Here is a 57,671-nt window from a genome sequence, read left to right as displayed (position 1 = left end):
GGCTCGGACGGACGGACCCCGGACCGGTGAGGTCGGGCAGTGTCGTGCGCCGCGAGTGCGGGGTGGCGTGCGTCTGCCGAGGATCGAGACGGACGCGAGGGCCGAGGGTTTAGGTCCGGGATATCCCGAGGTCCTGGGGCAGCGGTGCCGCCGGAGTGTGAGAGTGCGTGGGGGAGACGGCCGTCACGATGGGCTCGAGTCCGAGCGCGGTGGTGGTGACGGCGTCGCCGGTGGTGATGGTGTGCTGATCCAGTGTGCGGGCGCTGGTCACGTTGTCGGGGCTCGGCCCGGTCGGCGCACAGAATGGCGACGAGTCGTCCACGGTTTCGGCGGCCAACGCCTCGGCCAGCCCGCGGCTGAACGCGCCCGACTCGGGACTCAGGGCCTCGGAGCGGTGCGCGGCCGAGGACGCGGAGACGATGTCACGCGAAGCGTTGGTGTGCGCGGATACGAGGTCGTGCGAAGCGTTGGTGTGCGCGGACACGATGTCAGGCGAAGCGTCGGTGTTCTCGATCACGAGGTTGTGGGCCGGTGCGCGCAGCGTTTGCGCGGCGTTGGTGCAGCGCGGTGCCATCAGAGCCACCGTGATGATCGCCAGGAGCACGGTAAAAACCAGGAGCGTACGCGGGGAGAACCCGGCGATCCGCGTGGTGATCTGGCGTCTCATGGTCCCCCTTCCGGCCTCGATCAAACCCCTCCACTATAGCGGGGGAGTCTGAATGTGGGTGAGGGTGAGTCTCCGCTAGTCGGCGACGGCCTCCAGGGCGGGCTCACGCAGCGGGGAGGGCTGCGGGCTCAGCACGGCCGACACGATAGCCTCGATGGCGAACTCGCTGGTTTCGCCCAGCTCAATGTTGGTGGGATCCAGCAGCCACTGCACCTGCAGACCATCCATCACGGCCAGGATGCCGGCACCGGCACGGTAGGCGGTCTCGGGGGTGGCGACGCCGCGCTCCGCACAGATCTGGGTGAAGGCTTCAACGGCCTCCTGACGCAGGGTGCGGTAGCGGTCCTCGAAGTAGTCGCGGGCCGCGTGATCGTCGGTCACCGATTCGGCCGAAAGGACGGCGTATGCCTGCACCAGACCGGCACGGTGGGCGTTGGAGAATGCGGTGCGCACCAGGTGGCGGAAGAACTCGATCCCGGTGGGGATGTGCTTCTCCTCCAGATGGTCCACGTCGGACTCGTCACGGTAGGTGAGCACCTCCATCAGGAGCTGATCCTTGGAACCGAAGTGGTGGAGGATGCCGGCGTGGGTCATGCCGACCTGCTCGGCGATATCGGTCAGGGTGCCGTTTACCGACCCCTTGGAACCAAAAATGTCCGTTGCTGCACGCAAAATCTCGCGTCGACGGGCGATGGTTTCCGGACGCGAACGTGTTTGCTTTTTTGCGGTGGCCACGTGGGGCACCCCCTTCAATCTGCGTCTGCATCGTTGCTTCGGCAAGTGTTGTCGAACCGTAATCAAGAGTGCACTGACCCAGTAGAACTCGAATGTTATGTGACGTGCACGGCACGTGACGCGTCTGTATTTAGGAGGATAGCGCAGACTGGAACGTGGCGCACTTGAAAACTTACTGACAAGCCGGTAACCTTTTGGAAGATTACCGGTCTCACCGGTGAAGAGCGGCCAATATCAACGCTTGTGCCTCACCCGCCCCACGGGTTGAGGACACAGAGATGGCGACGATAAGCGGTCATTCTCCACCACCGAGATTCAGGGATAACGACAATTTGTCTACCCGCAACGAGGCGCTTCCCGGCTCCTTCGCGCGAGCCGGATTTTTTATCGCCCCCGGCAGTTGGGTCTCACAGGGTCGCGAGCAGGTGGCGATCACGGTAGATCGGTAACCGCATTCCGGTGGCGCATCACCATCGGGAACGGGTTGGAGACACAGCCCGCGGTTGGACACGCCCACCCGGGTGTCCGCACTCACAGTGAATATCCGTTTCGAAGCACGACGCTTCGAAACTCCCATCCTATGTAGGAGAGAGAAATGACGAAGAAGTCCTCTTTGGTCGCCCTGGGGCTCGCGGCCGCGCTCGCCCTGACCGGCTGTGCCGGCGGTGGCAACAACGGCGGTAACGCCGGTGAAGGTAAGGCCGGCGCTGCGCTGACCATCGCCAAGCCGGACGGTGCCATCGCTACCGAGTCGAACAACCCCTGGGTTGGCGACTCCTCGGCCCTCAAGCTCGGATACATCAACTCGATCCTCGAGCCGCTGGCCCTGATTAACCTCGCAAACCCGAGCGAAGCCGCCACCCCGTGGCTCGCCGAAAAGGTCGAGTGGTCGGAAGACTACAAGTCCGTCACCGTCACCGCTCGCGATGGCGTGAAGTGGAACGATGGCAAGGACTTCACCGCCGCCGACATCGCTTACACCTTCCAGATGTTCCTGGACCACCCCGCGCTCGACATCGACGCCATGGGCCTGACCAAGGTCACCGAAGACGGCAACAAGGTCACCCTGGACTTCGAAAACTCGATGTTCGTGAAGCAGGAGAAGGTGCTGCACAAGCGCATCGTCCCCAAGCACATCTACGAGGGCGTCAAGGACCCCGCAACCTACGACTTCAAGGAAGCCGTTGGAACCGGTCCGTACAAGCTCACCAAGTTCGACACCCAGTCCGTTGAGCTGACCGCTCGCGACGACTACTGGGGTGGCAAGCTCGCCGTCCCGAAGCTGTACTACGTGTCCTACAACGACAACACCGCTCTGACCACCGCACTGGCTAACGGCGACGCCGACTGGGCTCAGGCCTTCATCCCCAACGTGAAGTCCGCCTTCCTGGACAAGGACCCGGAGCACAACGTGCAGTGGGCCGCCGCGGGCCTCGGTATCGACGCCATGTACGTCAACACCACCAAGGCACCGTTCAACAACCTGGCATTCCGTCAGGCTGTCAACGACGTGATCGACCGTCACAAGCACCAGGAAGTCGCTCGTGAGGGCGCGGTTCCGGCGATCAAGTCGATCACCGGTCTGCCCACCCCCGCCGGTGACCCCTTCATCCAGGAAGAGTACAAGGGCAAGGACTACAAGGTTGACGTTGACGCAGCCAAGAAGATCCTGACCGACGCCGGTTACACCGGTGTGGGCACCAAGCTGGTCGACCCGCAGGGTCAGCCGGTTTCCTTCACCATCTCCGTCCCGCAGGGCTGGAACGACTACGTGACCGGCATCAGCCTGATCGCGGACTCGGTCAAGGCTCTGGGTGCCGAGGCCAAGGTCAACACCCCGGACTCCGACACCTGGTGGGACAACAAGGGTAAGGGTGACTTCGACGCGATCCTGCACTGGACCGACACCGGAGCAACCCCCTACAACATCTACAACAACACCATGGGCGGCATGTACCTGAAGCCCATCGGTGAGCAGGCCGACTTCAACTTCGGTCGCTACGACAACCCCGAGGCCACCGCACAGCTCGCCGAGTACGCAAACGCTACCGACGACGCAGCCCGCACCGCGGCCCTGGACAAGGTTCAGCAGATCTTCGTCAACGACGTTCCTGCCATGCCGATCGGTACCCGTCCCTACATCGGTTCGTACAACACCCGTAACTACGTGGGTTGGCCGAACGAGAAGGACCCGTACGCACCGGCCGACCCCACTCAGGTCAACTCGGTCCTCATCCTGACCAAGCTGAAGGCCGCCGCGAAGTAATTTCGCACCGCATCACCTTTCGTGACGGGGGTGGAGCGCACCAGCGCTCCACCCCCGCCCACGGGTTTCTCATGTCTTCCCCCATCCCCGCCTAAGACATGACGCATGACAAGAATCAGGAACGCATTGTGACCTCCGACAATCTGCTGACGGTCTCGAACTTCAGCGTGATGTACGACGTGGATCCCCCCGTCGAAGCCGTGCGAGACGTTTCGATCACGCTGAAGCGTGGCGAAATCCTCGGCCTCGCCGGTGAATCCGGCTGTGGTAAGACCACCCTCGCCTACGGTATCCAGCGGCTGCTCAAGCCGCCGGCTGTGATCACCCAGGGATCCGCCATCTTCCACGACAAGGGCGGCGAGGACATCGACCTCAACTCCCTCGATGACCAGCAGATGCGTGCGTTCCGCTGGGACAAGGCCTCGATGGTGTTCCAGGGTGCGATGAACGCCCTGAACCCCGTGGTCAACATCGGCAAGCAGCTCGGTGACGTCTTCACGACCCACCGCCCCGAGATGAACAAGGCACAGCGCACCGAGGAATCGGCACGCCTGCTGGAGATCGTCGGCGTGGGCCGTGACCGTCTGCGTGCGTTCCCCCACGAGCTTTCCGGTGGTATGCGTCAGCGCGTCATGATCGCCATGGCTCTGGCCCTCAAGCCCCAGCTGATGATCATGGACGAGCCCACCACCGCGCTGGACGTGCTGGTGCAGCGCGAGATCCTGCAGCAGATCTCCGACCTGCGCAAGGAATTTGGCTTCTCGGTGATCTTCATCACCCACGACCTTCCGCTGCTGCTGGAAATCTCCGACCGTATTGCCGTGATGCGTCAGGGCAAGGTTGTTGAGATCAACACCGCCGAGCAGATCTACCACCACGCCGAGCACGAGTACACCCGTAAGCTCCTCGCGTCCTTCCCGAGCCTCACCGGCGAACGCGGCGACTTCGTGCGTGGTAAGTCCTCGGCCACCGAGACTGGAGCGTAACCGCCATGACGACCCTTGAATTCAAAGACGTCACCAAGCGTTACCGCATCCGCGGTACCGGTGACTTCCTCGCCCTGGACAAGGTGAACTTCACCCTGACCTCGGGTAAGACCATCGCCCTGGTGGGTCAGAGTGGTAGTGGTAAGTCCACGATCGCCAAGATCCTCACCCAGCTTGAGCGCGCCACCTCCGGTGAGGTGCTGCTGGATGGCGTGGCCATTCCGCGTCGCGGCCGTGCGCTGCGTAAGTACCGCCAGCAGGTTCGCATGGTCTTCCAGGACCCGTTTGCCTCGCTGAACCCGTACCACACCATCCGTCACCACATCGAGCGTCCGCTGCTGCTGGACAAGGTGGTTCCCAAGGACCAGGTCGAGGACGAGGTGTTCCGTCTGCTGGAGCGTGTGCGCCTGGAGCCCAACGACGTGATCGATCGTCGCCCGCACGAGCTCTCCGGTGGACAGCGTCAGCGCGTGGCCATCGCCCGTGCCCTGGCCTCGCGCCCCTCGCTGCTGATCGCCGACGAGCCCGTCTCGATGCTCGATGTGTCGATTCGTCTGGGTGTGCTGAACCTGCTTGCCGACCTGCAGCGTGAGTCGAACCTGGGTGTGCTCTACATCACCCACGACCTCGCGACCGCGCGTCACTTCTCGGATGAGATTATGGTGCTCAACCACGGTGTCGTGGTCGAGCGCGGTAACGCCGATGACGTCATCCTGAACCCGCAGAACGCCTACACGCGTCAGCTGCGGGATGCCTCGCCCAACCCGGACAAGCACTTCGCGGCGCCCGGCACTACTTCCCCCCGGAGCTGACCCCGTGAGATTCTTCCTCCGACGCACAGCGTTTTATCTGTTCACCGCCTGGGCGGCGATCACGATCAACTTCTTCCTGCCCCGCTTCCTCAAGGGTGACCCGGTTTCGGCGTACATCGCCAAGAACCAGGGTCTGATCAGCCCGGATGCCGCAGCCTCGCTGCGCACCCTGTTTGGTCTGGACAAGAACCAGTCCATGCTGGAGCAGTACATCAGCTACTGGAAGCTGCTCTTCAGCGGCGACCTGGGTCGCTCCTTCTCCAAGGGCCTCGCACCGGTCACCGATGTGATCGCCTCGGCCCTGCCCTGGACCATCGGTCTGGTGGGTATCGCCACGATCCTGTCGTTTGTGATCGGAACCACCCTGGGTGCCTACGCCGGATGGCGTCGCGGATCCAAGGCTGACGCCCTGATCCCGATTACGACCTTCTTCTCTACCGTCCCCTACTTCTGGCTCGGCCTGATCGCCATCGCGCTGCTGGCCACCGGACTGGGCTGGTTCCCCGCATCCCATGCGTACGATAAGGGGTCTACCCCCGAATTCTCGCTGGACTTCATCGGTCAGGTCATCAACCACGGTACGCTTCCCGCGCTGACCATCGTGATCTCCTCCCTCGGTGGCTGGGTCCTGGGTATGCGTAACATGATGGTCACCGTCATGGACGAGGACTACGTCACCGTGGCTCAGGCCAAGGGACTCTCCCCGCGCAAGGTGCTCATCAACTACGCCGCCCGCAACGCGGTCCTCCCGCAGCTGTCGAGCTTTGCGCTCTCGCTCGGATTCATCGTGGGTGGAACCCTGGTGATGGAGCTCGTGTTCTCCTACCCCGGTGTGGGAAAGCTGCTGCTTGACGCCACCAACGCGAAGGACTACCCGCTCATGCAGGGTCTGTTCCTGATCATCACGTTGACCATCCTGGTGGCCAACATCCTCGCCGATGTCGCCTACGCGATTCTCGACCCGCGCACCCGTCAGTCGGAGGCATAGACCATGACTCAGCCCGAAACCGCGGTTATCGCCGCCGTTGATACCGCGCCCCGCCCGCCGCGTAAGCAGAACTTCGCCACGAAGTTTGGGCAGGCCTTCTCGATGTTCCGCAACGGAAAGTCGATTGCCGGTCTGTGCATCCTCGGCTTCTTTGTCCTGGTGGCCATCTTTGGTGACCTGCTGGCCCCCTACGGCCCGCTGGACAAGGACTTCACCGCCCTGCGTCAGGGCCCCTCGGCCACCCACTGGCTGGGAACCACCCACATGGGTGAGGACGTCCTCAGCCAGCTGATCTACGGAACCCGCGGCGTGCTCGTGGTGGGCTTCGCGGCCGGTATTATCGCGACCCTGATCGCCGTGATCATCGGTGTGACCGCCGGATACATCGGTGGCTGGAAGAGCGAGGGCCTCTCGGCCATCACCAACGTGTTCCTGGTGATCCCGGCCCTGCCGCTGATGATCATCGTGGCCTCGCAGTACGAGAACCCGAGCCTGCTGCTCATCGCCGGTGTGCTGGCGCTGACCGGTTGGGCCTGGGGTAGCCGCGTGCTGCGTGCCCAGACCATGTCGCTGCGTAACCGGGACTTCGTCCAGGCCGCCCGCGCCAACGGTGAGCCGCTGTACCGCATCATCGCGGTGGAGATGCTCCCCAACCTGATCGCGATCATCGCCTCCTCCTTCGTGGGAACCGTGACCGCGGCCGTCCTGGGCCTCACCACCCTGGCCTTCATCGGTGTGATTCCGATCACCAACCTGAACTGGGGAACCATCCTGTTCTGGGCACAGCAGAACGGTGCCTTCCCGGACTTCTGGTGGTGGTACGTTCCCGCCGGTCTCTGCATCGCGCTGCTGGGTATGGCCCTCTCGCTGATCAACTTCGGTATCGACGAGTACGTGAACCCGCGCCTGCGTAGCGCCGGTGAGCGCGCCCGCGAAATGCGCAAGAAGGGCATCAAGGTGTCCTCGAGCGTGACCGCCGTGCGGACCACGCCCCCGTCGGGCAGCGATCCGGGTAGCGGGGGAGCCTCGGCTCCCAAGCATGCGAGCCCCGCGGCCGACGCGGATGCGGTCACCCCGGTGACCCCGCCCGCCCCCGCATCGCCGGACGACACCACCGCCCGGTAATCAGACCAATCGGCCCCCTTCTCCCGATGGGGGACCGGAGGATGCTATTGCCCGGTAACTAGAAGACCAATTGGCCCCCTTCTCCCGGTGGAGGAGGGGGCCCTTTGCGGAGCGGCTGGTCCGCTCCCGACTCCCGCATCAACCCGGTCGGCCCCCGACCATCTAAGGACTTACGTTTCATGACTACGCTTCCGTACCTGAACCCCGACCTCACGATTGCCGAGCGGGTAGAAGACCTGCTGGGTCGAATGACCCGCGAGCAGAAGGTGGGGCAGATGCTCCAGCTGGATGCGCGTGATGACCTGGACGATCACGTCCTGGGCAAGCACGTCGGCTCGATCCTGCACACCTCGCCCGAGCGCGTGGTTCGTGCGCACGAGCTGACCGCCGAGACCGAGCTGCGGATCCCGCTGCTGGTGGGCGAGGACTGCATCCACGGAAACTCCTTCTGGAAGGGTGCCACGATCTTCCCGACCCAGCTGGGTATGGCCGGCACCTGGAACGCCGAGCTGACCGAGCAGGTTGCCCGGATCACCGCCGTGGAGACCGCCACCACCGGTGTGCACTGGACCTTCTCCCCGGTGCTGTGCATCGCCCGCGACCTGCGCTGGGGCCGCGTGGATGAGACCTTCGGTGAGGACCCGCACCTGATCGGTGAGCTGGCCTCGGCGATGGTTCGTGGCTACCAGGGCAAGGGCCTGAACGACCCCTCGGCGATCCTCGCGACCGCCAAGCACTTCGCCGGATACTCGGAGACCCAGGGTGGCCGTGACGCCTCCGAGGCCGACATCTCCCCGCGTAAGCTGCGCTCCTGGTTCCTGCCGCCGTTCGAGCGCGTGGCCCGCGAGGGTTGCCGCACCTTCATGCTCGGTTACCAGAGCACCGACGGTGTGCCGATCACCGTGAACGACTGGCTGCTGAACGATGTGCTGCGCGGCGAGTGGGGCTACACCGGAACCCTGATCACCGACTGGGACAACGTGGGCCGGATGGTCTGGGAGCAGCAGGTTCAGCCGGACTACGCCCACGCCGCCGCCGCCGCCGTCAAGGCCGGTAACGACATGGTCATGACCACCCCGAAGTTCTTCGAGGGTGCCCTCGAGGCCATCGAGAAGGGCATGCTGACCGAGGATGAGCTGCACCCCGCGGTTGCCCGCATCCTGACCCTGAAGTTTGAGCTCGGCCTGTTCGAGAACCCGCGTCACCCCGATGTGGCCGCTCAGGAAGCCCTGGTGGGTCACGAGGACCACACCGCGCTGAACCTCGAGGTGGCTCGCCACTCGCTGGTGCTGCTGAACAACGACGGCGTCCTGCCGCTCGAGGGCGGCTTTGTCGCCGATGAGTCGGGCCGTTCGGTTCCGACCGGTGCCGCCAAGAAGATCGCCGTGGTTGGTCCGCTGGCCGATGACGCGCAGACCCAGCTGGGTGACTGGGCGGGTAACTCCGGCCAGGCCGGCTGGTTCCCCGAGGGTCACCCGCGCGAGATGATCACCACCGTGCTGGACGGTCTGCGTGCGCACACCCCCGCCGACTGGAGCGTGTCCTACACTCAGGGTGCCGACATCCTGACCCTGGCCGCCGACCCCGAGGGCGAGTTCTTCCCCGATGGTCAGCCGCGCCCGCAGGTTGTGGTTCCGGTGGCACCGGATGCCGCCCAGATCGCCGAGGCCGTGGCCGCCGCGAAGGATGCCGACTACGTCGTCGCCGTTGTGGGTGACCGCATCGAGCTCGTGGGTGAGGGTCGTTCGACCGCGACCCTGGAGCTCATCGGTGGCCAGATCGCCCTGCTGGATGCCCTGGCCGAGACCGGCACCCCGATGATCGTGGTCCTGCTGGCTTCCAAGCCGCTGGTGCTGCCGGAGTCGGCCCTGAACGCCGCCGCGCTGCTCTGGGTCGCCAACCCGGGTATGCAGGGTGGCCGCGCGATCGCCGAACTGGCCCTCGGTCTGATCGAGCCCGCCGGACGTCTGCCGATCTCGTTCGCCCGTCACTCGGGTCAGCAGCCGACCTACTACAACCAGATCCGTGGCCAGCACGGTAACCGCTACGCGGACCTGACCCAGACCCCGGCATTCCAGTTCGGACAGGGCCTGTCGTACACCACGGTGGAGTACTCCGACCTGGTGATCGCGGACACCAACCTGACAGCCGCCGACACCGTGCGTGCAACCCTGACCCTGACCAACACCGGTGCACGCCCCTCGCGTGAAACCGTGCAGGTCTACGTCAGCGACACCGTGACCTCGGTCAGCTGGGCCGACCAGGAGCTGAAGACCTTCACCCAGGTGGATGTCGCTCCGGGTGAGTCGAAGCAGGTCTCGATCGCGCTGCCGGCATCCGAGTGCACCATCGTGGAGGCCAAGGGTAACCGCATCGTTGAGGCCGGTGCCTTCGAGCTGCGCGTGGGTAAGTCCTCGCGCTCCGAGGACGTGCTGCGCGCGACCTTCCACATCGCCTAGTCACACCACATGCCGACGGCCCCGGGGATTTCCCCGGGGCCGTCGCTGTATTTCTGCCTAGCGGTAGCCGTCCAGCGGCACATCATCGAGCCACACCGTGGTCAGGGCCCCTTCCTCGGCGATGCCGCGCATGACGGCGCGGACGGTCTCGCTCGCGCTCTCGTCGCCCACGGCCGAGGGGAGGAGCCAGACCCTGAGCGATCCGCGGCCGGCCTCAACCCGGCGCACCTGCTCGGTGTGCGCGAGTGCTCGGAAGCGTTCGGTGAGCACCGGGAAGGGGTTGTCACCGGGATTGGTGCCCGGCCGGATCGTGTTGGGGACCGAAACAAACTCGGGCACCCCGGCACCCGCGGCCGGGGTGATCATGACCACGCCGACCAGGTCGGTGCCGTGTTCGGCAATCTGCCGGCTGACGGTGTCGACCTCATCCACGTTCGCCAGCCTGAGCGTCAGCGTGTTTTCGGTCACCCCGCCGGTGAGACCGAGGGTGTTGTCCACCCAGGTTTGCAGGGCGAGGGCCGCGTCTGACGGCGGGGCCACCGCGGTATCGGGGACCCCGATCCGCGAGATGATCGGATGGTCCCGATAGAGAGCGGGGGAGCGGGCGGTGAGGAACGCGACGATGCCCGCACTGTCGGGTTCGTTCACGGTGTCGAGCGTCAGGGTATCGGCGAACCTCGCGCTCAGCAGCGGAACCGTCTCGTTCAATGCCGCCAGGTCGGAGGCCAACGTGGTGACCTCGGCGGCGGATTCGGTGCTGGCGCGGAGGTGATCGCCCTCGATTTCGAGGGTGTTATCGGGCAGCTGCGGGGCGATGGCGGCGAACAGTGCAAACGCGGCTGCCGGATCGTTTCCGGCATCCAGCCGAACACGCTGCGTGAATGGTTGGTCCGCGGAGGTGGGGGACGGGGCGAGACCGGGGCTGAGGTTACCGATGGAGAGTGTGGTTTTTGTCTCCACCGAATCGGCAGCGGCGACCAGTTTCAGCGGGTCGAATTTCTGGGTGGTGCAGGGGAAGTCCTGCACGGTGAACGCGGTGTGTTCACCGGTCACCGTGTATTCGAACGTGGTGGCAATGCCACGATCCTTGCCACAGGTGGCCGCGACCAGGGCGTCGTAGACACCCCGGTCCGCGGGCAGTTCAACCTGGATGCGCCCGGTGGGAACCAGGGGAACCGCCCGCGAGAGCCCCGACTCAAAGTGGGTGAGACCGGGGACCTGTTCGATGCCGTGCCGATAGGTGTTGAAGGCTTCCTCGTTACTCCCGCTGCAGGCCGTCAGCCCGAGCACCCCCAGCCCGAGGACGGTGACGGCGGCGAGGAAACGGGTTGGGGGCGTGGCTACGGGGCGAGGCATACCCAGAGCCTAACTCCTGTTATGGCTTGATCGTAGCGGTGGGCTTGGAAACATCAGGAGACTGCGCCTCGGCCACCGGGGTGGCTCCGCGCGGGGAGAGCAGGGCCAGAACCACCAGGACCGCCATCGCGATGGCCATCGCGATAAAGCCCCACTGGGCGGCATGGGCGTAGTCGAGCTTGACGCTGTCGAGGATATGCTGCGCGACCGAGGAGGGGATCCCGGCTGGCAGATCCTTGGCGGCACCGGAACCGGCCCCGGTGACCTGGTTGACCACATCGGTGACCTGCGCCGGGGTGGCCCCAAACTTGCCTAGCGAATCGGTGAGCAGGGTGGTCAGGCGGCCGGTTACGATGCTGGCGATCACGGCCATCCCGAGCGCCCCACCGAAGTTCTTGAGCGTCTGGGTGATCCCGGTGACCTCGCCGTAACCGGCGTGCGGGGCCCGGTTGATGGCATCGGTGCTGGCGGCTGTCAGCATGAACCCGATCCCGAATCCGGCCAGGGCGATCGGCCAGGTCTGCGGGTTGAAGAAGCTGGTGCCGTCGATGTCGAGGTTGGTCGCAATCTGAGCCAGCCAGCCGAATCCTGCGGCTCCGGCTACACCACCGATCAGCAGGACCATGCGGATGCCCTGACGGTCATAGCGTCGGGAGCCGATCCGGGCCCCGATGGCAAAGCCGAGGAACAGCTTGAGGAACAGTAGCCCGGTCACCGAGGCGGAGAGTCCCAGCGAGAGCTGCCCGTAGACGCTGAGGAAAAAGAAGATCGGCACAAACGAGATGTTGGCGATCAGGATGGCCAGGCTGGAAACGCTGAATCCGCGGCTCCGGAACACGTTGAGCTGCACCAGCGGTGCGGGCGTGCGGTTTTGCCACCAGATGAATCCGGCAAGCAGTACGATGCCGCCGGCCAGGACCGTCCAGATCCAGGCGGTGCCCCAGCCGAGCTCACCAAAGCGCTGCAGGGCGTAGATCACCAGCGACATCCCGGCGGCCACCAGGACGGCTCCGAGCCAGTCGATACGGCGATCGCGCGGTGCCGCGGCGGGGGTCACCATCCGCACGTTGCGGGCGATGATCAGCAGAATGATCGCGATAATCGCCAGCGGGATGTTGACCCAGAAGATGGCTCGCCAGGTCCACTGGGTGAGGTAACCGCCGGCGATCGGACCGATCGCGGTCATCGCACCGGTGATCGTAAAGAAGGTCGCCATCGTGCGTCCGCGCCCCTCGCGCGGCACCGACTGCACCAGTAACCCCACCGCCGCGGGGAACATCAGTGCGCCGGAGAGTCCCTGGAGCACGCGGGCACCGATCAGGATGGGTTCGGCCCACTCGCCGGTGGGAGTGATTCCACACAGCAGCGAGGCGAACGCGAATCCGGCGATGCCCACAATCACCATGCGACGGTGGCCGAAGAGGTCGGCCAGGCGTCCACCCACCAGGAAGAACGCCGCGGTGGCCAGCAGGTAGGCGTTGATCGCCCACTGCAGGCCCTCCTGGCTAAGCCCCAGCTCGGACTGAATGGTCGGAGCCGACAGGGCAACGATGGTCTGGTCGATCGTGGTCATCGAGACCGCGGTGATCAGGCCGATACGCAGCAGCAGCGCGCCGGGACCGGCCGAGACGGCGGTGGTGGTGGGAAGTGACATCGGACATCCTTTGGACGGAGAACTCTTACGTTCCCAGTCTCGGTCCGTGTCCCGCCTCCGGGCAGGGCCCATCCGGCTGACCGGCCGTCAACCATTCGATGGACGCCGGCCGCCGGACGCCAGATACCGGACGCCAGATGCGGCCACCGTGGCCGTGAGCTGCGCTACAGCTTCGCGAGCGTGGCGCGCGCGTCGGCGAGCCAGCCCTCCAGCTCGCCCGCTTCCTCCCACAGCTCATACAGTTCGGAGGTCTCCGCCCCTGCCAGGGTGCGGGTCGCCTGGGTGCGGATCCACTCGATGCGTTCGGGGGAGAGCAGTGCCGCAAACGGGGCTGAGTCGCCGCCGCCCAGAGGAAGGGGCTCGCCCGCTCGGGATCGGACCGCCAGCTCGGCGAGGGCCAGGGCGATCTGGCCGCCGTCCACCTCGACATAGTCCTCATCCTCGAACGCACACGCCACCGATTCAAAGGTGAAGTAGCCCTCGGTGATGGCGACGATCAGATCGCCGGCACCGTCGTTATCAAATGCTCCTGTTTCCCAAGCTCCCATGGTTCCAGGCTATCGCTCCGGTTACACTTGTTCCAGGAACCACGGCGAAGGGAGACACGGTGTCACTGCTGAGTTTCCTGACCCAGTTCTTTACCGCGGTCGCCGAACAGCTGGTGCACGCGCAGTCCTTCACCATGCTGGCCACCACCGGTGTGACCAGCCTGGTGCTGTTGACCCTGGCCGTGGTGGCCGCCCGCGCGCTGCCGAGTATCGGGTTCATGGTGGATACCGCGACCCGAACCCGAGTGCGGGATCCCCGCAACATTCGCCGGTTGCCCAGCCAGAGCAACCCCAACACCTCGGGCAAACCACGCCCTCGAGCGCCGGGAGGAATCCTCGGATTCCCCTCCGGCCCGCGCGCCATCCTCGCCTAACGCCTCGGTTTTTCGAGTCGGCTGATCGCGCCCGCCCGAGCCCATCCTCCACGGTTTCACGCCGGGGGAGTGAGGGGAATCCATCGATGATTCCTTCTTTCTCCTACCCGTTTGGAAACCCCGATGGACCTCTATTCTTTTGGGCCGATTGCCCTGCTCCTTGACGGTGCCTACTGGCTCGTCACCCGCCTGCACGAGTTTGTGGCACCGCTGGCACCCGAGGCAGGGGCGGCGCTCGCCGTGGCCCTGCTGACGATCCTGGTGCGCACCGCGCTGATTCCCGTGGGCCGCTCCCAGGTGAAGGCCGAGCTGACCCGCAAACGCCTCGCACCTAAGATCGCCGCGCTCAACGCGAAATACAAAAACCCCGAGGTTCGTCAGCGCAAGCTGATGGAGCTCTACCAAACCGAGAAGGCCTCGCCGCTGGCCGGCTGTCTGCCGTTGCTGCTTCAGATTCCGGTGCTCTCGGCCATTTACGGCCTCTTCATTAAGCCCGAGATTCACGGTGCCCCCAATACCCTGCTCACCGAAACCCTGGGCGGGCTACCGCTGAGCGGAAACCTGATGACCCTGCTGAACTCGGGGGAGGCCTGGCCGCGGATCGGGATTTACCTGGGCATCGTGCTGATCATGGCGATCACCGCCGAACTCCAGCGTCGCTACCTGCTGCTGCCGGTGGAACCCGCGCCCACACCGGCTGCCCCGGTTCCCGGGCAGCCGGTGATGCCCGACCTGAGCGGACTCACCAGGGTCATGCGCTGGATGCCCTATATGACCGTGCTGATGGCGCTATGGGTTCCGCTGGCCGCGGCGATCTACCTGATGATCACCACCGCCTGGACCCTGTGCGAACGCCTGCTCCTGCGCCGCATCCTGGGTGCGCGAGCGGAGGCGGCCGGTAGCGGTGGGACCGAACTGGTTCCCGCCTAGCCGGACACACAGCGGGCCGGCACGGGATGTCCCGTGCCGGCCCGAACGCTGTCCGCCGCTACCGCTTGCGACTCTTGGACTCCTCGATGCGCTTCTTGAGGAAAATCGCCGTGAGGATCCATCCACCCAGCGCGGTGACCACCCACACCACGATCGGCGCGAGCACCCAGGCGGTCACGTCGGCCAGGCCGAGCCCTCCGGGGAAGAGCGTGGCCACAAACAGCGCCACAAAGGTCGAGATGAGGCCTATGCCGCCGAGAATCGGGGTGGCATACTTGCGTGCCAGATTGAAGATAAACGGGGTCAGAATGGCCTGGGCCACGGTGAAGACCACCACGGCCACGATGAATCCCGAGGCGGTGATGTGCACGCCGGGGATGATCCAGGCCGCCAGCAGCAGCCCCAGCGCTGCGGTGCCGAGGTTGATCGCGGTACCAATCAGAAAACGAATCATGCGGTGTTCCCCCAGGGTGTGAGTTGATTCTTTGAGTATGGCAGTTTCATGCCCGGCGCGGAACCATAACCGTAACCGGGTTGTGATCGCCTGATCCGGTGTGGGATGCCCGGGGTCGCTATGCTGGGGGCACGATTGATCCGGCCGGGGGTGCGGGATCCTCAGATCGCGACGAAAGGCTTTCGATGTCCGCTCGCCACCTGTTTCTGCCCGTCCTCGCCCTGGGCGCGCTGCTCCTAACCGCATGCGCCAGCGGTCCGGGCAGCGCCGCCCCCGCTGAGCGCGATCTGGAGGGCACCTGGGTTCCCACCACCTCCTACTCCACCTCCCCGTTTCTGACTCTGGACAAGGACGGCACCTGGACCGGATCGGACGGCTGCAACGGCGGCAGCGGCACCTGGAAGCTCGCCCCGAGCGGCACCCTGACCGTGACCTCGGGCCCGAGCACGCTGATCGCCTGCGAGGGCGAGACCCTGCCCACTGTCTTTTCGCAGTCCGAACGGGTGAGCATCGAGGGCAAGGATCTGATTCTGCAGGATAAGAAGGGGACCACCCTGACCACCCTGGTGCGGGGGAAGGCCCCCTCGACTCCGACCCCGAGTGGAGACGCGGGATCGAGTGCGGTGGTGGGGACCTGGGCGGCCGCCGAACCCGGGGTGGGACAAACCCCGACCCTGATCCTCAATCCCGACGGGACCCTGAACGGCAATGACGGGTGTAACACCCTGATCGGTTCCTGGGCACAGAGCGGCGACACCGTGACCCTGGACGCGCTCGGGTCCACCCGGATGGCCTGCGAAAATGTGGATGCCTGGCTCTCCGCGGGCAAGACCGCGCGGATCACCGACGCCGAACTCGTTGTTCAGAGCGCGGAGGGCAAGATCCTGGGACGCCTGGCCCGAGGCTAGGAAAACCCGAGTTTGACCCCCGTTTCCTGCGTGAAAACGGTGATTTCCGGTCAACACCGGCCGAGGCTCACCCCGAAGCGGGCAAAAAACGCCTAAAGTGTGGTTGTGTGGCCGCTCGACAAAAACTCAGAAGAACACGAATCCGCTGTGGGGTCCGTGGCTGACCAGAGCGCGCCGGTCGCGCCCGCAAACAACCCGGAAGGCACCGATGTGACCCCGGACACCACGCCCCAGAGCAGTGAGACAACCGACGTCTCCGACGCCGCCGTGCCCCCGCGTCCCACCCCGGTCGCCCAGCCCGACCCCGCCGCCGAACGTGCCCGTTGGATCGAACAGATTCGCGCCGTGGGCGGTACCTCACCGCTGTTGTTCTTCACCGATGAGCCGCGTACCCGGATCGAACTCTCCTCGACCCATCCCGGCGGTCTGCCTCAGTTCATCACCGGACACTCGACGCTGCTGTCGAACCTGATCCGGGACGAGCTGGCGCTGCGGCGGGCCAAGTCCGCCGCCGACGTGATCACCACCAAGGGTGTCGAGCTGCGTACCGTGCGCGGCATCGAGGCCGTCCACCTGGCCATCGGTTTGGCCCAGTGGCGTCACGACGGGGTTGACTACTGCGCCCCGGTCCTGCTGCGCCCGGTGGCGATTCGCCGCTACGGCAAGGACTACGAGCTCAAGCTCAAGGGCCGCTCGGTCATGAACCCCGAACTGGTGCGCGCGATGCGCGAGCAGTTCGGCATCGCCCTGGACGCCGACGCGTTTGAGGCACTCTCGGTGGCCAAGGGTGTGTTCCAGCCGCAGCCGGTGATCGATGAGCTGCGCGGGATCACCCGTCGCCTGGAGTGGTTCAGCGTACAGCCGCGCCTGCTGGTGTCGACCTTCGCGGACATCGGCCCGGCGCTCGCCCGCGACGTGCAGTCGCGCCAGCACCCGATCCTTGAGGCCATCGCCGGGGATGCCGGGGCCAAGAAGCTCGTGGACAGCCTGTTCCTCCCGGTGGATGCCGTGGGTCAGGACGAGCGTCCGCCGACCACCGATACCCTGCTCCTGGACGCCGATGCCGAGCAGGAAAACGTGATCGCCCAGATCACCGCCGGCAACTCCCTCGTGGTGCGCACCCTGCCCGGAACCGGTGGCACCCAGACCGCGGTCAACGCGATCGGTGCGCTGGTCTCCCAGCACAAGCGGGTGCTCGTGGTGGGTGCCCGGCGTTCGGGACTGGACGGCATCCGTCACCGCCTGGCCAAGGTGGGCCTGCCCGGACTCTCGGTCGGGCCGACCACCGTGCGCCGCGACCTGATCGAGGCGATCAGCCGCAATGAGAAGGCCATCGCCCCCAAGATTGCCGACGTGGATGACGCCCTGGTGCGCCTGCGCCGGGTACTGCTGGACTACCGCGGCGCGCTGTCGCGGATCGACCCGACCCTGCGCGTCTCGGTCATCGAGGCCCTGGAATCGTTGACGCGCCTGGGTAATCTGCCCTTCCCGCCCTCAACCGCCGCGCGACTCGACCTCGCCTCGATGGGGAACCTCGCCGGGGACCGCCGATCGATCTCGCAGAAGCTTGCGGCCGCCGCGGCACTGGGCGAGTTCCAGTACGGTCCCGGAGACTCACCCTGGTACGGTGCCACCTTTGCCACCACCGCCGAGGCCAAGGCGACCCACGCGCTGGCGAAGAAGCTCAACCGCACCGAGCTGCCGCGCCTGCTGGAGCGTGCCTACGATCTGATCGGTCACACCCGGATGCGTCCGTTCGAGTCGGTCGAGGAGCTGGGTGTGTATCTGCGCCTGCTGCTGGATCTGCGCGACACCCTGGACAAGTTCTCGCCGAGCGTGTTTGACCGCTCGCTTGAGGAACTGATCATCGCCCACAGCTCGCGTCGCGATTCGCCGAGCATGAACACCGCCAACCGGCGCCGCCTGAAGAAGCTGGCTCGTGAGTATGTGCGCCCCGGTGTACATATTGCCGACATGGAGGATGCTCTGCGGAGGATCCAGGCGCAGCGTGTGCTCTGGCAGCGCTACGTGTCCACCGGCGCGATGCCCGAGGTTCCGCTGGGTATCGCCGACGTGCAGGTGACCTATCAGCGCGTGGTGGATGACCTCTCCCGGCTGGACGGTCCGCTGCACCGGGTGACCCGGGATGAGCGCCTGGTCGCGCTGCCGGTCAAGGAGCTGGTGCGTCTGATGGCGGGCCTGGCCGCGGACTCGCAGGTCATGGAAAACCTGCAGGAGCGCACCACGCTGATCGCCGAGCTCAAGGAGCTCGGTCTCGCGCCGCTGATCACCGACCTCTCGGTGCGTCACGTCCCCGAGGAGCGCGTCGCCGACGAGCTCGAGCTGGCCTGGTGGCAGTCGGTGCTGGAGCACCTGCTGGCCACCAATAAGGCGTTGCTCGGCGCGAACACCAGCGTGATCGACCGTCTGGAATCCGACTTCCGCCTGGTGGATGAGGCCCACGCCTCCGCCCAGGGCGCGCAGTTGGCGACCCTGCTGGGCGACACCTGGAAGATCGGTCTGGTGGACCACTCCGATGAGGCCGCCGCGCTGCGCACCCTGCTGCGTGGGGCCGCGGTGGATCCGATGGCCCTGGAGAATCAGGCCCCGCACCTCTCACGGATCCTCTCCCCGGTGTGGGTGGCCTCGCCCTATGAGGTGCACCTGATCCCGGACTCGCTGCGCTTTGACACCGTGTTCCTGATCGACGCCGGTGCAACCACCCTGGCCGAGAACGCCGCGGCGATCGGTCGTGCCAAGCAGGTTGTGGCCTTCGGTGACCCGGTCACCCAGAGCCCGCTTCCCTTCACCCTGGCCGCCGCGGATCCCTCCCGGCACGAGGCCCAGAACTTCGACATCGAGGCCCTGCACGGGGATTCGGCGCTGGCCCGTCTCGGCGAGCTGCTACCCACGCTGACCCTGACCCGCAGCTACCGGGCCGGTGGCGAGGACCTGAGCCAGCTGGTCAACCAGCGCTTCTACGCGGGTGAGATCGAATCCCTCCCGTGGGCGGGCTCGTTCCTCGGCCACGGCAGCCTGACCGTCGACTATGTCAAGGGCGGGAAGGGTATGCCCGATCCCGACACCGGCGGTGTCGAGTCGGTGGATGCCGAGGTGTCGCGCGTGGTGAACCTGGTTCTGGAACACGCGGCGAATCGTCCGCGGGAGTCGCTGATGGTGGTCACCGCGAGCGTCAAGCACGCGACCCGGCTCAACCAGGCGGTGCTCTCGGCGTTCGCTCAGCACCCCGAGCTGGCCGACTTTATTCTGCGCGAGCGCGCCGAGCCCTTCGCCGTGCTGACCCTGGAGCAGTCGGTGGCCGAGAGTCGCGACCGGGTGATCTTCTCGCTCGGTTACGGCCTCACCCCGCACGGCCGCGTGCTGTCGAACTTTGGTGCGCTGGGCGAGCCCGGCGGCGACCGTCTGCTGGCCGTGGGCATGACCCGTGCCCGGCGGTCGATGGTGATCGTGTCCTGCATCAAGCCGCAGGACATCGATCCCGCCCGCACCAGCCACGGGATCGCGGCGCTCGCCGAGATCCTGCGCAAGCCCGTACAGCATGTTCCCGCGCCGCCGAACACCGAGGGTGCCGAACCGATGATGGTGGACCTGGCCGAGCGCCTGTACCGTCGAGGTCTTGACGTCGAGGTGGGCTACCGCGGTTCGCTGGCACTGGTTGCCTCGTATAACGGCAAGGCGGTCGCGGTCGAGTCCGATCCCGAGGTGACCACCGAGTCGCTGCGGGAATCGCTGCGCCTGCGTCCCGACGTGCTGCGCCGTCTGGGCTGGCACTACCTGCGGGTGCACTCGTTCGACCTGTTTGCGGATCCCGAGGGTGTCAGCGCCAAGGTGACGGCCCTGCTGGGCGTTCCCGACGCACGACCCGCGGCACCCGCCGAACCCGAGGCTTAGACGCCGCTCACCGGCCGTACCTGCCAAGCCAACCGAGGTTGAGCGGGCACGCCACCGGGTGCACCCGCCGAGCGTGCCCCGCGGTACGCTGGAATCATGAGTAACAACACGTCCGAACCGATCCGTCGGGTGCCCGGCTCCCGCCGTGTCCGCACGGCCGCGGTGCCCGGTAGCGATCCGGCACCGCAAGCGGGCACTCGCCCCGTTCGTGCCTCCGAGGACTCCGACGCGGGCTGGGGCGATAAGCCGCTCCAGACCTCCGGGGACTCCGGCAACGACGCCCGCATGCGCGCCGACGTGCCTCCGCACTGGGGCACCCACACTCGCTAACCCGCGGTACACACAAAACGCGGCGACCGATCCGGTCGCCGCGTTTATTGGATCGGTGTGGCTGCGTTCGTCCGATAATCCGAATACGAACACGATACATAACTAATACTCACTTGTTCCTCTCAACGCCTGAGCATAGATTCACCTCAATAAACGTTGGGGGAAACAATGAAGTTCAGATCTCAATTCCGAGGTGCGATCGCAGGGTTGCTTTTTGCAGGGGCATTGACGGCCCCCGTTGTACTTTCCGCTGCCACCGCTACAGCCGCAGGCAGTTCGCCGCAGGCACAACACGAAGCCGATTCTGCACGGGTCAATACTGAAATCCGGCAACGGCTTTCGACGTACGGTGTCCAGCAAGAAACCGCAGATGCACTCGTTGCAAAACTCGACGCCGGGGTTCCGTGGGAGTCGATGTCGGGTGGGAAGCCGATTCGCACAGACGATGTGGTTATTGCGGGTGAGCTTTCTCAGCTTTCTACCTATGGCGACGGGTCGATTGCAGTATCAACCATAGGTAATGGAACACCGCAAGCTGCGCAGATTGGTTCGAACGTACGCGGAGTCGCTGACTGTAAACGCGGTGTAGGGAGTAACTACCACCAGGAATACACCGGATGCTATGCAAACGTGGATCTCGTAATCATTCAGATGGGGTTTTCTTTTGACTACACGGGCTATAACGGCGGCCCCGGCAAAATCTCGCGATCGTATGATCCGCAGTATCGGATTATTGGCGCAGACCTCTCAGACCGAAAACTGATCAAGCGGTCAGACCAGGTCACTCGCTACAGCGGCGCTCTCACGGTGGCTTTCAAAGGGTTCCCCGCAGGCTGGACTGCGTGGATGGAAGTAGACGTGACTAAGAGCCCGATTACGAGAAATAACTAGGGAGGAGATCATGACCACCGCAGTTTATGTTGGACCGCTGGTAACGCTCGCCATTATTGGGATCGTGGTGTTCGCAGTTGTTGCTCTGATACGACGTACGCGGCGCTAGCCGGCGGGTAGACACAACACAAAAACGCGGCGACCGATCCGGTCGCCGCGTTTGTGTGGAAGGAACTATTCGCCCGAGTGTTTGCCCGGTCCGCGCGAGCCCAGGGCCGCGTTGTCGGCGTTGGCCGCGAGCAGGTCGCGGATCTCGGCGAGCAGGGCCACATCCGCGGAAACCTCGGGGGTCTCCTCGGCGGCGGCTTCCTTGTTCTTGGCCAGCAGGGCGTCGGCCCGCTTCTTGAAGTGGTTGATCGGCAGGACAAATACGAAGTACACCACAACGGCGACGATCAGGAACGAGATAATCGCTCCAACAACGGCACCAAACTTCACCTCGGCGGGCTTGTCCGGGTCCAGGGTCGGAATCGAGAGAACCCAGGTCGCGTCCAGGCTGTCGGCCTTGAACAGTGCGCCGATGATCGGGTTGAAGATGTTCTCCACGATTGCGTTGACAACCGAGGTGAATGCGGCACCAATGACCACCGCGACGGCGAGATCAATGACGTTTCCGCGAAGAATGAATTCCTTGAAGCCCTTAATCATAGGGTCCCCCTTCAGTGGTGGTTTCGTTAGCTTTTGGCTCCGCCGGAGCTCCCGGAGGAACCCGACTTGGAGTCGGTGCTGTAGAAACCCGAGCCGTTAAAGCTCACACCGACCGTGCCGAAAAGTTTACGCAGTTTCCCACCACATAACGGGCATTCGCTCAGCGTTGCGTCAGAAAGGCTCTGGGTGATATCGAAGGCGTTTCCGCACTCGGTGCACTTATAGGAGTAGAGGGGCACGTATATTTCCTGTGTGTTAAAGGGAGAGAGTGGAAGGATCTAGCCGAGTTCGGCGATCCGCGTCGGGGTGACGACACCGTTGACCGGGCGATCATGAACATCCTGAGGGATCGAATCGCGCAGTTCACTATCGTAGATCACGCCGTACACGGGTGGGCAGCGCTCCATCGATCCGAGGGTCTTATCGAAGTAGCCCCGACCCCAACCCAGGCGCATCCCGGTTTGGTCCACCGCGGCGGCGGGAACAATGATCAGGTCCACGTCGTTGATCGCGATCGGACCGAGCAGCTCACCGATGGGCTCGTTGATTCCGAACAGGCCCGCGCTCTCTTCTCCGGTCTCGCCGACGGTCCAATCCAGTAGGCCATCCTCGCGGGAGATCGGGAACAGGATGCGAATGCCGCGCTCGAGTGCCCAGTTCAAGAACGGGCGGGTGTTCGGCTCGCTCGGGCGGGACAGATAGCAGGCGATGCTGCGTGCCCCAGAACGGGTGACGAGCTCCTGCAGCTGGGTGGTCAGTCCGACCGTGGTGTTTTCCAGCTCGGTGCTGGTCAGATTGCGGCGGCGCTCGCGCAGCTCGGCGCGGAGGGCTCGCTTTTGGTGATCTACCTCATGGGACATAGCCCCATTCTAGGTGTGATGGACGGTACTGGATACGGCGTGGGCTGTTGCCGAGTACCCGGTGTGAGTAGTCTGGGGGTATGTCAAAGCGCGCGAATAAGGTAGTTATCCCCGCCGCAGGTCTCGGAACCCGCTTCCTTCCGGCGACCAAAGCGATGCCCAAGGAAATGCTTCCGGTCGTTGATAAGCCGGCCATTCAATACGTCGTTGAGGAGGCCGTGGACGCCGGGATGACCGACGTTCTGATGATCCTCGGACGTAACAAGAACGCCCTGGAAAACCACTTTGACCGGGTCACCGAACTGGAAATTGCCCTGCGCAAGAAGGGTGACAAGCGCCGTCTGGACTCGGTGGAGCAGCCCAACGACCTCGCCGACATCCACTTCCTGCGCCAGGGAGACCCGCTGGGCCTCGGGCACGCGGTGCTGCGGGCCAAGCGTCACGTAGGCAACGAGCCGTTCGCCGTACTGCTGGGTGACGACCTGATCGATGAGCGTGACTCGCTGCTGGTCCAGATGCTGGACGAGCAGGAGAAGCGTAACGCGACCATCATCGCCCTGATGGAGGTGCCCGCCGAGTCGATTTCTCTCTACGGTGCCGCCGCGGTTGAAGCCACCGACGACCCGTCCGTGGTCCGGGTGACCGGGCTGGTGGAGAAGCCCGCCGTGGAGGATGCCCCCTCCAACCTGGCCATCATCGGACGCTATGTCCTGCGTCCCGAGGTATTTGGTGTGCTGGAGCACACCGAGCCGGGTAAGGGCGGCGAAATTCAACTCACCGATGCTCTGCAGGAGCTCGCGGCCGATGAGTCCATCGCGGGCGGTGTGTACGGCGTGATCTTTGACGGTCGCCGCTATGACACCGGCGACCGGGCCGACTATATCAAGGCCATCGTGCAGCTTGCCACCGACCGGGAAGACCTGGGCGCCGAGCTCAAGCCGTGGCTGCGCGACTTTGTTGCGGGCCTCGAAGACTAGGAAACACGAGTGGCATCTTGGAGTTTCCAGCCGCAGCAGGTTGGGGATATTGTGTTGCGCGGGGTGAAGCTGCGGGATGCGAAGGCGCTGGAGCGTGAGCTCCTGGGTAATCGATCCTGGCTGGCGCCGTGGGAGGCCACCAGCCCCCGCGGAATGTTCGCGATGGACGTGCGTGCGTCCATTCGCGACCGCCTCGCCGCCGCACGGGCGGGGGAGAGCCTGCCCCTGATCATGGAGTACCGGGGGGAGCTGGCCGGGCAACTGACGGTGTCCGGGCTCACCTACGGTTCCCTGGCTTCGGCGAGCCTGGGCTACTGGATCTCCGAGCGATTCGCGGGCAAGGGCATTACGCCCACCGCGGTGGCGCTGGCCACCGACTACACGTTCCGGATGCTCGGGCTGCATCGCATGGAGATCTGCATCCGGCCGGAGAACGCCCCGAGCCTGGCGGTCGTGCGTAAGCTCGGGTTCCGGTATGAGGGGTTACGCCGACGCTATATTCACATCAACGGAGACTGGCGCGACCACTACTGTTTCGCGGTCGTGGCCGAGGAGGCCCCCGAGGGTGTCTACGCGCGCTGGCGGATGGGGCTCGCCGATCCGCACCTGGCCGAGATTCCCGAGGCTGATCGGCTCGCGGCAAGCCTGCCACTGGAGTACTAGGCATCACGATCGTGCAACACGCCGGGTTTGCCGGAATATCCGCCGAGTGTTTGTAGACACACCCGCGGTGCGAGGGCCGTTTTTTGTCATTCGCACGTACCGTAGGTGTATGCCGGGTGGAATTCTGAGTGGTGGTGTGGTGTTCGCGGCTGCAGCCGTGCTGTGGCTCATCTATTTGGTGCCCACATGGCGCCGACGCAATGAGTATTTGGCGACCGAGCGTAACGCCGTGCGATTGCAGCAGACCATGCGTGTACTCGCCGAAACCACCGAGATGCCCGGTCAGGTCCACCTGGAGATTTCCTCGCGCGAGGTCGCCGAGAAGCAGAAGGTACTGCGCAAGGTGCAGGCCGAGATTCGCGAGCGCGCCAAGCAGGAGGCGCTCGAAGAAGCCGCTCAGCTGCGGGCCGAGCTCACCGCGCGTCCGCCGTTGACCGCACTTCGTGCCAAGGCACGCAAGCGTTCGCGGCTGATGGCAACCGTGACCCTGCTGATCGGTGCGATCGGCATCGTCTCCGGCAGCGTAATTCTGGCCGGTGGCGGTCAGGCCGTGCTCCTGATCGTGGGTGCACTGATGGCGCTCGCGGGAGTCTCGCTGCTGGTGGCGCTGGCCCGTCCGGTCAAGCTGGTGGCGGTACCCGAGGCCGTGCTGGATCAGACGGCTACCGTGGTGCCCACCGAGTCTCAGCCGATGCAGGACCTTGCCGATCCGCTGCCCGTTGCAGTTCCCCAGGCCGAGCCTCTGCGCCCCGGTGCCTGGGTTCCGCCGGTGCTGCCCGCCCCGATGTATGCCTCCGAGGGATCGGTGGCAGCCGCCTCGATGGCGCGGCAGGACGCCCAGGACGCGCTGCGTCGCGCGGCCCTCGCCCAGGTGCTCGCCGAGCGCGCGGCCGAGCTGGCTCCCGAGGCTCCGGTGTCGATCACCCCGGCCGCGGTGGCCGAGCGCGCGGAGGCTGCGGCGTCCGCACCCGCCGACCAGGAGTCGACCGAGGCGACGCAGCAGGCTGCGGATCGCCCGGTGAGCCGGTTTGCCCGGATGGGCGTCGTGGACGAGTACGCCCACGGCGAAGACCTCTCGGTGGACCTGCTGGCCCGCCGTCGCAACGCCGGCTAGTCGCCGCGTTGTGGGTGCGAGCCCACCCTCAAGACTGAGTCACGATGCCCCGCTCACGTTCGCGTGAGCGGGGCATCTGCGTGCTGTTCTGGGTGATCCCTCTCAATCGAGTGGGAACGTGGGCCCGAGCTCGGCAAGCAGGGTTTCCAATGCTTTCTTTCCGGTGGGGGTGAGTCGCGCGTACAGCTCCTCGTCGAGATCCGCTGCGATGCGGGTGCTCTGCGCCAGGAGATCCCGGCCAACATCGGTGAGGGCAACCACCTGAATGCGTCGGTCGGTGGCGCTGCGCTCTCGTGTGACTGCGCCGCGATTGCCTAGTTGATCGACGAGACTCACGACGAGGCTCGGGGCAACCTGAAGCTGTGTGGAGATCTCCCGCTGGGAGGTGGCGAGGCCGGCGTCCACCAGGGCGAGCAGGCCTACCTGCTTATAGGTCAGATCCAGCGCCTGCAGGCGTTCGGCAAACGACTGGGTGAGCTGGGTACCCGCCACCCCGAGCCGAAATCCACGGGTGGCGAGAAACCGAAAACCTTCTGGTGAGCTCATGTATTAATGCTACCATTCAGAATGGTTCAGTACTGAACGATTCTGAAAGGAACGATAATGATCTGGTGGTTGGTACTGCTTAATGCCGTCGCGGCGCTGGTGTCCTCGGGATTCGGGGTGGCCGCAATGCTCAGTCCTGCTGCGATGGTCCCCGCTAGCCAGGCGCCGGCCGATCGCTTCTACGCGGTCATGTACGGCGCACGGTCGGTGCCGCTGGGCGTTGCCGTTGCCATCGGAGTCTGGATCGCCCCCGCCTCACCCGCCCTGGCACTCTTGCTCGCGGTTGCTGCCGCCGCCCAGATTGTGGATATCGCGACCGGACTGAAATTCAGACTCTGGACGATGGTGGGTGGCGCGAGCTTCGCGACCATGTGCCACGTGGCCGCGATCTGGGTGATCCTCGCCCGCTAGAGCGGGGTGCGGTTCACCTGAATCCGGGCGATTTCGCCGGTGAGATCATCAAAGAGGACGCCGTAGGCAACGATTTCATCCCAGCGCTCACGCACCGGACTGCCGGTGAGGTCGCGGGCAAAGATGATCTCATAGGAGACCCGGGTGCGGCTCCCCAGGGTCTCCTCGATCCCGCCACCCAGAAGCCGGACCCGGCTGGCGGTCACCGTGCTCTTGTGGTCGGGCACCGGTTCCGTTCCGAGCTTCACCGCGGCGTTGCTTGCGCGTTCGAGATCTCGCCGCGCATCCTCGCTCAGCGTGTAGCGCCCGGTGAGGGTTTTGATGAATGCGAGTCGTGCATCCTCACGTGACTTCGCGGTGCCCTGTTGGGCGAATGCCGCGTTATCCAGGCGTTGCAGGGACTCGGCCAGGAGGGTACCAAAGCCGTTCAGGTCGGCGACGGTCTCGTGCGTGGGGGTGAAGAGATTATCCGTGTTGAAATCTTCGACCGTGATATCCGCATTGAGCGGCGGGAGTCCGTCTCCCAGCTCGCCCGTTCCGTTTCGCTCACTCTGCTCTCGGGTGGTGTCGATGACCGCGGCTTCTTCCTCATCGTGCACCAGGGTCGGGCGTGGAGGATCAGGCTCGGTGGCGATACAGCCGACCAGCCCCAGGGCCACAGCCGAGGCCAGGGTGAGTGCGATGAGTGGATGCCTGCTTAGTGTCAATCTGCGTCCTCTCGCATTGACCGTGAGATCCACGGTTATCCGCACTCCGGGCGCGCTTATCCCGAGTCTGGCGGGTGTGCCCCGGAACATCAAGAACCCAGTCCCGGGGCCATCCGCGGATCGGCCGCGGTTTTGCGTCGACCAATTCGGCGCGGCGTTTCCCGCGTGATACGCTCGTTCTTACCGCAAGGGCCTATGGCGCAGTTGGTAGCGCGCTTCGTTCGCAATGAAGAGGTCGGGGGTTCGAATCCCCCTAGGTCCACCACAAAAAAGCCGGCCGGTCTCCATCGAGACCGGCCGGTTTTTGTGTACAAAGCCTCATTGATCTGGAGTGATGTTCGCCTCGGCAGTGCGTCACACGCGCGCCTATGCCCCGCACTGGGGGTTGTGTTTTTTCAGGGATTTTCAATGAATGACAGGCTTTATTATTACTGCGCAACGCGCCGTTGAGACCACACAGAGTAGCTTTTTTTACCGCTAGTGTGCACGAGTAAATTCTCTTCTCATGAAAGTAGTGTGTTGTGCAGTTTTGGGTGGAAATCTCACAAATTGGTAGTAACTTTGCCACGCTGATGGCCGTTCTCGTTGCCGGGTTCGCCTGGTTGGCGTATCGCGGAAAGAGGGACAAGGAAATCCATGTCAGGGATCAGGAAAAACATGAACGAGAGAAAATCGAGAGCCAGCAAGCAGCTGAGCGTTTCTATCGCGAGGACCTAAACGAAGCGGCGGAACTCCACCGTGAGCTAACGAACGCTAGCGTGGCGGAGGTGCTTGCGAAGTCGGCGGCGAATTCGGTGGCGAAGTATCAGGTCGAGGCACTCCATTCCCGTGCAAGCGCACGTTTTCACGTGTGGCGTGGCTGGGATGAACCGCCGAGTGATGGCTCGAGACGATTGAAGGAGACGGAGGTTCCCACCGAGATGTTGGCTCTGATCGCTCAGGAGCTAGATTCTCTTCGCAACTGGCTTGGTCAAAAGGACAGCCCGAGCCCGCAAGGCGACTCCGGGTCCGGGGTTGATAGGACTAAGTATGAGTGGGGCGTCGGAGCGGATGGTGTGGAGGTTTATAGGGGCGGTAAGTTCGCCATTCTCGCTCTCATCGCTGCCAAGTTTGCGCGAGATGCCAAAATCTCAAGTCATCAAGAATTCGTGAGCAAGTTTGGTGCTGAGGTGCGCTCGGCGCTTGAACTGGAGGAGAGCGTGGGCATCGATGGCGTACTTCTGCTGGACGAATTGGACTATAAGGAGCAGCGCGAACGCTACGCCATTCGGGACCGGCGATGGATAGCCGAGCGTGGCCCAGCTGGCTATCTGACCTTTGACGGGAAGAACTATCGCACAGGATGGAATCTGGGTGTCAAGCCGGGAGCGATGGATATCGGTGTGGCAGAGAAGCAAAAGCGGGTCATTGCTCACTTTAAGTCTTTGAACTATCCGATCAAGGAACTGAGCAGCTAACTCTCCTACTGGAAGGCAGGAGATGGGGTGACCACGCAATTTGTTAGCGGGCTGATTCGGGGAGATTATTCGTCGGTGCTACGGTGGCCTCTGATGAGTACCACCGATGAGGGCCGTGAGCGCAAGTCTCAGCGCCGGCTAACGCTGAGCTTCCTGGTGTGCATGGTCGGGCCGCTTGTTGTTGGTGTGATCCTGAATGCGGTGGTTCGACCGGGGATCGCTACGGCGCTGGGAGGGGAACGCCACTCGCACAGCTCCGGGGTGCGGTCTCAGGACACATGGTGGAGCTTTGATGCAGACACCGTGCGGCAGCATCCTGTACTGACCGGGTTTCTTGAAGCCTCGGACGGGCTGATCGCGGTATGGACGCTGGCTGCGATCGTGGTAATTCTGCTTCTGCGCTGGCTCGTTATCGTTCTGATGACGCGCTCGCGCCGCGCATAAGCCGTGCCGGGGAGCATCCACTATGCTCGAATCAAATAGTCGTTATGCGGTCGGGGGATCGCCAGGCTCTCGACGGGGGAGAGGATCATGAGTTCGGTTTCCAGTAGGCCGGTTGATGGGGCCGCATGCATCGCGGCCGGGCTAGCCCTGGTCGCGCTATTCGTAGCCATTGTGCTCCCACTCGGTGGTGGCGTTGTGGCCTGTGCGGCGATTGTCGTGGCGCTGGTATCACGATCCAACCTGCGAGCACACCCCGAGCTGCGCGGCTCGAGACTGGGCCTGGCGGCTTTTATCTTGGGAATTCTCGTTTTTGTGCCAACCGTGCTGCCGCCGCTGTTGAGCCTGGTGCTGCTGAGTTTGGGCTAGCAGGCCCGCGCAAAGCCAATCCGTGTGGCCCCGGTTGATCGTCTTCGACCGGGGCTTCCTGCATATCCTGCGATCCTCCACACCCCGCGAAATATTTGTGGTTGTCCACAGTCTGAGTTCCGGCGATCGATGTGCCAGCGTGCACGCGTAGCTTAAAAGTCGTAACCCCGGAGACATGCTTTCACAGAGGCCTTCCGGGGCTTTCCATCAGTCAATCGGGATTGTTGAGATCGTGGTCAGGAACTCTCTTGCTTCGCAGCTCGCCAAGCGGCACGGTTCGCGCCCCGGAACGTGGCTGGATGATTCCGACGGTGCTTTCTCGCAAATGTCGGCCTCGCATATTCATGCCGCGCGTCGACGCGTGCACAAGACGAACCGTGGTGAGCGTCTTAGCCGGATCGACGGCCGGAGGGTTATTTGACCCGCATCCAGGTATCCGAAACAAGGTGTTTACAATTTAATTTCGCAACGCCGCGACGGGGGAATAATCCGCGCCGTTGCGCGGCGTGACACGGGAGTTGCCAGCGAGAAAACTCGGTGCCGAGGGGGTCACGAGGCATAAATCGAGGGTGATCGTGTTGACGGGGGAAAGATCGCGTGGCACGATTTACCTACCTCCCGACCGAATGGTTGGGAGGTGCGGAAACTCGACGACCGGCTCGATCCCCACCCCGGCGTACCGTTGCAGAGGAGCACAAGTGAGCGTGACAGAAAACGTGGCCGCGAGCCAGGGCGGTAAGGGCCTGGCGCACGGCAAGCTGGGCCTGATGGCCTCGATGGTGATTGGCCTCGGCTCCACCGCACCGCTGTACTCCCTGGCGGCAACCCTCGGGTTTATCGTGATCGCGGCCGGAGCTCAGGCGCCGATCGCCCTGATCGTTGCCTTCGTGCCGATGTGCCTCACCGCCTTTGCTTACCGCGAGCTCAACACCGCGGTCCCCGATGCCGGCACCGCGTTCACCTGGGCGTCCAAGGCATTCGGCCCGCGTACCGGATGGATGGCCGGCTGGGGTGTGTTTGTGGCCGGCGTGATCGTGATGTCGAGCCAGAGCGAGGTCGCCTCCAAGTACCTGCTGCTGCTCATCGGTGACGGGTCGATCGCCAAGAACCACACCCTCGTGGTGGCGCTCGGTGCCGTAATCATCGCCGCCATGACCTGGGTCTCCTACCGGGCGGTGGAAGCCGGGGCGCTGACCCAAAACATTCTGATGGCGCTGCAATACCTGGCGATCATCGCCTTCTGCATCGGCCTGGCGCTCGCCATCGGAAGCGGCGCGTTCCACAACTTCGCCTTCTCCTGGGACTGGTTCAACCCGTTCGCCGCCGATAACCCGGCCGGATTCATCCAGGGTGTGCTGCTGGCGATCTTCATCTACTGGGGCTGGGACACCTGCCTCTCCCTCGCCGAGGAAACCAAGAACCCGCGCACCACTCCGGGGTTGGCGGCCCTGTTGTCCACCGTTGTGCTGCTGATCACCTACATCGGCATGACCCTGCTGGCCATGATGCACGCCGGAGTCGGCACCACCGGCACCGGCCTGGCCAACCCTGACACCGCCGAGGATGTGTTCTTCGGTCTGCGTAACGATGCCCTCGGCCAGTGGGGCTGGGTCCTGGTGTTCGCGGTGTTCGTCTCGGCCCTCTCCACCTGCCAGACCACGATTCTTCCCACCGCCCGCGGAACCCTGGCGATGGGTGTCTACAAGGGCCTGCCCGGCCCGTTCGCCAAGATCACCCCCAAGTACTCAACCCCTGGTTTCTCGACCATCTTCATGGGCGTCGTCTCGGTGATCTTCTATGTGGGGATGTCCCTGCTGAGCGGCAACATCCTCTCCGACACGATCGAATCCACCTCCCTCGCGGTGGCCATGTACTACACGATCACCTCGTTTGCCTGCATCTGGTTCTTCCGTAAGAACCTCTTCGACAGCGCCCGCAACACCGTGTTCCGGTTCGTGCTCCCGCTGATCGGCGGGCTGATGATGGGCACCGTGTTTGTCTACTCCGCCATCAGCATGCTTGATCCGAACTACGGCACCACGCAGTTGCTCGGCACCAGCGGCACCTTCGTGATGGGTGTTGGATCGCTGCTGCTGGGTCTGATCGTGATGTTCATCTGGTCGCGGTTCCCCGGTGCCAAGGAGTTCTTCTCCGGCAAGGCGCTCAACCGCGAAACCCCCGTGCTGGTTCCCGAGAACTAGCCCCAGTCTTTTCCTCAACCGAAGCAACACCGTCACAACAGAAAGAAGTATCGTGCACATCCTGATTATCGGCGCCGGTGGCGTCGGCAGTGCCGCAGCCCGAATCGCCTCTCGCCGTTCCTTTTTCGACAAGCTGACGATCGCCGACTATGACCCCGCACGCCCGCAGGGCCTGGTGACCGAAATTGGCGACCCCCGCTACACCGCCGCACAGGTGGACGCCTCCAGCGCCGACGCCGTCGAGGCCCTTATCCGCGAGACCGGTGCCACCCACGTCCTCAACGCCGTGGACCCCCGCTTCGTGATGCCGATCTTCGACGGTGCTCACGCCGCCGGCGTCACCTACCTCGACATGGCGATGAGCCTGTCCGTACGTCACCCCGAAGACCCCTTCACCAAGACCAACATCAAGCTCGGCGACGACCAGTTCGCCGTGGCCGACGAGTGGGAAAAGAAGGAGCAGCTGGCACTGGTGGGGATCGGCGTGGAGCCGGGCCTGTCCGACATCTTCGCCCGCTACGCCGCCGACGAGCTGTTCGACGAGATCGACGTGCTCTCGGTCCGTGACGGCGCCAACCTGACCGTCGAGGGATACGAGTTTGCCCCGTCCTTCTCGATCTGGACCACCATCGAGGAGTGCCTGAACCCGCCGATCCTCTGGGACAAAGACAAGGGTGGCTGGCACGCGGTGGAGCCCTTCTCCGACCCGATCACCTTCGAATTCCCCGAGGGCATCGGCGAGGTTGAGTGTGTGAACGTGGAGCATGAAGAGGTTCACCTGATGCCGCGCTGGATCGACGCCAAGAAGGTCGAGTTCAAGTACGGCCTCGGCAACGAGTTCATCGAGGTCCTGAAGACCCTGAACAAGCTCGGCCTCGACAAGACCGAGCCGGTAACCGTGCACGGTCAGCAGGTGTCCCCGCGCGACCTGGTGGCCGCCGTGCTGCCCGACCCGGCGACCCTCGGTCCGCTGATGAAGGGCAAAACCTGTGCCGGTGTGCTGGTGACCGGAACCCACAAGGACGGCACCAAGAAGTCGCTGTACCTCTACCACGTGGCCGACAACGAGGAGACCATGGCCCGCGACAACTCGCAGGCTGTCGTCTGGCAAACCGCCATCAACCCGGTTGTGGCCCTCGAACTGCTGGCCAACGGCACCTGGAGCGGTGCCGGTGTCCTCGGCCCCGAGGCGTTTGACGCCAAGCCGTTCCTGGAACTGCTCGCCGCCGCCGAGCCGCAGGGCTACGGCTCGGCCTGGGGCATAGTCGAGCGGTAACACAGACTCGAGGGAGTGATTAACCCTCGAAACCCCCGGTGGTGCGCGCACTGGCTTGTGCCGCGCACCACCGCTGGGAGGAGCGCCCGGTTAGGGTATGGCTGGGGCGCTCGGAGCCGCCTGGTATCGGCTCCCAACAAAAACCCCGGCGGTGCGTGACCGGGGCTCGTGTCACGCACCGCCACATGGGGCACTACCAACCGGTTGGATGTGCCAAACTGGAAGTCACATGGACCAGCAGAGCAAACCGGATCAGATCATCGAGGCCTACGTCGACCTCCTCGTTGTGCAGGGCGTGCGATCGGCCAGCATCGACGCCATCGCCAAGCGCAGCGGCCTCTCCAAGGCCGGACTGCTGCACCACTTCCGCTCCCGTGATGCGATGGACCGGGAGATCCTGGACCGCCTGGAGGCGCTGGTCACCGCGGACGCCGCCGCCATGCGAATCGCCCCCGAGGGTGCCGCCCGCTACTACGTGGGCACCTCGCTGGAATACTCCTCGCCGCTGGAGCGCTTGGTGGTGGCCGCCACCCGCCTCGGTCAGGCGGGTAATAACGAGGCGTGGATCACCCTGCGCTGGGCGCGGGATCGCTGGTTTGAGGTTCTGGTGGACTCGCTGGGCGACGAAACCCTGGCCCGCCTGGTGCTGCTCGCCGGCGACGGGATCGCCTATCACACCGACATCATCGGCGAGGAGAGTGACCCCTTCCTGGCGGAGGCCTCGATCACCGCGGTTGCCGACCTGATCGGGACGCTGGGGAAGCCTCCCACCGCCTAGCGCTCCCTGTCGCGCGGCCATCCTGGTCGTCATGTCGTTCACCGAGCCGTAACCCAAATGAGGGGATGGCGTAACCGGGGTGCCGCGAATTAGCCTACTCGGGGTTGATACCGTACGAAGCGGTTCGGTTGACACCCCCGGTCGATCCGACCGTTCCTGCCTTATTGCCCCAGAGTTGGCGCTATTTTTTTGGTTGCCGACCGAAACGTTTCGGTGCGTGGTGGAGTGCGCATTGATTCTTGAATCGGAGAACTGCACACATGCGAAATCGTCCACAGGCGAGCCTGCAACAGCGTTCGGAAACGGTGCCCATCGGCACCCGTTCCGCCCTGTTTCGGCCCCTTGCCGCCACCCTTGCGCTGAGCGTTGGCCTGGCCAGCGCAATCGCGCTGACCCCGGTGAGCGCCAGCGCGGCCCCCGCCGCGACCGACCTTACCGCGCTGGTCAACCCGTTTGTCTCCACCGCGGATGACAACGGTAACGACCTCCCCGGTGCCCAGGCCCCCAACGGCCTCGCCAAGGTCAACCCGCTCTCCAGTGCCGGGCGCAACCACACCGGCTATAACTACAACTCCACCCAGATTTCGGGATTCACCCACACCAACCTCGACGGCGTGGGTGGCTCGGGTGGTGGAGGGGACATCTTGGTGGTTCCCACGGCGGTGCAGTACACCCAGCGCCCCAACACCTCGACCTACGCCCACGACTTCAGCCACAAGGATGAGGACGCAAGTCCGGGATACTACCGGGCAAACCTTGCCCTCTCGGGCGGTCCGCAGAACGCGATCGTGAAGACCGGCAAGAACGTTAACGCCGAGGTGACCACGGCCACTCGCACCGCCGTACACAGCTATGCGTTCCCCGCCGATCAGACCCCGAGCCTGGTGTTCGATCTGAAAAACAACTTCACCTCTCGGGACTCATCCTCGGTGACCGCCGGTACGCTCGAGGACGGACGCGTGTCGTTGGCCGGGCAGGTATCCGGAAACTTCAACGGTGCCAAGTATCAGCTGTTCTACTACGCCGAGACCGAGCAGCCGGCCGGCGTAAAAACCTGGGCGGATGGCACACCGCTGGATGAAACAGCGACCCGCTCGGGCCAGGATACCGGTGCCGTGTTGTCCTTCGCCGCGGGCACCCAAAACGTGGGGCTGCGGGTGACGCTGTCTCCGATCAGCAGCGACCAGGCAAAGATTGATCAGGCTGCCGAGGTCGGTGGCAAGAGCTTTGAGCAGGTCAAGGCCGCGACCAAGGCCGAGTGGAACGGGCGTCTGGGAGCGGTAAATATCACCGCTTCGGCCCAGGCCGATCCCACCGGCGAGCTGCAGAAGCTGTTCTATACGCATCTCTACCGGATGAACGCGATGCCGATCAACGCCACCAGCACATCGGGCACCTACCGTGGTGTGGACGGGGTCGTGCACACCGCGGCTGGTTTCACCTACTATGACGGCTGGGCATCCTGGGATGACTTCCGCAAGTACTCGGTGTTCGCCTATGTAAACCCGGCGGGATATCGCGACATGATTCAGTCGTTGATTTACCTGTTTGCCGATCAGGCACGTGCGGGTAAAAACAAGTTGGGAGACCTCACCCAGAGCGTACCGAGTGTGCGCTGGGAACGCTCCCCGGTCATCATCGCCGACGCCCTGTCCAAGGGATACACCGGGTTTACCCGCCTGGATGAGGCGTATCCAATGATCGCTAACCTGGTGGGATACTACTCCGGCCAGGAGCAGCGACAGGGCTTTGTGAATGACCGCCCGGCGGTTAGCGTCGAGCGTGGCTATGACCAGTGGGCGTTGGCGATCATCGCCGACCAGCTGGGCAAAACCGCGGATGCTGCGAGCCTGCGTGCGCAGTCAAACATGGCCTTCACCAGCAACATTAAGCCCGACGCCTGGACCGCTAAGGACGGCACCAAGGTGGGTCTGCTCTCCCCGCGCAACGGCAAGGGTGAGTGGACCGGTGTGGACTATGAAAAGTTTGAGGCCGCCAACGTCTACCAGGGCACCCTGTGGCAGTACCACTGGTATCCGGCCTATGACATGAATGCACTGATCGCCTCGATGGGTGGGGACGACGCCGCGCGCCTCGCGGTCAACCACTTCTTCGGCGAGGACGACCCCAACAACGGCCGGGCGATGCTGCACTCCAACGCCAACGAGGTGGATCTGCAGGCACCCTACCTGTTCAACTATGTGGGCGAGCCCGCCAAAACCCAAAAGTGGGTGCGCGACACCTACACCAAGGAAACCTGGAACCGCTACATTGCCACCGGGCAGACCGACGGCAACCGGCCCCCGAGCGGTGGGGGAGAGTTCACCCCGCCGATCAAGACTCGGGTGTACAAGCTCGCCCCGGACGGCTTCCTGCCCACCATGGACAACGACGCGGGCACCATGTCCACGATGTTTGTGGCCGCGGCGCTGGGCCTGTTCCCGGTGACTGCCGGATCCTCGCAGTACCAGATCGGTACCCCGTTCTTCGACCAGGCGCAGATCAACTATCCCGGTGGTCGTACCTTCACGATCGGCGCGAAGAACGTCTCCTCGGATAACTTCTATGTGCAGCAGGCGGCGCTCAACGGCGGTGCCTACGGCAACACCTGGCTCGACTATGCCGACATCATCGGCGGGGGAAACCTGTCCTTCACGATGGGTTCGGCGGCCTCGAGCTGGGGTAAGAACTCGGCACCGGCGTACTCGGCCAGCCAGAAGACGCCCGGCGCAAGCCCCACCAAGACCTATCCGGTTACCGCCTCGAAGGACACCCTCGCGGCAAACGACAAGGGCGTGCTGAACGCGACAACCACCCTGACCCTCGGAGACGGTGCGCGTCTGTCGGCACCGGCCGGAACCGATCTGACCGCCGCCGGGAGCGCCACCGTTTCGGGTGTCCCCGCGGGGATTACCGCCCGGGTTACCGTGACCGACGCCACCACGCTGACCCTCAGCATCGGCGGCACCCTCACCGAGAATGCTCGCGTCTCGGTTCATCTGAGTGATTCGGTGCTCGCCGACGGTGTGGCAGCCCATCAGCTGGTGGGCCAGGGCGTCACCACCCAGTCGTCGATCACGCTGAGTGTCACCTCGGTTTCCCGTCTCGCGCTGCAGCACCTGGTGGACCAGGCGTTGCTGGTGCGTCCGGGGAACTATGCCGCCAACACCTACCGCGACTTCACCGTGGCGCTCGCCGCGGCTCAGAAGGCGCTGGCAAACGCCGACACCTCCGGTGCCGCGCTGCGCTCGACCACCGAGGCTCTGCGCCAGGCGGCCGATCACCTCAGCATCGGTCAGGGAGGCTTCCGCACGCTCGAAGCCGAGGCCTCCGATGAGTGGTCCGGTGGGGAGCTGAAGAATGAGGCATTCCAGTCCGGGGGAAACCTCGGTGGTGTGCGTAACGGTTCGTGGGTGCGCTACCTGGGCATGGACTTTGCCGGAGGTGTCCCCGAAACCCTCCAGGTGCGCTATGCAAACTCCGCCGCCGTGGGCAACGAACGCTCCTCGGTACGGGTGCACGCCGGAGACATCAACGGTCCGGTGATCGCCCAGGGAACCCTCCCCGGCACCGGCAGCTTCGGCAACTACTCCACGGTCACGCTGAACCTCACCGATACCGACTCGCTGATTCAGGCACGCTCGATCACGTTCGAGTTTTCCACCAGCGGGCAGGACTGGGTGGGCAACTTTGACCGCTTCCAGCTGTTCCCGCACAGCGATGAGCCGGTAGGACCGCGTCCGCTCGTGGTTGAAGCCGAATCCTGGGTCAAGAACTCCGGTAACGGACTCAAGAGCGAATCCAGCACCTGGAACGATGGGCCGGTGACCAACCTCGGTGGCACCTATAACGGCGCCTGGCTGGACTACGGTACCCGTGACTTCGGGAACATCGGTACCGATACCGTGAGTGTGCACTACGTCAACAACTCCGGTCGTGTGGGCAAAAACGCTCGGGTGGACTTCTACCTGGACGTGGCCGACCCCACCAAGCCCGGCACCCCGGTAGCTACCGTGGCACTACCCGCAACCGGAGATAACTGGACTGTGGCGGGCAACGTCAGCGCAAAGCTCACCACCCCGGTCACCGGATCCCACACCCTGCTCGCCGTACTTCGAGCCGATACCACCGACGCGTTGCCCTACGTGGGTAACTTTGACGCGTTCACCTTCACCGCCCCGACCACCAACACGGTGGCCATCGAGGCGGAGAAGTGGGTGGCCGCACGTCCCGGCCAGATCAAGTCCGAGAACAGCACCTGGAACAGCGGTCCGGTCACCAATGTGGGGGGAACCACCGATGGGGACTGGATCGACTACGGCAACGTTGTGTTTGGTACCCTGCCCATCACCCGGGTGTCGGTGCACTATACGGCCAACGCAAACCGCGTAGGCAAAAACTCCCGCATCGAGTTCTACCTGGATGCGGCCGATCCTGCCAAACCGGGAACCCCGGTTGCCACGGTTCCGCTGCCGCCCACCTCAACAAGCAACTGGACCACGGATGTGGACGCCGGCATCTGGCTGCCCGCCGCGATCACCGGAACCCACCGGTTGAGTGCGGTGCTTCGCTCGGAGACCGATGGCAGCCATCCCTTCGTGGCAAACATCGACCGCTACACCTTCACCACCGGGGACAAGCCGGTTGAGAAGGAGCTGGACCTGGGCGCGCTGACCGCCGCGGTTACCGCGGCCGAGACCGTGGTCCCGACCCTGGACCGCTACCCGAGTATCGATGCGGCCACGTTCCGCCGCGAGCTCGTCGGGGCCCAGCTGGCACTGAAAAACACGGCCCTCACTCAGGGTGACATTAACGCACGGGTGCGAACGCTGAGCCTGGCGCAGGCACAGCTGACCCCGGCAATCCGAATCCAGTTGGAAAACGCCCTCGCCCAGGCGAAGGCCGTGACCGAGGGTCGCTTCCGCGCGGATACCTGGGCCGCATTCCAGGAGCAGATCGCCTCGGCCGCGTCTGCGCTGTCGGCGCCGCAGGCATCCGATACGGCGCTCGCCGCCGCACTGGATGCCCTGCAGAACTCTCGTGCTGGTCTGATCGAGCGGGCGAAGACCGCGCCGGGTGTGCCGACCGAGGTGACCGCGAGCCAGGATGCGACCAGCGTGAGCGTCACCTGGGCCGCACCGGCGGATGATGGCGGAACCGCGATCACCGGATACCGGGTGGACTTTGGCGAGGGACGCGTGCTGTCCATCACCGATCCCACCGAGCGTGCGGGGACCGCGACCTGGCTGAAGCCCGGGGAAACCTACCGGGCCACGGTCAGCGCGCTCAATGCGGCCGGTGAGTCGGCGGCTTCGGAACCGACCCTCGGCGTGACCGTGCAGACCGGAGGTCCCGGAGCGGTACACACGGCACCGGCACTGGCCCCGGCAGCGGAGGCTCCGACCGCCCGCGCCGCGGTATCGGCACCTTTCCCGGGTGATATCACCTCGCGTGGCTTCGCCTCGGATTCCTGGCCCAAGACCGACGGCAACTATGCCGCCGACATGCTCAGCGGGTTCTCGAAGCTTGGTCCCGAAATTCTGGGAACCGAAGCCAAGGTGACCGACCGGGAGAAGGTGATCGCGTTCAACGATAAAAAGGAGATCGAGATCAACAACGCCGCGAGCCAGGCCCAGGTGGATCGGGCCCAGGTGGACGCCGATAACTCACCGGTGAAAACCGGAACGGATGCGCTGGGCTCGACCCTTGGTCCGATCTTCTCCGCCGCGATGGATGCGGGTGAACTGCCCAAGACCAAGTGGATCTTGGACCGGGTGGGGCAGAAGATCGACGGTGCCGATGCGGTCAAGCCCGTGTGGCAGTACGCGCGGCCGTTCCTGCGGCTGGGCCTGGCCAGCGAGGGCGGTCTGATCAAGGACTCCCGTAACGGTGGCTACGGCGGCCTGGCCGGGAGCGGGTCCTATCCGAGTGGTCACACCTATGCCGGTTACATCGCCGGGACCACCCTGGCAACGCTGATCCCCGAGCTCTCACCGGCCATTCTGGCGCGGGCATCGGAGTACGGCAACAACCGACTGGTGCTGGGATTCCACTATCCGTTGGATGTAATGGGTGGTCGGATGATCGCCCAGGCCGTGGTCGCTCACCGCTGGGCGGACCCCGAGTTCGCCCCGCTGCTGGAGCAGGCGCAGCAGGAACTCGAGGATGTGCTGGGGAGCAAGTGTGCGGGTGCTTCGCTCACCGCATGCTCGGGCACTCCGTACGAGAACCGCGATGTGGCCGGCTACACCGGCGTCTACACCGAGCGCCTGGGGTATGACTTCCCCAAGGTGACCGCGGGTGGCGCGCCGCTGATTGCTCCGTCCGATGCGGCGGCTCTGCTGAAGACGACCTTCCCCGAGCTGAATGACGCCCAGCGTACCTCGGTGCTCGCACAGACCGCGGCCGACTCCGGCGGACCGTTGGACCTGACCGCCGAGGGCACCGAGAGCTGGGAACGGATCAACCTGGCTCGGGCGATGACCGCGCAGGTCGCGCTTGCTCCCGACGGCAGCGTGACGGTGACCAACTACGCCGATGAGACCGCGCAGAGCGTGGCCGCGGCCCGGGGGATCACCGTGGCCGGGGTTACCATCGACGGATTCACCCCCGAGGTGCGCTCCTACGTGGTGGACTGGCCGGCGAATCACGCGCTGCCCACCGCGGCCGTTCTGCCGGCCGCGGACGGCACCGTGGGGACCACCGGCCTGGCCGGAATCCTGCCCGGAGTCCAGGCCGCGGGTGTTCGTGCCGCGGGCAGCGACACCGTGCGCACCTTCACGGTGGCCTCGGGTAACGGGGATGTTGTGCGCACGTACACGGTGGCGTTCAACATCACCGCGGACAACCACCTGCCGGCCGGGGTAGACCCCGGCGAGGAGACCGATCCTGGTAATGGTGGGACGGAGCCTGGTAACGGTGGGACCGATCCCGGTAATGGTGGGACGGACCCTGGTAACGGTGGGACGGACCCCGGTAACGGGGGAACGACCCCCGGCAACGGTGGCTCTCCGTCCTCCTCCCCGGGAGCTGCCGGCCCCGGCACCGGTGGCGGTCTGGCTCACACCGGTGGCGGAGACATCACGTTCCCGCTCCTGGGAGGCGCAGCCCTGCTCCTCCTCGGCCTGGTGATCGCCCTGCGCCGGCGTCCGCGAAACGAGGACGGTATGTAACACCCGGTAGCGGGTGACCACCGGTTGACCCCACAGCACATCGCCCCGTCGGAACGAGAATTCCGACGGGGCGATGGCCGTTTCCGATGTGCTCACCGCAGAGGCATCGGGGGATCCTCAGGGCTCGGTACCGGAGTGGCAAGCGTGCGTCGCAGCGCCGCGGGCCGACGCGCGTCGCGTTCTTCGGCATACCAGCTTGCCAGGAGGGCAAGCCGTTCGGCACTGGGAGAGTCGGGATCGGCGAAATACACAAAAATCGTCTGGTCATCATCACCGGGAAGCGCGAGACCCTGCCAGCTCAGTTCCAGATCGCCGGCAATAGGATGCCGAAATCGCTTGGTCCCGTGGGTGTGCGCGAGAACCTTCTGGTCGGCCCACCAACCTGAAAACTCGGCACTTCGCACCGTCAGCTCGCCCACCAGATCGGAGATGCCACGGTCCTCGGGGAACCTGCCTGCCTCCACACGTAGCACCGCAACCATTTCGGAGGCCACGGTTTCCCAATCGCGCATGACCGCTCGTGCCTGTGGATCGAGTAGCATCCAACGCGTGTAATTGCGCTGTGCGGCGGGGATCGAATCAAAATCAAAGAGCAATGCACGGCCCAGGGCATTGGTGGCGAGCACATCGGTGCGGCGACCCAAAACCAGTGCCGGTTGATCGGCCCAGGAATCGATCAGACGCTGAGTTTCCCAGCGCACCCGTTGGACCTCGCGCACCTGCCCCGGCGCGCGCAGTGATTCGGGTCGGGCCAGGTGAAACAGGTGGCGGCGCGCGGTGGAGTCCAGATTGAGCGCGCGCGCCACCGCATTGAGGACAGACTCCGATGGGCCGGACTTTCGGCCCTGTTCAAGCCGCGTGTAATAGTCGGTGCTGACCCCCGCCAACCGCGCAACTTCCTCGCGACGCAGTCCCGGAACACGCCGCGGAACCGCATCTGGGATCAGCCCAACATCCTCGGGCCGCAGGCGCGAGCGCTGAGCACGAAGAAAGGTCGAGAGTTCCTGGGACGCAGTCATCCCTCCATTGTCCTCGGGCCCCCACGGAAATACCAGGGCCCTGACTGGGCCTGCCAGACCCCGGCAGCGCAGACCCCGGCGGCGCAGACCCCGGTAGCCCCGCCCCCGCCTGGGCGTCCCAGGAGGGTCGCGAACGCGGTTGGCTAGAGACGGGCCGCAAACGGCCCCTCAACACAAGGAGAATGACAGTGAGCACTTGGTTTATTACCGGCGCATCCCGTGGCCTCGGAGCCGAAATCACCCGCGCCGCCCTGGCTCGCGGACACCGCGTTGTTGCGGCCGCCCGCGATGAGGAGCAGGTACGAGCAGCGTTCCCTGATGCCGGGGATTCCCTGCTGCCGGTTCGCCTCGACGTGACCAACCCCGCCCAGGTACAGACCGCGGTGAAGACCGCGCTGGCGCACTTCGGTGGCATCGACGTACTGATCAACAATGCCGGTCGCGGATTGCTTGGTGCCGTGGAGGAGGGTACCGACGCCGAGGCGCGCGCCGTCTACGAGGTGAACGTCTTCGGTCTGCTGTCGGTCACTCGCGCGATCCTTCCCGTGATGCGGGCCGCCGGATCCGGCACCGTGGTCAACCTGTCCTCGATCGGGGGATTTGTGAGTTCCTCCGGCTGGGGCCTGTACGCCTCGACCAAGTTCGCGGTTGAGGGCTTCACCGAGGCCATGCGGATGGAACTGGCACCGTTGGGGATCACCGCGGGCGTGGTGGAGCCCGGATACTTCCGCACCGACTTCCTGGACGGCAGCAGCCTGCACGAGTCGGTCGCAATCGCCGACTACTCTCAGACTCCGGCGGGAGAGATGCGTGGCATCGCGGTTCAGGCCAACCACAACCAGCCCGGCGACCCGGTTAAGGGTGCGGCCGTCATCATGGATGCGGTGGAGAGCGGGGCCTTCCCCGAGCGGCTGTTCCTCGGCAGCGACACCGTTGCCGGCGTGGGTGCCAAGCTCGACGCGGTTCGGGCGGAGCTGACCCGCCAGCACGACGCGGCGGTCTCGACCGACCACGCCGCCTAGGCACACCACAGACAGACAGACAGACAGACAGACAGACAGGCGGGCCGCCGCGATGATCCAGTATCATCGCGGCGGCCCGCTATCCTCGGTACCTGTTTAGACCGCGAGCGTCTCGCCATCGGCGAGGGTCGAGATCGGGGTTCCGGTCAGGTTCTCATCGCCGAGCATTCGTCCGCTCATCTGGCGGCCCGGTTCGCTGAGCAGCAGGTCGTGGATCTGCACGCTCTGGCGCGGTGCCACCGCCCGGACGTAGTCGATGGCTTCGCCGAGCTTGCCCCACGGGCCGCTGGTGGGCACCAGCAGGGTGTCGACGGGCACTCCAGGTTCGAGGTAGGCATCGCCCGGATGGAAAACCTTACCGTCCACCAGATATCCCACGTTGGCAACCAGCGGAATAGTCTGGTGAATGAGGGCGTGGTCCTCACCAAAAACCTCGAAACCAAAGCCGGCGACGGTGTCGCTGAACCCGGCGGAGACGGTGTGGATGTTTGCTCGGTCGGCCGGCAGCTGCGCGGTCACCGAGGCGGGAGCGTAGATCGGCAGGTCGGGGCGGGTTTCCAGGGCCGCCAGAATCTTGTCTCGGTCAAAATGATCACCGTGCTCGTGCGTGATCAGCACCGCGTCTGCTCCGGCCAGAAGCTCGTCGGTGTTGGTCGTGAACGTGCCCGGGTCAATCAGCAGCTCGTGTCCGTCCTTGGTCAGGGTCACGGTTGCGTGGGCGTATTTGGTGAGTTCCATCGGGATCCCTCTCATTCACTTGTCGACGACACGATAGCGGAGGAATCTGAACCTTAGCCGCAGGTGTTATCCACATGCGTGTGTCGGCTCGTGAACGCACAGCGGCCGGGCCCCGAAGGGCCCGGCCGATGAGAGAAATAGCGTTAGTTTGTCAGCAGCGCCTGCAGGCGGGCGAGGGTGTCCGGCCATCCGGTCACCTCGACCGTGCGGGCACCCATCGCGGCGACCGCGTGGTCATTGCCGCCGGGCTGCAGCTGGTCCCCGTAGAACAGCATGTCCGAGAGCTCCAGACCGGTGGCCTCAAGCAGACGGTTCACCCCGTAGGCCTTGTCGCGACCTCGGCGGGTGATATCCACCGAGGTCGATCCACCGGCACGTACCTCGAGGTCCGGGATCAACTCGGCCACGCGGGCACGCAGGGCTTCCTTCTTTTCACCGGTCGGATCCCAGCCATACTTGGCTTCGACCGGGGCCTCCTGGCCCAGGGCCGAGAAGGTAATCTGCGATTCGCGATCCTCGAGCACGTTGCCCCAGGTCTCCTCGGACCACAGGCCCAGTTCACGGGCAGAGTCCTCAACCGCACGCAGTGCGCGGGCCTTCTCGTTATCGCTCAGCGACTCGACGTAGCGACGCTCCCAGACACCGTCCACAAAGCGGAAGTACTGGGTGCCGCAGGTGGGCATCAGGTGCAGGTTTTCCAGGTGGGTTGCCCCGGCGGATTCCAACGCCTCGATGACCTGCGAGCGGAACTGGCCGATCTGACCACCGGAGATCACCGCGAGCTGGGTGCGCGGCAGCAGCTGCGCAAACACCTGGGCCATCTCATCGGGCAGGCGCGTCTTGGACGGCGCCAGGGTGTCATCAAGGTCAAAGGCCAGCAGCACGGGGAGCTCGGTGGGGAGCTCGGCGTGTGCGGAATCGGTCACTGCACTCACCTGAGAAACGGTAGCACGAGTCTCCGCACTCATGTTCGTGCTCATGCCTGTGCGCGCCGCAGTTCTGCGACACCGATCATCGAATCGGCCATTCCGTAGAACACAAAGGTGCGCTCACCGATCTTCTCGATTGCCGTGGGGAAGACCACGTTGGCTACCGTGCCCGAGGTTTCCTCGGCGGTTTCGGGCACCAGCAGCGGTTCTGCGGTTCGGGAGAGAAGGCGCGAGGGGTCCTTGTCATCCAGCAGCAGTGCTCCCGCGACGTAGCGCACGTTGTCCTGCGGGACGAATGCACCCCCCACCACGGTGCCCGTCACCCCGTGGTGCAGTACCAGCCAGCCCTCGGGGACGCGCAGCGGGGCTGGGCCTGCACCGATCTTCAGGGCTTCCCAGTCAAACTCCGAGCCCGCAACAAACCGGTGCCCGCCGGGACGGGTGAGGGCACGGATATCCCGCTCGACGTCGGCCAGCGGGATGTAGGAGATCCAGACGCTTGCTCGATCATCGGTGGTTCCCGCGGGCAGCGGCGGTGCTTCATCGGGACGAACGAAGCTGAAGTCCCACATCGGACGGTGCAGCATTGCGATGCTCGGAACCCCGTGCGGGTCGGGAACCACCTCGGGGAAAAACACCACGTCCTTATTGGGGAACAGGTTGAGATCGGTATCCAGGGAGTCCTCATAGGCGAAGAGGACCGGGCCCAGACGGGTCCAGCGCTCGCCGTCTGCGGACACGGCGAGGGCCGGGCGCGGGCCGGTCGGGCCAAACGCCACGTAGGTCATCACGTGGGTGTTGATCTGCGGGATGTGGGTGATCCGAGGATCCTCCACTCCGCCGTGGTTGCTACCGTGCTCCCAGCCACGGTCGGCCTCCAACACGGGGGTCAGTCGTTCCACATCGACCGGGGCACCACCCTCATCGAGGACGATACGGGCACGGCCCACGCGGGAGACGTTCCCCGCGGAGACCAGGCGGGGGAACAGGTACAGCTCCCCATCGGTACCCCAGGCGGTTGCGGGATTCAGGACGCCTTCGACCTCCAGGGGATTCCCGGGTTCGGGACGCATCAGGACGCCGATACGGTCTAGGACGTAGGGGATTTCGGGCGCGTTGGAGCGTGAAATAGTCATGCGAGATCTTTCTGAGAGTGCGCCCGCGGGCGCTGGAACTGTGGCTAACCCTTGACGGCGCCGAGGACGCCGCTCACCAGGTAACGCTGAATGAAGATGTAACCGACGATGAGGGGGGCAGCCACGATGAAGGTGGCCGCCGCGAGTAATGGCCACTGGTTGGAGTAGGTGCCCTTGAACGCGTAGAGGCCCACGGTGACCGGGAACTTACTGGGATCGGCGAGCAGTACGGTCGCGAGGATGATCTCGTTCCAGATCCACACGGCCTGCAGGATGAAAATTGTCGCCAACGCAGGCTTGGCCAAGGGGAATACAAAACTGAACAGGTAGCGCCAGTAGCCGACCCCGTCCAGGGCCGCGGCCTCATCCAACTCGGTGGGGATTGACTTCACAAATCCGCTAAACAGCAGTGGGCCGATACCGACCCCCACACCCACCATCAGCACGTATCCGAGACGGTTGTCATAGAGCCCGAGGCGATACAGCAGCTGGAACTGGGTGATCAGGGCATTGGGGAGGAACAGCACCAGCACAAAGAGAATCGACCACCACTTGCCCCCGCGAATGTAGCCGCGGGACACGGGAAATGCCATCACCAGTGCGATGAAGGTGCCAATGGCGGCACCCACGCCGGTGTAGAGCACACTGTTGAGGATGTAGGAGCCGAAGTTACCCTGGTTCCAGGCATCGAGGAAGTTGCCCCATTGAGGGTCACGGACGATGCCGACCGGATCGGCGATGAATTCGGCGTTGGATTTCAGTGCTGTGTTCAGCAGGTAGGCCAGCGGGAACAGGAATACCAGTAGGATCAGCGCGATACAGAGATAGGCGCCGATGCGGAGCTTTTTGCGCCGTCGCGGGGGCGGAGTAAGGGTGGCCGCTGCATCGCGGCGGGTCAGGCTGGGGGCGCTCACAGTTTGGCCTCTCGTCGGCGCAGGAACCACAGTGCGATCAGGCTCACCGCACCCACCAGGACAAACTGCACCATCGAGATGGATGCGGCGTACCCTTGGGACTGCGAGAGGGTGGTTCCAGATTTGCCACCGAAGCCCTGCACGTAGACGAGCAGTGAGAGGACCTGGGTGGAATGGTTGTTGGGTCCGGTCAGGACATAGGTGAGTTGATAGCTCTGGAGGGCGTTGACGATTCCGAGCAGCACATTGGCGGTGATCGAGGGGGCCAGCATCGGGATGGTGAGGAACCGGAAGCGCTGCCATCCGGTTGCCCCGTCGATGCTCGCGGCCTCGTGGAGTTCTTCGGGGATGGCCTGCAGTCCCGAGAGGAAGATCACCACGGAGACGCCGAGGACCATCCAGATCTGGGCCACGATGACCAGGGCCAGGGCGATCTTAGGATCGCCGAAGAATGCCGATTCGCCGCCGAACCAGGACAGTACCGAGGTGGCCGGTCCGCCGCTGACGTTGAACAGCAGCGAAAACACCAGACCGGTTACGGTGACACCCAGCACCGTGGGCATGAACACCACGGCCCGGTAGAAGTTGCGTCCACGGAGCGGTTTATTCAACAGGATTGCGATGCCCAGGGCGAGGGCGATCTGGAAGATGGTGCTGAAGAACGCAAACACGATGGTGTTTGTCAGTGCGTTGGCGCTGTCACTCCACTTGGCGGGGGAGAAGAAGTCGAGATAGTTCTGAATGCCCACCCAGTTGACGGGCAGGTAGGGGAGCCCGCGCAGGTCGGTGAAGGACACCACGAGTACTCCCACGGCGGGGACGAGCCCGAATAGTGCAAGCACCACGAGCCCGATGCCGAAGGTGAGCCGAACCGGGCCACGGCGGGGAAATGGGAAGGATTGAGACACGGATACGTCCTTGGATCTGGGTGGGAGGCCCCGAACGGGGCGGGGCCTCCCCCGAGCGATCTGGCTCAGCGACTAGCGGTCGTGAGCCTGAAAACCAGCGGTTAGAAGGCGGCCTTCCAGGCTGCCTGTGCCGACTGCGCCGCCTTGGTGGCGTCGCTGGATCCCAGCGGGGTGAGTGCCGGGTAGTTGAACGGGTACACGGCGTCCTGACCGGCCTTGTTGTTGGCCACCCACAGGGTGTCCCAGGCGGGCTGGAAGGTGGTGGTGTACTTCGCGATCGAGTCGAGGAACGGGGTCGCGGTGATGTCGGGCTGAGTGGGGGAGAACCCCGACTTTTCCACGAAGGTGGTGTAGTTGTTCTTCTCCGAGAAGTACTCTAACCAGGCCAGGGCCGCGGTCTTGTTCTTGGTGTTGGCGGCGACCGCGAGCTGAAGCTCAATCTTGCCGTTCAGGGCCGCATTATCGGCGGCGTTGTCCGCACCGGGGAAGAGGAAGTAGCCAATGTCAAAGGCGCCACCCACGGCCTGCGAAATGGTCGGCTCGTTCCAGGTTCCATCGATGGTCATCGCGAACTTCCCGGCGGCAAAAGCGGCGGGAATCTCGTCGTAGCCGGTGCCGGCGAAGTTGGGCTGGGCGTTCTGGAACACGGTTTCGGTCTTGTTGAGTACACCCTGCGGGCCCGCATCGGTGAGGGAGGTGGTGTTTTTCCACAGGCCCTCGACCAGCTTCTGCTTGGCCTCGACGGTGGGATACTGGCCGGCCACGGCACCCAGCATCGCGAGCCCTGCGGGCCAGGTGTCCTTGCCACCAATGCCGAAGGGAACGTCCCCGGCACCCTTGATGGTGGAGATGACGTTTTCGAATTCGCTCCAGGTCGTGGGGACCGTGAGTCCCAGCTTGTCGAACTCGGCCTTGTTGTAGTACACGCCAGTGGAATAGCTGAGGCCCGTGGGGACCGCGAACTGCTTGCCGTCTACCTGCTGCGCGTCGAGGACGCTGGGGGTGTAATTCGACATGAACTTTTCGTTACCGAGTTCCAGTAGGCCGCCCGCGCGTGCCAGCAGGACGTCATCCGAGGTGGATTCCTTGGCGAAATCGGGGACCTCGTTGAAGCTCTTGACCACCACGATGTCCACGTTTCCGGCGGTGAGTCGGGACGACTTGGTGGCCGGATAGTTGTCGTTGGAGACCGAGGAGAAGGTGAGTTTGACGTCGGGGTACTTCTTTTCAAACCCCGCATTGATCGCCTTGAACGCGGCGTCCGAGGCATCGGCGCTGGAGACGAGGATCTGCAGTTCACCGGCGGGTTTTCCGTCGGATGAGGTGGGGGATGCGCCGCCCGAGCATGCCGCCAGTAGGGCGGCGGTAGCGAGGACGGAGACACCCATCAGGGTGCGGCGGATGGGTGTGGAGGCCCGCAACTTCCTTGTTGCCATGATGTGATACTCCTTGTGATTGCGCCCCTCAGGGCAAGGAACCTAACCGAAACGTTTCGGTAAACAAGGTTTAGCACGCTCAGGCAGGGCGGCGCAAGGAGGAAATTATGCGGATGGGGGAACCGGGCCGGTGGAATTCCGGATCACCAGTTCGGCCGCGGGAACGTTCACATCGACGGTGGGTTCGCCGTCTATTGCCTGCAGGAGAAGGCGGGCCGCTTCAAAACCAATCTGGTTGGGCGAGGTTTGAATCGTGGTCAGCGTCGGGCGAAGATAGGCCCCCAGCTGGATTCCGTCATAGCCTGCCACCGAAAGATCTCCGGGGACATCGAAGCCTAGGTGCTGAGCCTGGGCGATGAATCCCATCGCGCTGAGGTCGTTTGCGCAGATCACCGCGGTGGGGCGCACGCGGTTGGCTAGCAGGATCTTGGCGGCCTCGATACCGCCCTCGTAGGTGAAGCCTCCGTCGGCGACCGGACCGGCCTCGATGCCCCGCGCACCCAGACTGTCTCGCCAGGCTCGTTCGCGCTGGCGGGAGTGCACAAAACGCGGCGGGCCCCCCACGAAGGCAAAATGGGTGTGCCCCAATCGGGCGAGGTGTTCAACCAGGGCGTCGATGCCGGGCCGGTGATCCTGGCGCACGCTGGGGAGGGGGAAATCCTCATCGGCGCCGATACTCACGGCGGGCAAGCCGAGGTCCTGGACCGCGGGGACGCGGGCATCATCCACCTCGAGCTCATTGAGGAATACCCCATCCACGCGGCGGCCGGCCGCCAGTCGACGATAGCGTTCGAGAACCTCGTTGGCCCCCGGACTGGTCTGCAATACGAGTGCGAAACCGCGCGCGTCGATATAGGACTCGATGCCGCCAATAAACCCGCCGAAGAACGGATCGAGCTCCAGGACGTCGGGGTCGCGGTGGACCACCAGGCCGACCGAGAATGTCTTTTTTCCGGCAAGACTGCGTCCGCGTACCGAGGGGACAAAGCCCAGATCATCGGCCGCCGCAAGGATCTTCTCTCGCGTGGCATCGGAGACTCCGGGGCGGCCATTGAGCGCGCTGGAAACCGAGCTGATCGCGACTCCTGCCTGGGCGGCCACATCGTTGATCGTGACCCGACGCGTCATCCGAGTCCTCCTTCGTATCGCGCATCCGCCGTGATGCCGACGGTTTTGACTCTAAACCATTGTGAGGCCCCGCCGGGGGAGATCGCGGTCTCCGGGAGGGAAGTCGGGCAAATTCCTTGTTTCCGGTCGATCGTCCTGCTATCGTCCGTTTACCGAAACGTTTCGGTGACGCGTCTGATCACGCGTCGCAGTGTTCGAACCACGAATCGACTCGCCCGGCGCACCGTAGCGTCGTGCCCGTGAAGGAGCCCAATGAAGAGCATCCCCGTGCGATTGGGGGCGGCCACCCTCGGCCTGACCCTGGTCGCCAGCGCCCTCGCACTGCCCGGCATGCCCGCCGTCGCAGTCCCCGGTCCGCCGACCAGTCCCGTCGCCGCGGCGGTTCCCGGAACCTCGCCCAATGCCGCACCCACCCTCGATGAGCTGGCCGATAGTTCACCCACCCAGCAGCGCTGGCTCTCGGTTCCCCAGTCCCGGGTGGTTTTGAACCCCTACAACTTCGACGGCAATGGTAGCGAGCTGGAACAAAACTCCGGCGTGGACCTCCCGCTCTCCACCGGGTTCTACGCCCACGACACCGCGGTGCGGTCGGACCGGCTGATGCAGACGTTCCTCAAGCCCGGGCCGGATGCCCAGCCCGAGCCGGGCACCGAACCCGAGATCCCTACCGGATATCACGCCGACTTTTCCAGCGTGACGGCTCCCGCCGGCCCCTGGGTCCTCAAACGACTCACCGCCGAGGACCGTCCTGGTGGCGCGGTTGCACTCACCACCGCGGCCAGCGGTGGCTACTGGGGCGACCTGGAACAGCGCGTGACGATTGATCTGCGTGAGCAGTCACACCTCACCGTGAGCGTGCCCGAGACCGGAGGAAAGTGGGCGGTGAAGGTCGCCGCACCCGGCGGGGACGATATCAAATTGCACGCCGATGACATCACGACTCCGGGGACCCAGAGCTTCGATCTGACCACCGCAACCGGCTGGCGTGGAGTCACGACCTTTACCCTCAAGTTCTTTGCCGTCGGTGGCCCCGGTGCCCCGGCGACCACGGTGTTTGGCGCGGCCGAGATCGTGACCGAAGCTGGTTCCACCCCCGGAGAGCCCGGCGGTCTCACAGACCCGTTTGATGCCGGGTCGGTGGCGGCCTGGTCACACAGCAGCGCCGGTACCACGCTGAGCGCCGGGGCGCGCGGGGCCACCCTGGCCCTGCCCGGGAAAGACTGGGGATATCGTGCCCGATCGGTGTCGATCAACGTCACCGAGAACCCGATTCTCACTCTCAAGGTTGCCGCCGATTCCGGTGCCTGGGCCCTCAAGGTGAACCGCTCCCTCACCGGGGACGACATCACCCTCCAGCCGGATTCCACTGCCTCCGGCGAGCTGTCATATGACTTGGCCGGGGTTACCGGCTGGAGCGGAAACACCGATTTCTACGTCAAGCTCTTTCAGGTGGGCCGTGGCACTGCCGGCACCCACACCACGTTTGAACGGCTGAGTATCCACCCGGGCTCGGCACTCCTCAAGACCGCACGCAGCGCGAACCCATCCTGGGACCCAACCGAGCTCGGATACGCGGCGAAATACACCGGGTTCGGCGGCGAGATTCGCATCCGTGACCGCTTTGACTCCGCCAGTATCGACGCGTTCACCCGGACCGTCACCGGCAGCGTCCCCGGGGCGCAGCCGGTGGTTGCCGGTGCCATCTCGGGGACCGGAGTCTACGATGCCGGCCGCCGAGTGCTGAGCGTGGAGGGTAAGGATGCGAGCGTCGCCATCGCCTTCCCCGCCGCCGCGGAGGTTCGGTTCTTCGAGTCCGAATCGGCCCTGCGTTTTGGCCGCCAGGGGACCGAAACCCCCGATGCGGGTTCACGCTACTGGGGTGCGACCCTGCCCGAGTCGGGCAGCTACTCGATCGGTGCCAGCTGGGCGATCCGCGACGCACAGCACCCGGCACCGGCAGTGGCTTCCGCCGCGGCGGTGGCGGCAATCAGCGACGACACCGTTGAATCGGCCCACACCCACTGGTCGGCGTTCTGGAACGACTATCTAGCCCGCGTACCGATGGTGGGCAACTTTGGAATCGAACGCGTGGCCACCGGCGGAATCACGCCCGAGCAGGTGCGTCACTTCTACCTGCAGGCGTGGGCCGGCCTGGAGATGAATATCCTGCCGGCAACTCCCGAAACCGGCAATCATTTTGCTCAGCTGGGGACCGGCAAACCCTCGATGTGGATGAATGGAACCCCGGGCACCCGCAACGTGGCGAGCTGGGACTCGCTGTTGGGTATGCAGCAGCTGGTGCAGACCGACCCCGAAAACGCCTGGGCCTCCTTCCAGGGCATGATGGCACTGGTCAACGATCAGGTCTCTCCCGATGCCTACGAGTACGGCGAGCTGGGCGGTGAATCCCTGCCCTCGCGCAAGGCGCAGACGGCCTGGATCCTCTACCAGGCCACCGGCGACAGGGACAAGCTTGAGAGCATCTATCAGGCGCTGAAGATCCACCTGGCCTGGGAGAAAAACAACATGCGCTGGGTGCTGCACGGGCACAACTATCTGGACGAGCGCGACAGCGAGTTTGTGGCCTCGCTCATCTTCGATCTGCGCTTTGCCGCGCAGATCGCCACCGAGCTTGGTCACACGGCCGATGCCGACACCTGGAACGCGTGGCGGCCGGAACTCACCCGCAATTATGAGGAGTGGTTCTTCCCCACCACGGCCGATAAAAACGGTAAGACCTGGGCCACCGTGCAGAAGGTTTACCTCGATCCCACCCGGTCCGGGCCTCCGCAGGCGGACCAGGGCGAGGGCGGACCGTACCGCAACGAACACGGACAGTGGGTGGATCCGGGATGGTCGTTCTACACCACCACCGCGCTGGTGATGGAGGACCTCGCCCCCGAGTATCGGGCCAAGGTTCGCGAACGCTTCGAAGATGACTTCAGCGAGAATAAGCAGCTGGCGGGACTGGGCAAGTTTGCCATCAAGGCTCCGGATGCCCAGCTGATGGTCTACGGCCTGCTGGATGGGGGAGCGCCGCGGGAGGCGGACGAGGCCGAGGTGATCATCCACTCGCTGACTCGCGATATGACCAGCTCGGGACTGTTTGCCGAGGTTTACTATGAAACCGGCGCAATCGGTAAGCCGGTGGGTGCGCGCGGCGTGCGACCCTCCCTGTTTGGCATCTCCAACCTGATCGACAACGTGTTCCTCGCCAATGGTGTGCGCACCGATCTGGGAGATCCCTCGTTTGTGCGACTGGGACACAGTGCCGGTGGCGTCTCGGGGGTGAGCTGGATGGGCAAGCGATTTGACGCGGCCATCGTCGGAGAGGACATTCACGTGTCCGGCCCGGCGGTTGCGGACCCGAGCATCTGCCCGGTGATTCCGGCCCCCACCGGGAAGACGGTGGGGCTGGCCACGTGTTCCGTCGCGCCCGGAACGCCGAGCGTCACCATTCGGGCCGACCGAATCGTGCCCGGCGCGAAAATTGCCGTAAGCGGTGCGGGATTCGGTGCCGGGGCCGCGCTTACCCTGACGCTGCACTCGGATCCAGTTGAGGTCGGGACGGTCACCGCCGACGAGGCGGGTGCCTTTGACACCACGGTGACGATCCCCGGAGATACTCCCGCGGGGGCGCATACGCTGGTGGTTTCCGATGGCACACTCGAGGCGCGGGCCGACCTGGTGGTGGCCGAGGGGCCGGGAAACACGGCGGGCCCGAGCACCTCCGCCGAGCCGAGCGCGACCGCCGGTCCGAGCGTCTCTGCCTCACCGACGGGCGGCGCGCAAGGGGTCGGCCAGCATGGTGCCGACGGTGGGCTCGCGCACACCGGCGTGAACCCGCTCATCGCCGGCGGCCTCGCGGTCCTGTTGCTCCTCCTGGGGATCGGCGTGCTGCGCCGTCGTCGCAGCGCCTAGGGACTGATACCGGTGTGGTGCACGGGCACCGCACCGGCACCGGTCTCACACATAAAACCCGCGGTGTCTCGAATGAGACACCGCGGGTTTTTGCGTGGGGTACTAGCGGGCGGCGATCCACACGGTCGTCTCGGCGGGCACCTCGGTCAGGGCGGTATCCACCGGGTCAGAGCTCGAAAGTGCGACCGTATCCGGTCCCAGCGGGTAGGGCTCGGTACCGAAGTTGGTGATCACACGCCAGCCGTTGGGACGCACAAATTCCAGTACGTCTGCGCGTCCGGTCTCCAACCACTCCAGTTCCTCCGCGGTCTGCAGCTCGTGACGCAGAGCCAGGGCGCGGCGGTACAGGCTCAGGGTCGAGTGCGGATCGGCGGACTCGCGGGAGACCGCATACTCGCCAAACCACGCGGGCTGGGGCAGGTGTGCGCCTGCCTCACCGAACCCGAAGGACGGACCGGACTCGGTCCAGGGAAGCGGAACCCGGCAGCCGTCGCGCCCGATTTCGGCCCCCTGAGTGCGGAAGAAGGTAGGGTCCTGACGATCGGCGGCCGGGATGTCCGCAACCTCTGGCAGCCCCAGTTCCTCACCCTGATACATGTAGGCGGACCCGGGCAGCGCCAGCAGGAAGAGGCTCGCCGCCCGCGCTCGCCGCAGCCCGCCCGCGGTGTCGACCACCGGGTCGGTGCCGCCGCTGAGCAGCCACTGCGATCCGTGCTTGTGCAGCGGTCGTCCATCCGCACCACGCTCGGTACGGGGCAAGCCGTAGCGGGTGGCGTGACGTACCACGTCGTGGTTGGAGAACACCCAGGTGGTCGAGGACCCCGACGTGGCCGAAATGGCCAGGTTGTCGGTCACGATCCGACGGAACTCCTCGGCATCAAAGTCGGCCTCCAGCAGATCGAAGTTGAACGCCTGACCGAGGGACTTCGGGCTCGCGTACAGCGGCACCCGCGAGGGGTGCACCCAGGCCTCGGCCACCGCGGTGCGCGGCGGATCGTACGAGTTGAACACCTCGCGCCATTCGGCATAGACCTCGTGCACGTCGTCACGGTCGATGATCGGGTGGTTACCATCCTGGGGCAGCGCATCGAGCTCGGCCTGGCTGGGCAGCGGGTCGGAGAGGTCCTTGGTGAGCATGTGGGCGACATCGATCCGGAAGCCGTCCACGCCCCGGTCCGACCAGAATCGCAGGGTCTTCACAAAGTCCGCGCGCACCTCGGGGTGGCGCCAGTTGAGGTCGGGCTGCTCGGTGGCGAAGTGGTGGAAGTACCACTGACCGTCCGCGACGCGCTCCCAGGAGGGGCCGCCGAAGACCGACACCCAGTCCGCGGGCGGCTGGTCGCCATTCTCGCCGGTGCCCTCGCGGAAGATATAGCGCTCGCGGGCGGCGGATCCGCGTCCGGCCGCGAGCGCCTCCTGGAACCAGACGTGCTGGTCGGAGGTGTGGTTGGGGACGATGTCCACCACAACGTGGATGCCGCGTGCGTGTAGGGCCGTAACCATCGCATCGAAGTCATCCAGGGTGCCCAGGCGCGGATCCACGTTGCGGTAGTCGGCCACGTCATAGCCCCCGTCGGCAAGAGCCGAGGGGTAGAAGGGGCTCAGCCACACGGCGTCGATCCCGAGCTTGGCCAGATAGTCGGCGCGCGAGGTGATCCCGGGGATGTCCCCGAGTCCATCGCCGTTGGAATCGGCGAAGCTGCGCGGATAGATCTGGTACACCGCGGCCTGACGCCACCACGGTGCGGCCTCGCCGGTGCGGTCAAATACGGTTTCGGTCGGAGTAGACACGGTTTCCTTTCGGTTGAACGGTTAGCCCTTGACCGCGCCCTGGGTCACGCCCGCCATCACCCAGCGCTGAGTGAAGAGGTAGACGATGATCGCCGGGGCCATGGCCATCAGGTAGGAGGCAAAGGACACGTTGTAGTTGTTGCTGAACTGGGTTTGGAAGATCGACTGGACCACCGGGAGGGTCTGCATCGCCGGATCCGAGGTGATCAGCGAGGGCATCATGAAGTCATTCCACGAGGCGAGGAACGCGAAGATGCCCACGGTTGCGCTCATCGGGGCTAGCAGCGGGAAGATCAGCTTCCAGAACACCTGGGAGGTGGAGGCACCGTCGATCCGGGCGCTCTCCTCGAGTTCAATCGGAATCGAGCGCAGAAACGCGGTGAACAGCAGCACGCTGAAGCTCAGCTGGAACATGATGTGCAGGATCGCGACCCCCACCGGGTTATCCAGTCCGGCAAATCCGGTCAGCTGGATCTGCGGCAGCGCGAGCACCGGGAAGGGCAGAAACATCGCCGCCAGCAGGTAGAAGAAGGACCAGCGGAAGAACTTACGGTCCCAGTTGCGGGCGATCGCGAAGGAGGCAAACGCCGCCAGCAGGATCGTTCCGGCCACGGTGAGCGCGGTCACAAATACCGAGACCGCAAACGCCTGGGGCACGTTGGTGAGGTTCCACGCCTGAACAAATCCGTCCACGCTCCACGGTGCCGGCAGCGAGAACACGTTGCCATCCACCGCCTGGCTGGTGGTTTTGAAGGCGGTGACGATGGTGACATAGAGCGGGATGATCACGGTCACCGCACACAGCAGCAGGATGATCGTGGTGGACCAGCGCGGGCGTTCGGTGCCGATCCTGCCGGATCGACGCGGGGTCAGGGTGGTCATTAGAAGGTGTTCCTTCCCCGGGTGATCCGCAGTTGGATCAGCGAAATGAGGATGACGATGACAAAGAAGATCGTCGCGTTGGCCATCTGGTAGGCGTAGTCGCCGCCGGTGAAGCCGGTGACGATGGTCATCGCGATCGAGCGGGTCGAGGTGCCCGGGCCGCCCCCGGTCAGACCGAAGATGATGTCGTAGGCGTTAAGGAAGTTCTTGAAGCCGAGGATCACGTTGATGACCACATATCCAGCCACCAGCGGCAGGGTGATCCGCCGCAGCTGCTGCCAGCGGCCGGCACCGTCCAGGTCCGCGGCCTCATAGACCTCGGTGGGGATGGCCAGCAGCCCGGCGATGTAGATCAGCAGGGTGCCGGGGATAGCCTGCCAGGCCGTGACGATCACGATGGCGATCCAGGCGAGATCGGGGCTGGCGAGCAGGCTCGTGGAGAGCACGTCGATGCCCAGCGCCGAACCCAGCGCGGGCAGTGCGTTGGAGAATAGGAAGTTGAACACAAACGCGATGATGATGCCCGAGATGACCATCGGCACCACAAACACGGTGCGCAGCGTGGTCTTCAGCCGGATCTTCCCGGTCAGCCCCACCGCGAGTAGGAACGCCAGCGCGTTGACCAGGATCACCGTGACCAGCGCAAAGCCGAAGGTGAAGAGGTAGCTCTGCAGGATCGCCGGGTCACCGAAGGCGGCCACATAGTTGGTGAAGCCGATGAACTTCCAGTCACCAAACCCGATCGAGTTGGTGAAGCTGGAGACGATGCCGATGATTGCCGGGAGGGTGATTGCCAGGCTGAAGAGGACCAGCGTGGGAACCAGGAACAGAT

47 protein-coding genes and 1 tRNA gene (1 of these 48 only partly in view) are annotated in these 57,671 nt (G+C 64.6%); 26 read left to right on the top strand and 22 right to left on the bottom strand.

Annotated features, from left to right (window positions below; translation table 11 throughout):
• Positions 1-109: 109 nt before the first annotated feature.
• On the bottom strand, positions 110-667 hold the full coding sequence (locus tag M2390_RS13355) for a hypothetical protein (protein WP_259179455.1): 558 nt from the start codon (positions 665-667) through the stop codon (positions 110-112).
• A 75-nt stretch (positions 668-742) separates the two neighbouring features.
• Positions 743-1,402 carry a TetR/AcrR family transcriptional regulator gene (locus M2390_RS13350; protein ID WP_121687287.1) on the bottom strand — a complete coding sequence of 220 codons (660 nt, stop codon included), beginning with the start codon at positions 1,400-1,402 and terminating at the stop codon, positions 743-745.
• Positions 1,403-1,997: 595 nt separating this feature from the next.
• Between M2390_RS13350 and M2390_RS13345 the strand changes: the two genes are divergently transcribed.
• From M2390_RS13345 to M2390_RS13320, 6 genes are all read left to right on the top strand, one after another.
• A complete protein-coding gene (locus M2390_RS13345; RefSeq protein ID WP_259179454.1) occupies positions 1,998-3,668 on the top strand; it encodes an ABC transporter substrate-binding protein in 1,671 nt (556 codons plus the stop codon).
• Positions 3,669-3,766: 98 nt separating this feature from the next.
• Positions 3,767-4,654, top strand: a complete 888-nt coding sequence (locus M2390_RS13340) for an ABC transporter ATP-binding protein (RefSeq protein WP_396823109.1) — start codon at positions 3,767-3,769, stop codon at positions 4,652-4,654.
• Positions 4,655-4,659: 5 nt separating this feature from the next.
• Positions 4,660-5,466, top strand: coding sequence for an ABC transporter ATP-binding protein (locus M2390_RS13335; RefSeq protein ID WP_121687284.1), 807 nt, complete (start codon positions 4,660-4,662; stop codon positions 5,464-5,466).
• A 4-nt stretch (positions 5,467-5,470) separates the two neighbouring features.
• Positions 5,471-6,454: an ABC transporter permease gene (locus M2390_RS13330; protein ID WP_183091799.1), complete on the top strand. Its 984-nt coding sequence runs from the start codon at positions 5,471-5,473 to the stop codon at positions 6,452-6,454.
• A 3-nt stretch (positions 6,455-6,457) separates the two neighbouring features.
• On the top strand, positions 6,458-7,579 hold the full coding sequence (locus tag M2390_RS13325; RefSeq protein ID WP_259179451.1) for an ABC transporter permease: 1,122 nt from the start codon (positions 6,458-6,460) through the stop codon (positions 7,577-7,579).
• A gap of 179 nt (positions 7,580-7,758) precedes the next feature.
• The gene (locus M2390_RS13320; RefSeq protein WP_259179449.1) at positions 7,759-10,038 is read left to right on the top strand and encodes a glycoside hydrolase family 3 N-terminal domain-containing protein; all 2,280 of its coding nucleotides are present in this window, start codon (positions 7,759-7,761) and stop codon (positions 10,036-10,038) included.
• A gap of 57 nt (positions 10,039-10,095) precedes the next feature.
• On the opposite strand, the gene M2390_RS13315 is transcribed toward M2390_RS13320, so the two are convergent.
• The 3 genes from M2390_RS13315 to M2390_RS13305 form a co-directional block, all read right to left on the bottom strand.
• On the bottom strand, positions 10,096-11,394 hold the full coding sequence (locus M2390_RS13315; protein WP_259179447.1) for a hypothetical protein: 1,299 nt from the start codon (positions 11,392-11,394) through the stop codon (positions 10,096-10,098).
• A 19-nt stretch (positions 11,395-11,413) separates the two neighbouring features.
• Positions 11,414-13,048 carry an MFS transporter gene (locus M2390_RS13310; protein ID WP_259179444.1) on the bottom strand — a complete coding sequence of 545 codons (1,635 nt, stop codon included), beginning with the start codon at positions 13,046-13,048 and terminating at the stop codon, positions 11,414-11,416.
• Between the two features lie 164 nt (positions 13,049-13,212).
• On the bottom strand, positions 13,213-13,596 hold the full coding sequence (locus M2390_RS13305) for a DUF4259 domain-containing protein (protein ID WP_259179443.1): 384 nt from the start codon (positions 13,594-13,596) through the stop codon (positions 13,213-13,215).
• A gap of 59 nt (positions 13,597-13,655) precedes the next feature.
• Here M2390_RS13305 and M2390_RS13300 point away from each other — a divergent pair, with 59 nt between their 5' ends.
• On the top strand, positions 13,656-13,970 hold the full coding sequence (locus M2390_RS13300; protein ID WP_121687276.1) for a DUF6412 domain-containing protein: 315 nt from the start codon (positions 13,656-13,658) through the stop codon (positions 13,968-13,970).
• 123 nt (positions 13,971-14,093) lie between these two features.
• Positions 14,094-14,900 carry a YidC/Oxa1 family membrane protein insertase gene (locus M2390_RS13295; RefSeq protein WP_259179442.1) on the top strand — a complete coding sequence of 269 codons (807 nt, stop codon included), beginning with the start codon at positions 14,094-14,096 and terminating at the stop codon, positions 14,898-14,900.
• 58 nt (positions 14,901-14,958) lie between these two features.
• On the opposite strand, the gene M2390_RS13290 is transcribed toward M2390_RS13295, so the two are convergent.
• On the bottom strand, positions 14,959-15,354 hold the full coding sequence (locus M2390_RS13290; protein WP_259179441.1) for a phage holin family protein: 396 nt from the start codon (positions 15,352-15,354) through the stop codon (positions 14,959-14,961).
• 185 nt (positions 15,355-15,539) lie between these two features.
• Here M2390_RS13290 and M2390_RS13285 point away from each other — a divergent pair, with 185 nt between their 5' ends.
• The 4 genes from M2390_RS13285 (at position 15,540) to M2390_RS13270 (ending at position 21,395) form a co-directional block, all read left to right on the top strand.
• Positions 15,540-16,262, top strand: a complete 723-nt coding sequence (locus M2390_RS13285) for an META domain-containing protein (protein WP_259179440.1) — start codon at positions 15,540-15,542, stop codon at positions 16,260-16,262.
• A 156-nt stretch (positions 16,263-16,418) separates the two neighbouring features.
• The gene (locus tag M2390_RS13280) at positions 16,419-20,174 is read left to right on the top strand and encodes an AAA family ATPase (protein WP_259179439.1); all 3,756 of its coding nucleotides are present in this window, start codon (positions 16,419-16,421) and stop codon (positions 20,172-20,174) included.
• A 96-nt stretch (positions 20,175-20,270) separates the two neighbouring features.
• A complete protein-coding gene (locus M2390_RS13275; RefSeq protein ID WP_259179438.1) occupies positions 20,271-20,504 on the top strand; it encodes a hypothetical protein in 234 nt (77 codons plus the stop codon).
• Positions 20,505-20,672: 168 nt separating this feature from the next.
• Complete coding sequence (locus M2390_RS13270) at positions 20,673-21,395, top strand: hypothetical protein (protein WP_259179437.1); 723 nt, start codon at positions 20,673-20,675, stop codon at positions 21,393-21,395.
• Positions 21,396-21,569: 174 nt separating this feature from the next.
• Here M2390_RS13270 and mscL read toward each other — a convergent pair whose 3' ends face one another.
• From mscL to M2390_RS13255, 3 genes are read right to left on the bottom strand one after another with little or no spacing between them, the layout of a single operon-like run.
• Positions 21,570-22,043 (bottom strand): large conductance mechanosensitive channel protein MscL, encoded by a 474-nt coding sequence (gene mscL / locus M2390_RS13265; protein ID WP_259179436.1) that lies wholly within the window; start codon positions 22,041-22,043, stop codon positions 21,570-21,572.
• A 26-nt stretch (positions 22,044-22,069) separates the two neighbouring features.
• Entirely contained in the window at positions 22,070-22,282 is a 213-nt protein-coding gene (locus M2390_RS13260; RefSeq protein WP_121687269.1) for an FmdB family zinc ribbon protein, read from the bottom strand.
• Positions 22,283-22,321: 39 nt separating this feature from the next.
• Complete coding sequence (locus M2390_RS13255) at positions 22,322-22,903, bottom strand: 5-formyltetrahydrofolate cyclo-ligase (protein ID WP_121687268.1); 582 nt, start codon at positions 22,901-22,903, stop codon at positions 22,322-22,324.
• 80 nt (positions 22,904-22,983) lie between these two features.
• Between M2390_RS13255 and galU the strand changes: the two genes are divergently transcribed.
• The 3 genes from galU (at position 22,984) to M2390_RS13240 (ending at position 25,657) form a co-directional block, all read left to right on the top strand.
• A complete protein-coding gene (gene galU, locus M2390_RS13250) occupies positions 22,984-23,880 on the top strand; it encodes a UTP--glucose-1-phosphate uridylyltransferase GalU (RefSeq protein WP_259179435.1) in 897 nt (298 codons plus the stop codon).
• 9 nt (positions 23,881-23,889) lie between these two features.
• A complete protein-coding gene (locus tag M2390_RS13245; protein WP_259179434.1) occupies positions 23,890-24,543 on the top strand; it encodes a GNAT family N-acetyltransferase in 654 nt (217 codons plus the stop codon).
• Between the two features lie 109 nt (positions 24,544-24,652).
• Positions 24,653-25,657: a hypothetical protein gene (locus M2390_RS13240; protein ID WP_259179433.1), complete on the top strand. Its 1,005-nt coding sequence runs from the start codon at positions 24,653-24,655 to the stop codon at positions 25,655-25,657.
• A 102-nt stretch (positions 25,658-25,759) separates the two neighbouring features.
• Here M2390_RS13240 and M2390_RS13235 read toward each other — a convergent pair whose 3' ends face one another.
• Positions 25,760-26,203, bottom strand: coding sequence for a MarR family winged helix-turn-helix transcriptional regulator (locus tag M2390_RS13235; RefSeq protein WP_259179429.1), 444 nt, complete (start codon positions 26,201-26,203; stop codon positions 25,760-25,762).
• A gap of 57 nt (positions 26,204-26,260) precedes the next feature.
• On the opposite strand from M2390_RS13235, the gene M2390_RS13230 reads away from it, so the two are divergent.
• Entirely contained in the window at positions 26,261-26,614 is a 354-nt protein-coding gene (locus M2390_RS13230; protein WP_259179428.1) for a hypothetical protein, read from the top strand.
• On the opposite strand, the gene M2390_RS13225 is transcribed toward M2390_RS13230, so the two are convergent.
• Positions 26,611-27,321 carry a hypothetical protein gene (locus tag M2390_RS13225; RefSeq protein ID WP_259179427.1) on the bottom strand — a complete coding sequence of 237 codons (711 nt, stop codon included), beginning with the start codon at positions 27,319-27,321 and terminating at the stop codon, positions 26,611-26,613. The two genes, M2390_RS13230 and M2390_RS13225, sit on opposite strands and share 4 nt — an antisense overlap.
• Positions 27,322-27,510: 189 nt before the next feature.
• On the opposite strand from M2390_RS13225, the gene M2390_RS13220 reads away from it, so the two are divergent.
• From M2390_RS13220 to M2390_RS13185, 8 genes are all read left to right on the top strand, one after another.
• Positions 27,511-27,586, top strand: a tRNA-Ala gene (locus M2390_RS13220).
• Positions 27,587-27,842: 256 nt separating this feature from the next.
• Positions 27,843-28,778 (top strand): hypothetical protein, encoded by a 936-nt coding sequence (locus tag M2390_RS13215; protein ID WP_259179426.1) that lies wholly within the window; start codon positions 27,843-27,845, stop codon positions 28,776-28,778.
• 93 nt (positions 28,779-28,871) lie between these two features.
• Positions 28,872-29,222 (top strand): hypothetical protein, encoded by a 351-nt coding sequence (locus M2390_RS13210; protein ID WP_259179425.1) that lies wholly within the window; start codon positions 28,872-28,874, stop codon positions 29,220-29,222.
• A gap of 87 nt (positions 29,223-29,309) precedes the next feature.
• Positions 29,310-29,588 (top strand): hypothetical protein, encoded by a 279-nt coding sequence (locus tag M2390_RS13205; RefSeq protein WP_259179424.1) that lies wholly within the window; start codon positions 29,310-29,312, stop codon positions 29,586-29,588.
• Positions 29,589-30,355: 767 nt separating this feature from the next.
• Complete coding sequence (locus M2390_RS13200) at positions 30,356-31,789, top strand: APC family permease (RefSeq protein ID WP_259179562.1); 1,434 nt, start codon at positions 30,356-30,358, stop codon at positions 31,787-31,789.
• A gap of 52 nt (positions 31,790-31,841) precedes the next feature.
• Positions 31,842-33,065 (top strand): saccharopine dehydrogenase family protein, encoded by a 1,224-nt coding sequence (locus M2390_RS13195; protein ID WP_259179423.1) that lies wholly within the window; start codon positions 31,842-31,844, stop codon positions 33,063-33,065.
• Positions 33,066-33,294: 229 nt separating this feature from the next.
• On the top strand, positions 33,295-33,843 hold the full coding sequence (locus M2390_RS13190; RefSeq protein ID WP_259179422.1) for a TetR/AcrR family transcriptional regulator: 549 nt from the start codon (positions 33,295-33,297) through the stop codon (positions 33,841-33,843).
• A gap of 260 nt (positions 33,844-34,103) precedes the next feature.
• A complete protein-coding gene (locus M2390_RS13185; RefSeq protein WP_259179421.1) occupies positions 34,104-41,015 on the top strand; it encodes a glycoside hydrolase domain-containing protein in 6,912 nt (2,303 codons plus the stop codon).
• Positions 41,016-41,107: 92 nt separating this feature from the next.
• Here M2390_RS13185 and M2390_RS13180 read toward each other — a convergent pair whose 3' ends face one another.
• Positions 41,108-42,034 carry a helix-turn-helix domain-containing protein gene (locus M2390_RS13180; RefSeq protein ID WP_259179419.1) on the bottom strand — a complete coding sequence of 309 codons (927 nt, stop codon included), beginning with the start codon at positions 42,032-42,034 and terminating at the stop codon, positions 41,108-41,110.
• A 188-nt stretch (positions 42,035-42,222) separates the two neighbouring features.
• Between M2390_RS13180 and M2390_RS13175 the strand changes: the two genes are divergently transcribed.
• Positions 42,223-43,056, top strand: a complete 834-nt coding sequence (locus M2390_RS13175; RefSeq protein ID WP_259179418.1) for an SDR family NAD(P)-dependent oxidoreductase — start codon at positions 42,223-42,225, stop codon at positions 43,054-43,056.
• A gap of 96 nt (positions 43,057-43,152) precedes the next feature.
• On the opposite strand, the gene M2390_RS13170 is transcribed toward M2390_RS13175, so the two are convergent.
• The 7 genes from M2390_RS13170 to M2390_RS13140 all read right to left on the bottom strand — a co-directional run bounded on the left by M2390_RS13170 (position 43,153) and on the right by M2390_RS13140 (position 50,245).
• A complete protein-coding gene (locus tag M2390_RS13170; RefSeq protein WP_259179417.1) occupies positions 43,153-43,794 on the bottom strand; it encodes an MBL fold metallo-hydrolase in 642 nt (213 codons plus the stop codon).
• Positions 43,795-43,937: 143 nt separating this feature from the next.
• A complete protein-coding gene (locus tag M2390_RS13165; RefSeq protein WP_259179416.1) occupies positions 43,938-44,720 on the bottom strand; it encodes an HAD-IIB family hydrolase in 783 nt (260 codons plus the stop codon).
• A 50-nt stretch (positions 44,721-44,770) separates the two neighbouring features.
• Positions 44,771-45,859, bottom strand: coding sequence for a glycosidase (locus M2390_RS13160; RefSeq protein WP_259179415.1), 1,089 nt, complete (start codon positions 45,857-45,859; stop codon positions 44,771-44,773).
• A 44-nt stretch (positions 45,860-45,903) separates the two neighbouring features.
• Entirely contained in the window at positions 45,904-46,773 is an 870-nt protein-coding gene (locus tag M2390_RS13155) for a carbohydrate ABC transporter permease (RefSeq protein WP_259179414.1), read from the bottom strand.
• Positions 46,770-47,681: a carbohydrate ABC transporter permease gene (locus M2390_RS13150; protein ID WP_259179413.1), complete on the bottom strand. Its 912-nt coding sequence runs from the start codon at positions 47,679-47,681 to the stop codon at positions 46,770-46,772. Before M2390_RS13150 ends, M2390_RS13155 begins: the two co-directional genes overlap by 4 nt.
• Before the next feature lie 101 nt (positions 47,682-47,782).
• Positions 47,783-49,117 carry an ABC transporter substrate-binding protein gene (locus M2390_RS13145; protein ID WP_259179411.1) on the bottom strand — a complete coding sequence of 445 codons (1,335 nt, stop codon included), beginning with the start codon at positions 49,115-49,117 and terminating at the stop codon, positions 47,783-47,785.
• A 105-nt stretch (positions 49,118-49,222) separates the two neighbouring features.
• Positions 49,223-50,245 carry a LacI family DNA-binding transcriptional regulator gene (locus M2390_RS13140; protein WP_259179409.1) on the bottom strand — a complete coding sequence of 341 codons (1,023 nt, stop codon included), beginning with the start codon at positions 50,243-50,245 and terminating at the stop codon, positions 49,223-49,225.
• A gap of 252 nt (positions 50,246-50,497) precedes the next feature.
• Between M2390_RS13140 and M2390_RS13135 the strand changes: the two genes are divergently transcribed.
• Positions 50,498-54,166 (top strand): hypothetical protein, encoded by a 3,669-nt coding sequence (locus tag M2390_RS13135; protein WP_259179408.1) that lies wholly within the window; start codon positions 50,498-50,500, stop codon positions 54,164-54,166.
• A gap of 102 nt (positions 54,167-54,268) precedes the next feature.
• Here M2390_RS13135 and M2390_RS13130 read toward each other — a convergent pair whose 3' ends face one another.
• The 3 genes in view from M2390_RS13130 to M2390_RS13120 are tightly spaced (at most 21 nt apart) and all read right to left on the bottom strand, a layout consistent with a single transcriptional unit that may run on beyond the window.
• Positions 54,269-55,957 (bottom strand): glycoside hydrolase family 13 protein, encoded by a 1,689-nt coding sequence (locus M2390_RS13130; RefSeq protein WP_259179406.1) that lies wholly within the window; start codon positions 55,955-55,957, stop codon positions 54,269-54,271.
• Between the two features lie 21 nt (positions 55,958-55,978).
• A complete protein-coding gene (locus tag M2390_RS13125; protein ID WP_030148300.1) occupies positions 55,979-56,839 on the bottom strand; it encodes a carbohydrate ABC transporter permease in 861 nt (286 codons plus the stop codon).
• Positions 56,839-57,671, bottom strand: the 3' portion of a protein-coding gene (locus M2390_RS13120; protein WP_259179402.1) for a carbohydrate ABC transporter permease. It continues 82 nt past the right edge of the window; the window shows 833 of its 915 coding nt (coding positions 83-915); its start codon lies beyond the right edge, outside the window — the gene reads right to left on this strand; it ends in the stop codon at positions 56,839-56,841. Before M2390_RS13120 ends, M2390_RS13125 begins: the two co-directional genes overlap by 1 nt.

It is taken from the genome of Mycetocola sp. BIGb0189 (assembly GCF_024810155.1).
Lineage (GTDB): Bacteria > Actinomycetota > Actinomycetes > Actinomycetales > Microbacteriaceae > Mycetocola > Mycetocola lacteus.
This window is presented reverse-complemented; position numbering and strand designations above follow the sequence as displayed.

What these genes read in the sequence shown, in the direction of transcription:
- M2390_RS13355 (WP_259179455.1), bottom strand. Translation starts at nt 667, where the DNA reads ATGAGACGCCAGATCACCACGCGGATCGCCGGGTTCTCCCCGCGTACG.
- M2390_RS13345 (WP_259179454.1), top strand. Translation starts at nt 1,998, where the DNA reads ATGACGAAGAAGTCCTCTTTGGTCGCCCTGGGGCTCGCGGCCGCGCTC.
- M2390_RS13340 (WP_396823109.1), top strand. Translation starts at nt 3,767, where the DNA reads ATGACGCATGACAAGAATCAGGAACGCATTGTGACCTCCGACAATCTG.
- M2390_RS13335 (WP_121687284.1), top strand. Translation starts at nt 4,660, where the DNA reads ATGACGACCCTTGAATTCAAAGACGTCACCAAGCGTTACCGCATCCGC.
- M2390_RS13325 (WP_259179451.1), top strand. Translation starts at nt 6,458, where the DNA reads ATGACTCAGCCCGAAACCGCGGTTATCGCCGCCGTTGATACCGCGCCC.
- M2390_RS13320 (WP_259179449.1), top strand. Translation starts at nt 7,759, where the DNA reads ATGACTACGCTTCCGTACCTGAACCCCGACCTCACGATTGCCGAGCGG.
- M2390_RS13315 (WP_259179447.1), bottom strand. Translation starts at nt 11,394, where the DNA reads ATGCCTCGCCCCGTAGCCACGCCCCCAACCCGTTTCCTCGCCGCCGTC.
- M2390_RS13310 (WP_259179444.1), bottom strand. Translation starts at nt 13,048, where the DNA reads ATGTCACTTCCCACCACCACCGCCGTCTCGGCCGGTCCCGGCGCGCTG.
- M2390_RS13305 (WP_259179443.1), bottom strand. Translation starts at nt 13,596, where the DNA reads ATGGGAGCTTGGGAAACAGGAGCATTTGATAACGACGGTGCCGGCGAT.
- M2390_RS13295 (WP_259179442.1), top strand. Translation starts at nt 14,094, where the DNA reads ATGGACCTCTATTCTTTTGGGCCGATTGCCCTGCTCCTTGACGGTGCC.
- M2390_RS13290 (WP_259179441.1), bottom strand. Translation starts at nt 15,354, where the DNA reads ATGATTCGTTTTCTGATTGGTACCGCGATCAACCTCGGCACCGCAGCG.
- M2390_RS13285 (WP_259179440.1), top strand. Translation starts at nt 15,540, where the DNA reads ATGTCCGCTCGCCACCTGTTTCTGCCCGTCCTCGCCCTGGGCGCGCTG.
- M2390_RS13275 (WP_259179438.1), top strand. Translation starts at nt 20,271, where the DNA reads ATGAGTAACAACACGTCCGAACCGATCCGTCGGGTGCCCGGCTCCCGC.
- M2390_RS13270 (WP_259179437.1), top strand. Translation starts at nt 20,673, where the DNA reads ATGAAGTTCAGATCTCAATTCCGAGGTGCGATCGCAGGGTTGCTTTTT.
- mscL (WP_259179436.1), bottom strand. Translation starts at nt 22,043, where the DNA reads ATGATTAAGGGCTTCAAGGAATTCATTCTTCGCGGAAACGTCATTGAT.
- M2390_RS13255 (WP_121687268.1), bottom strand. Translation starts at nt 22,903, where the DNA reads ATGTCCCATGAGGTAGATCACCAAAAGCGAGCCCTCCGCGCCGAGCTG.
- galU (WP_259179435.1), top strand. Translation starts at nt 22,984, where the DNA reads ATGTCAAAGCGCGCGAATAAGGTAGTTATCCCCGCCGCAGGTCTCGGA.
- M2390_RS13240 (WP_259179433.1), top strand. Translation starts at nt 24,653, where the DNA reads ATGCCGGGTGGAATTCTGAGTGGTGGTGTGGTGTTCGCGGCTGCAGCC.
- M2390_RS13235 (WP_259179429.1), bottom strand. Translation starts at nt 26,203, where the DNA reads ATGAGCTCACCAGAAGGTTTTCGGTTTCTCGCCACCCGTGGATTTCGG.
- M2390_RS13230 (WP_259179428.1), top strand. Translation starts at nt 26,261, where the DNA reads ATGATCTGGTGGTTGGTACTGCTTAATGCCGTCGCGGCGCTGGTGTCC.
- M2390_RS13210 (WP_259179425.1), top strand. Translation starts at nt 28,872, where the DNA reads ATGAGTACCACCGATGAGGGCCGTGAGCGCAAGTCTCAGCGCCGGCTA.
- M2390_RS13205 (WP_259179424.1), top strand. Translation starts at nt 29,310, where the DNA reads ATGAGTTCGGTTTCCAGTAGGCCGGTTGATGGGGCCGCATGCATCGCG.
- M2390_RS13200 (WP_259179562.1), top strand. Translation starts at nt 30,356, where the DNA reads ATGGCCTCGATGGTGATTGGCCTCGGCTCCACCGCACCGCTGTACTCC.
- M2390_RS13190 (WP_259179422.1), top strand. Translation starts at nt 33,295, where the DNA reads ATGGACCAGCAGAGCAAACCGGATCAGATCATCGAGGCCTACGTCGAC.
- M2390_RS13185 (WP_259179421.1), top strand. Translation starts at nt 34,104, where the DNA reads ATGCGAAATCGTCCACAGGCGAGCCTGCAACAGCGTTCGGAAACGGTG.
- M2390_RS13180 (WP_259179419.1), bottom strand. Translation starts at nt 42,034, where the DNA reads ATGACTGCGTCCCAGGAACTCTCGACCTTTCTTCGTGCTCAGCGCTCG.
- M2390_RS13170 (WP_259179417.1), bottom strand. Translation starts at nt 43,794, where the DNA reads ATGGAACTCACCAAATACGCCCACGCAACCGTGACCCTGACCAAGGAC.
- M2390_RS13160 (WP_259179415.1), bottom strand. Translation starts at nt 45,859, where the DNA reads ATGACTATTTCACGCTCCAACGCGCCCGAAATCCCCTACGTCCTAGAC.
- M2390_RS13145 (WP_259179411.1), bottom strand. Translation starts at nt 49,117, where the DNA reads ATGGCAACAAGGAAGTTGCGGGCCTCCACACCCATCCGCCGCACCCTG.
- M2390_RS13140 (WP_259179409.1), bottom strand. Translation starts at nt 50,245, where the DNA reads ATGACGCGTCGGGTCACGATCAACGATGTGGCCGCCCAGGCAGGAGTC.
- M2390_RS13135 (WP_259179408.1), top strand. Translation starts at nt 50,498, where the DNA reads ATGAAGAGCATCCCCGTGCGATTGGGGGCGGCCACCCTCGGCCTGACC.
- M2390_RS13125 (WP_030148300.1), bottom strand. Translation starts at nt 56,839, where the DNA reads ATGACCACCCTGACCCCGCGTCGATCCGGCAGGATCGGCACCGAACGC.